We start from the raw sequence: 47,987 nt of genomic DNA on the forward strand, positions 1-47,987 counted from the left end.
CTCGCGGTCGCGCTGCGTCCTCACCGACCCCGCCGCCTAACGCGGGCGGGCAGGGGGAGGCGGGGTTCGGCATGTTCCCCGCTTTGTCCTGTTTTGCGACGACAGGCCTGACGCCTGTGCCGCGTCGCGCACCTGGCCCCAAGCGCCCAAGCCGTTCATGATCTGGTGGAATCCTCGGATCTACCAGCTCCCAAAATCGCACCAGATCATGAAGCGCGCTTCCGTTAGTGATCCTGGGGACAGCGGCCGCCAGGCGTGCGAAAGAAGATCATTTTCGCACGCCCTTTGGCCCTCTAGGCGGAGATCCGGCGTCGGCGGCGGGACGGGTCGCGGCCGCCGATCGGCCAGAGGTCGCGGCTGGGGTGCTCGTCGACGTCCTCCATGATCCCGGTGACCAGGGCGGCGACGGCGCCGACGAGCGCGACCGCCGCGCCGACGATCGAGATCGTCCAGGAGGCAAGGCAGACGCCGACCGTCCCGACGGCGAAGCCGGCACTGATGACCAGCACCATGGCCCAGGACAGCGGCTTGGAGTGGTGTGGCGTGGGTAAGTCGCTCACCGGCGGCCCTTCGCGGGTCCGTCCGCTCCGCCGAGCGCGGCGCGGTTATCGGCGATGATCGCACGGCCCGGCCGCTCCGTGGCCGGAATCACATCAGAATCGGGCCGCGCGGACCGGAGACGACGAAGCGGCCCGTCCCCTGGCAGGGACAAGGCCGCTTCGTGTGCCGGGTGTCGCGCCGGGGAGTTCCTACGCCGAGTACGCCGAGTCGAGCTCGACGTCGCCGGTCAGGCCGGGCTTCAAGCCGAGATCTGGCGGCGGTACGAGGCGTCACGCCCGCCGATCGGCCAGAGGTCGCGGCTCGGGTGCTCGTCGACGTCCTCCATGATCCCGGTGACCAGGGCGGCGATGCCACCGAGGACCACGACCGCGCCCCCGATGATCGAGACCGTCCAGGAAGCCATGCAGACCCCGAGCGTGCCGACGGCGGTACCGATGGTGATGACCAGCACCATCACCCAGGACAGGGGCTTGGTGTGGTGTGCCGAGTGGGTTTCGCTCACCGTGGACCCTTCGTGCGTGCGTTGTGCGCGGTCAGCGGGACGGAGGCCCGTCCCGCCGCGATGCTATCGGTCGCGCGCACGTCGCCCGGCCGCGAGTGACCTCCGTGACGCGACGGCGACGGCGTGACCTCGCCCGTAGGCGGTCACGCCGACGGGACTTTGCCCGCTGGCGGGCCGCGCCGACACGAGATCTCGTCCGCCGGCGGACGCGCCGGCAGACGTCAGACGCCGGTCGCCGCGGCGGCGAGGACGACGAGGGCCGTCACGGCGGCGGCGGTGCGGATCGCGTTGAACCGGTCCCAGCGCACCCGGTGCCGCTCCCAGTCCGCCGGCGGCTCCTCCGGCCGCCATGACGCCATCGCGATGTTGATCGGCAGGTCACCGCGGACCGTGACGATCACGTTGGTCAGCAGCGAGACGAACCCGACGCCCGCGAGCGCCGCTGAGGTGGTGGAGTCACCGACGGCGGCGGTGACCGTCAGCGCGAGCGACGCGACCAGCGCGGCGAGCTGCAGCGGCACCATGAACCGCGGGTAACTGGCGTCGAATGCCTGCTTGATGGTGATGTACGACGCCACCGGCAACGAGTGCATCGCCGGCCGGATCGCCACCAGCCCGACCGTCATCGTGCCGGCGACCAGTCCGGCCAGCACCAGGGCCACCACCGCGAGCGCGGTCATCACCGAGCACCTCCCTGCGCGCGTGGACCCGGCCATGCCCCGAGCCAGGCTTCCTCACCGCGCACGCTAGCGGCGCACCGTGGGCACGCGGACACGGGAACCTCGACGATCGCCCGGCAGCTTCCTGCCAGCGTGACTTGCGGCCAGGCAACCGGGTCGGGACCAGCCCGCGCGGCGGCCGGCCGGCCAGGTGACCGTCCGTGCCGGGGATAGCTCTGTGAGCGACCGACGGCACCACGGCTCCAGGCATCCCACGCTCTACCTGCCCAGCAACGTGGTTGGGCGTGACCCGTTCTGGTGAGGCGTCGGCACAACCCGGCCTGGTGAGGGGTCAGCACAACCTGGCCACCGCCAGCGACAGCGCATCGGCGCACCGCCAACGCGACCCGTTCTGGTGAGGGGCCAGCGCAACCTGGCCACCGCCAGCGACAGCGCATCGGCGCACCGCCAACGCGACCACATCCCGACCCCGATCCACGCCAGCCCCGGCCATACACCTCAGCCCCGAAACCAGGCTGGGAGGGCGCCCTGGGCGCCCGATGGCGAAGCCGGGGTTCCTGCCGGATCTGCGGAGCAGATCTGGGAGGTCCGGAGCGGTCGCGCAAGCGACCTTCGAGCCCGCTTCGCCTTATCCGGGGAGTGGCGGGAGACTGAGGCAGCCGCGCAGTACGTTCTCGACGGCGTCGGAACGGGCATGGTCGCCCATGGAGCCGGTGACGAAGGCGTAGGCGTAGCGGCCGGAGCGGCTGGCCCAGCCGAGGCTGCCGCCGAGGCCGCCCATGCCGAACCCGTCCTCGTCGACGCCGAAGCCCAGCCCCCAGGCGTTCAGGCTGCCCATGACCCGGTCGGGACCACTGCACTGCGCCGTGGTGGCCTCGGCGAGCAGGCTGGGCCCGAGCAGCTGGCCGGACAGCAGCGCGGCGTACAGCCCGGCGACGGCGCGGGCGGTGCCATGCCCGTTGACCGCCGGAACCTCGGCGGCGCGCAGCGCGGCGCTGTTGGCCACGGCACCGTCCTGGACGCCGGGTGGGTTGCCGATCGCCCGCTTGTAGAGCTCGGGACGCCCATCGGCGGCGCGCAGGCGGAACGCCGCGTCCAGCCCGGTGAGCTCGACGGCGCGGGCCTGCTGCTCGGGCGTGAGACCGATCGTGAAGTCGAGCCCGAGCGGCTCGCAGACCTCCTCGCGCAGGAACGTGGCGAGCCGCCGCCCGTCGACGTGCCGCACCAGCTCGCCGAGGAGGTGGCCGTAGAACAGCGCCGACTCGCCGTGCGCCGTGCCCGGTGTCCACAGTGGCTGCTGGGCCGCGAGCGCGGCGCAGATGAAGTCCCAGTCGAACAGCGCCGCCGTCGGCAGCGGCCGGTCCAGCGCGACCAGGCCTGCCTGGTGGGCCAGCACGTGCCGGACGGTCGCGGGCGCGGCGAAGCCGGGCCAGTACCGGTCGACGCGGCTGTCGAGGTCGAGCCGGCCGCGTTCCACCAGCAGCAGCGCGCACACCGCGGCGAACGGCTTCGTCACCGAGTACGGCATGACGATGCTGTCGCGGCCCCAGGCCGTCATGCCGGCCGCGTCCGCGGTGCCGCCCCACAGGTCGACCACCCAGGCGTCGTCGTGCCAGGCCGCCACGGCGGCGCCGGTGCCCGCGGCCTCGGCCAGCACCCGCTCGAACGCCACCCGTACCGGTTCGAAGCCCGGCGCCACCACGCCCCGCGCGGCGGCGCCCGCGCCCGCCGAGCCGCCGGCGGCCCCGCCCGCCATGACGGCGTCGGGCGCGCCACCCTCACCGCCCCCGCCCCCGCCCCCCGCCTCGGCGCCGCCTGGGTCGGCCACCGGCGCGGGAGCGACGGGCGCCTCCGCGGTGGGACGGGCCGCGGTCGGGGCCGCCACGTCGGTCGTGGTCGGGTCGGTGGCGACGGCGCCGCCCGCGGCGGCGGGTGCGGGAAGGGTCATGGCGGCGATTGTCCGTCCGAAATTGCGCGTGGGTGTCGTTTCCACGCCTAGGGCGCGTCCCGGAGTCGTAACCCAACCGACACGTTGGCCCGTTCAGGCAGGCGGGTCTGTCACCGGCGGTCACCGGTCGTCGCGCGGACGGCCTCGGTGGCGAGCAGCCGGGCCAGGACGTCGCCCGCCGCGCGGATGTCGTCGTCGTCCACGTCGAGGTGGGTGAGCAGGCGCAGCGACGTCGGCCCGGCGGTGCCGACGAGCACGCCCTGCGCGGCCGCCCTCGCGGCGAAGGCCTCCGCGTCCGGCACCGTCACGAAGATCATGTTCGTCTCGACCAGTTTCGGCTCGACGCGGCCCGGGGCCGCGTCGGCGAGCGTCGCGGCGAGCTCGGCGGCGTGCCGGTGGTCGTCGGCCAGTCGGTCAATGTGGTGACGCAGCGCGTACAGGCCAGCCGCGGCGAGCACCCCGGCCTGACGCATCCCGCCGCCGAGCCGCTTGCGCCACACCCGGGCCCGCGCGATGTGCTCGGCGTCGCCGACGACGAGCGAGCCGACCGGGGCGCCCAGCCCTTTCGAGAGGCAGACCGAGAGCGTGCCGAACAGCTGGCCGAGGCGGCGCGGTTCGACCCCGAGGCCCACGGCGGCGTTCCAGATCCGGGCGCCGTCGCAGTGCAGCACCACACCGGCGTCGTCGGTGATCGCCCGCAGCCGCTCCAGCCGGTCGAGCGGCCAGATCCGCCCGCCGGTGCGCGCCTGGGTGTTCTCCACGGCGACGACGCTGGTCGGGACCATGTTGTAGGTCTTCGGCGCCGAGCGTGGCCGGATCTGCGCGGCGAGCTCGGCGAGGTCCAACGGGCCGGCGAGCCCCGACAGCGTCCGGGTCTGGACCCCGCCGAGCGCGGCGAGCCCGCCGAGCTCATAGGTGACGATGTGCGCCTCGGCGTCGGCTATGACCTCCGTGCCGATCTCGGCGCTCGCCCGCAGCGCGCAGAAGTTGCCCATCGTCCCGCTCGGCACGAACACGGCGGCCTCGTGGCCGAGCAGTCCGGCCGCGTGCTCCTCGAGCGCACGCACCGACGGGTCCTCGCCGTAGACGTCGTCGCCGACCTCGGCCTCGGCCATCGCCCGGCGCATGTCCGCCGTCGGCCGGGTCACCGTGTCGCTGCGCAGGTCGATCGCCATGTCTGGCACGATACGGCCCGCCATTCGCCGTGCGGCCGGCGTCGGCCGCGCCCGGTACGCCGCCGGCATCAGCGACGGCGGCGCAGCGCCGCGAGGAAGCCGTCCCCGTCGTCGCCTGACTGGCCGGAGCCCGCCCAGGCCTGCGCACCCGGCTGGCCCGGCGCGGGGAGCGTGGGATCGCGCAGGGCGCGGGCCGCGGAACGGCGGGTGAGGCCGGTGAGCCGGTCAAGGTAGAGCGTGCCGGCCAGATGGTCGGACTCGTGCTGCAGGCAGCGGGCGAGCAGGCCGGTGCCGGAGTGCTCGACCGGTTCGCCGTGCGCGTCCACGCCGCGCACGATGGCGCTCGCCGCCCTCGTCGTCGCGTAGTGGTAGCCGGGCACCGACAGGCAGCCCTCCTGGTCGGTCTGCTCGCCGGGGCCGAGCTCGAGGACCGGGTTCGCCACGACCCGCGGCTGGCGCCGCCGGGGCTGGTCGTCGGCGTCGGCGTCGTCCTCATGTCGGTCCGGCCGGTTCGGCTGCCAGTCCGTGTCGAACACGAACAGCCGCAGGCCGACGCCGACCTGCGGCGCGGCCAGCCCCACCCCGGGCGCCGCGTACATCGTCTCGATCATGTCGTCGACGAGCCGGCGCAGCCGGTCGTCGAAGACCGTGACCGGATCGGCGGGGGTGCGCAGTATGGGGTCGCCCAGGACCCGGATCGGCAGGATGGTCACCCTTCCAGGATCCCAGCCTTCCACCCGTCCGTGCCGTCCCAGCCTGAGCGCTAGGCCAAAGGCCACGCGATGATGGCGGAGCCTCGCGTGGCCGGAGGCCATCAGACACGGCCTAGGCGGCGGGCGCGTCGGCGGAGCGGACGACGCGGTAGCCGGCGCCGGCGAGCAGCTGGGGGATCAGGCGCACCATCTGGGCGTCCTTGTCCTTTGTCTCCGTGGACAGGTCGTCATACGGGCGGATGTCGGGGTGGATCAGCCGCTCGTTGTCCCGGGCCTCACCGCCCCGCCAGCCGTGCGCGAGCCGGTCGCGCATCCAGCGCTCGTGCTCGTGGCGGGCCAGCAGCTCGACCTCGTCCAGGGTGAACGCGAACGGCGGCGCGTCCGGCGTCATCCTGGCGCTCGCGCAGCCGATCAGGTTCAGCTTGGTCTCGATGTCGCGGGCCTGGTCGTAGTTGTTGGTGCGGTACTTCTCCGGCAGGTTCTCCCACGCGACCAGCGCCTCGTTGTCGTCGCTGGCCTCGCCGGAGTCCAGCCGCTGGCGGCAGTAGTCGGCGTGGATCGCCTCGGCCCATGCTTCCAGCCGGTCATCAGACACGTCATCAGGATCGCAGGCCGCGTCGAGCTGCGGAAAGATGACCATGTCGTCGTAGAGCGCGTCCATCGGGCCCTGCCCCTCCTGTCGACCGGGGCGCAGCGCGTCCCCGAGCGGGCTACCTCTGTCCACCCGGACGACGACCGACCGGCGGGTCGGCGGCCGGGCCGTCGCGAGCGCCTTGCGCAACGCCAGCTCCTCGTCGCCGTAGCAGACGAAGATCTGCTCGAGAAAGCCGGCGCCGGGCGCGCGGGCGTGCGCGCGCCGGTCGAGGTCCGCCTCCTCGGCGCGGACGTCGTGGCAGTCCAGGTCGAGCGCCGCGTCGAGAACCTCGTAGCGGGCGCGCAGTGCCTGGACGGCCGTGCTCGCGCGCTCGTCGACCACCACCACCGGCAGCCGGAAGGCGCCCTCGCCGAGGATGCGCCTGCGCCGCCGGGCGATCTGGAGCAGCAGCTCCCGGCCGAACGGCGACAGGCCGGCGACGACGACCGGCCCGCCGCCGGCCGGCGTCCAGGTCGCCGCGAGATCGTCGAGCAGCAGCCGGGCGCCGAGGCGGGCCGTGTTGAAGAAGTCGACCGTGACGGCGTCGCTCGCCGGCTGGCGCAGCAGCAGGATCCACAGCGCGTCGAGCACGTCCGGATCGGACTCCTCGGCGTAGCAGCGCAACGCGGTGGACCGGTCGCGCCCGGCGGCGGTGGCGATGGCGACGGCGGCGATGAGTACGGCCGCGTTGCGGCCGGTCGCGGGCCCGGTCACGTAGAGCCTGTCGGCGCGGGCGAGGCCGGCGCGGCGCAGCACCGCCTCGTCGGTCGGGTCGCCGGCGAGCACGGTGACCCGCTGGTCGCCGACGAGGCCGGCGAGCTCCGCGTGGGCGCCGGGAGCGACGAGCACCACCTGGGCGCCCTCGGCGCGCAGCTTCGCGACGAGGGCGAGCGCGCCCGGCCCGTCGCCGCAGACGACCGCGTGGCCATGGGCGAGCCGGGCCCGCAGCCGGGCCACCGGCAGCACGAGCGCGTCGGCGAGCGCGTAGAACGTCGCAGCCGGGGCGAGGAAACGGGCCACCTGCAGGGGTGCCGAGAGCGCCGTGTCGGGCAGGTCGGGCGGCTGGAAGACGAACAGGCCGAGGGAGCCGTAGAGCAGGTCGAGGAAATGGCCGCCGAACGACCCGCCGACGCCGGCCGCCTCATACATCAGCCACTGGCCGGCAATCCCCAGGCACATCGCGGCGACCGCCGCGACCCCGCACAGCACCCGCCATCCTCGGGGGTCGACGAGCAGCGTGCGTAATCCGTCCGCGGCCGCGTCACGGCGCGTCCGACGCGCTCGGCGTTGCCGTTCCCCGGCGTCGCTCACCACGCTCGTCAGCTCTCCTCGTGTCTCCGGACGGAGCCTGCGGGTCCATATGGGGTTTTGATGGGTTGCTGGAGCGCTTGGAGTTATTGGAGTTCAGAGAAGACGGTACGGGTGGGAAACCGTGGAGCTTGCCGCGTTCTCCCGGGTGGGCGGCTTCGCGAACCTTATGCCTAACGGCCGCATTTGGCGCGGTCAACGCGGTGGTCGGTTGTGCGACAGCGGTCGGTGAACGGCTCCGAAGGACTCCCGAACGGCGGACCGGATCCGGATGGGGCCCGTGGCTGGCAGCAGGATTCGCTGGGGGGAAGATGTGGGATTGGCGGTGACGTCTCGTAGGTCACCTCGTGTATCGGTGGACTCGGTGGGCAGTGGCGCGGGACGCTGGCTGGCGTGCTGACCAGGATTGATCACGTCGGGATCGCGGTGGCGTCGCTGACCGAGACCATCCCGATCTATGAGCAGGCGTTCAACCTGAAGTGTGTGCATCAGGAGACCAACGAGCGCCAGGGCGTGCGCGAGGCGATGCTGCTGGTGCACTCCGGTGACACCGGTGGCTCCTACGTCCAACTGCTCGAGCCGATCCGCGACGACACGCCGGTGGGCAAGTTCCTGGCCAAGCGCGGCCCGGGTATCCACCACATCGCCTACGGCGTCGACGACATCGACGCGGCGCTGGCGTCGCTCACCGTCGGCGGCTTCGACCTGGTGAACAAGACCCCGGTGCACGGCACCTCGGGCAGCCGGATCGCCTTCATCCACCCCAAGGGCCTTGGCGGCGTCCTCACCGAACTGGTCGAGGCCGCCGGCGGCCACTGACACCGCCGTCGGCCACTGACACTGACATGCCAGCGCCCGCGCAGGTCCCCGAGGACCGGCGCGGGCGCTCGCGCGTGGCTACAAGCCGTCAACCCGCGCTCGCCGCGGCCCGCAGCGCGGCGGCGCGGTCGGTGCGCTCCCAGGTGAGGTCGGGCAGTGACCGGCCGAAGTGACCGTAGGCGGCGGTCTGCCGGTAGACCGGGCGCAGCAGGTCGAGGTCGCGGATGATCGCCGCCGGGCGCAGGTCGAACACCTCGGTGACGGCGCGGCCGATCGCGGCCGGCGCCACCTGCTCGGTGCCGAACGTCTCGACGAACAGGCCGACCGGCTCGGCCTTGCCGATGGCGTAGGCGACCTGCAGCTCCACCCGGCGGGCCAGGCCCGCGGCCACCACGTTCTTCGCGACCCAGCGCAGCGCGTACGCCGCCGACCGGTCCACCTTCGACGGGTCCTTGCCGGAGAACGCGCCGCCGCCGTGCCGGGCAGAGCCACCGTAGGTGTCGATGATGATCTTGCGGCCGGTGAGGCCCGCGTCGCCGACCGGGCCGCCAACCTCGAACCGGCCGGTCGGGTTCACCAGCAACCGGTAGCCGTCCACCTCCAGCTCGCCCAGCCGGCCACCCCGGCCGCTGATCTCCTCGACGAGCCGCTTGAGCTCCGGCTCGACGACCCGGGATCGGATGTCGGGCGCCAGCTGGCCGTCCAGGTCGACGCCAGGGGCGTGGTGGGCGGAGAGGACGACCGTGTCGAGGCGCACCGGCCGGTCGCCGTCGTACTCGATCGTGACCTGGGTCTTGCCGTCGGGGCGCAGGTAAGGGACCCCACGGTCGTGCCGGACGGCGGCGAGGCGGCTCGCCAGCCGGTGCGCGAGCGTGATCGGCAGCGGCATCAGGTCGGGCGTCTCGTCGGTGGCGTAGCCGAACATGATCCCCTGGTCGCCGGCGCCCTGCCGGGACAGCTCGTCGACGCCGCCACCGCCGGCCGTCGCGCCCTGGCGACCCGCGGGCCCGAGACCGGTGCGTGCCTCGTAGGCGTTGTCGACACCCTGGGCGATGTCAGGCGACTGGGTGCCGATCGAGACCAGCACGTCGACCGTTGCGGCGTCGAACCCGGTGGCTTCGTCGTAGCCGATGCCGGCGAGCGTGCGCCGCACGGTGTCGACGACGTCGACGTCCGCGCCGGTCGTCACCTCGCCGGCGACGTGGACCCGGCCGGCGGCGAGCAGCGTCTCCACCGCGACTCGGGAACGCCGGTCGCCGCTGAGGTAGGCGTCGAGCAGGGCGTCGCTGACCTGGTCGGCCGCTTTGTCGGGATGACCCTCGGTGACCGATTCCGAGGTGAACAGGCGTCGGGACATGAAATACCTCGTTTCGTGCGCGCCGACGGTTCTCGGCCCGTGGCGGATGACGCCAACCAGTGGGCGGGCGCCTATCTTCACCCCCGCGTGGCCCTTTCCCCGGCATCCGGCGGCCCCGTCTCCGCCCGCGCCGCGCCCATTCCCGGCATTCAGCCCGAACTCCGCGCGCGGGATGCCGCCCCCTGTCCGGTTCGGCTTCGGCCGCCGCCGGCACCCCCACGTCGCGATGGCGGAGTGGAACACTCTGCGCGCATGACGTGCTGACGGTGAGAAAGGAGCTTGGAGAGTGAGACGCTAAGTGTTGGGTCCTGCACACATAGCGAATATTGATCGCTGTAAGTGCCTGAGAGGACGCGCTTACAACCGGCGAAATCCGAGATGAAACGTGATGCCGGTCACGAAGGTTTTCTGGAAAGTGCTGAAGGAGAGCGGGAAACACGGACGGTCAGCGATCGGGAACGTGGCTGGCCACGATTCGTGTTTGCCTACTGGCCGGAGGCCCACCTATGTTTGTTCTCGTCCGGCCGGGGCGCACCTTTCCCGGGCCGGGCGAAACGCCGGGCCGACGCCGCTTCTGCCCACGGTCCCGGCGCATGTCGTCTCTTCTATCGCGGGGCAGAAACGGAGGAGCCCGGGCTCGGGCTCAGCCGGAGGGATGCCAGCAGGAAAGCTGCGTTCTCCAGGCGCGCCAGGCCACAGGATGGCCGGGGCGTCACCGCGCGCCGTTCCAGCATCGTCCTCGATGTTGGTCTGTGCGCGTTCCGTTGGTGTAGCGGGAAAGCCATTTCTTGTCGATCCGACGCAACCGCAAGAGCAGCCTCCGCAACCGTCTCGTCGCCATCGCCGCGGCGGGGGCCGTCGTCACCACCGGCGGGCTGATGGCTGCCTCTCCGGCCAGCGCCGCGACCGTCTCCGACACCTCCATCGCCGCCGCCGCTAAGTCGGCCGGTCTTGCCGGCTGCCGCGGCGTGTCGACGGGCACCTGGGTGGCCATCGCCCTGGCCGAGTCGCGCGGCAACACCCACGCCCACGCGACCGGCATCGAGGACTCGCGGGGCCTGTGGCAGGTCAACCTGTGGGCCAACAGCGACCTTGTCGGCGGGCGCAACCTCTACGACGTGTCCAACAATGCCTGGGCCGCCAAGCGCGTCTGCCACCGTCAGGGCCCGACCGCCTGGTCGACCTACACCAACGGCGCGTACAAGCACTTCCTGGCCCGTGGCCATGCGGCCGCCGCCAAGGTCTGAGCTGAGCCTGACCAGCTCGGGCTGAACGCCGCACGCCGGACAACGCGAGGCCTCCCCGCATGCGGGGAGGCCTCGTCGTCGTTCTGGTGCCTGGTGCCTGGTGCCTGGCGGCCTTACGCCGACGGGGCGCCGCTGCGCCGCCGGGCCGTCTCGGCCGCGCGGCGGCGCAGGCGCAGGAGAGGGATGCGGCGGTCGCCGGCCTTCTTCTGGTATTCCGCGAAGGCATCGGACTGCGCGACGAATCCGGACCACTCGGCGTCATAGTCGGAGCCGGTGAGTTCGGTGGCGGTGACCTCGACGGCTCCGTCGGCGGTCTCGATCGTCGTGTCGGGGCGTGCGACCAGGTTGTGATACCAGGCCGGATGCGTGGGGGCCCCGGCGAACGACGCGGCGATGACCCAGCCGTCGCCGGAGCGGCGGCCCAGCACCGGGTTGACGCGTTCGACGCCGCTGCGGGTGCCGACGGTGTGCAGCAGGATCAGGCTGCGGCCGAAGCCGCCGGTGATGACGTTCCCGTTGTTCGCGCGGAACTCCGCGATGACGGTGTCGTTCCAGCTCAACGCAGATCGCTTCCTTCGTCCGTAGGGGCCCCAGGGCCTTGGTCGCGGTGGAGCGGCTGGGCGGCAGGCGCTGGCCCACCGCCCGGGAAACGTAACGCCGGCGGCGGTCCCCGCCTGCCGGGCGCGCCGGGTCAAGAATCGAGTCAGCGTTGTCCACGCTGTTGACGACTACCCGTCAAAGAACGACCAGAACGGCGAGGGTTGTCCTCGACCAGAAACGGCGAGGGCTGTCCTGGACGACGGCGGCACCGTCGGTTTCTGATCGCCAGCGTGGGGCGGAACCGGGCGACTCGCCGGGACCGGACGCCGTAGGCTGGCGCGCCATGGAACTGTGGGAGCTGGCCGCGCGTGAGCAGGTACGGGACACCGTGGCGACGTACAGCCACAGCGGCGACCGGCTCCGGCTCGAGGACCTCGCGGCCTGCTTCACCGCCGACGGTGTGCTGGAGACCAAGGGCGGCTGGACGGCCCACGGCCGAGCGGAGATCATCGCCCGGCTCTCCGGAGTCCAGGCCCTGACGGCGGCCACGACAGTGCCCGGACGGGAGGCCGGCCCCAGGAGCGCCAGCGGCCCCGGGCCCGCGGGCAACGGAGCCGCGTCAGCGGGCGGCGGCGCCGCGGACGGGCGGGCGTTCATCCGGCACTTCGTCACGAACCTGCGGTTCGAGTCGGTGACACCCGACCGGATCACCACGTCGGCCTATTTCGCGGTGTTGACGGTTGCCGGCCTGGACCACTGGGGCCGTTACCGCGACGTCCTGGTCCCAGTCGAGGGGCGGTGGCTGTTCGCTCACCGTCTCGTCCGCACCGACGCCCACGCCCCCGGCTCGCCCTTCCGCGCCTGAGCGCCGGCTGTCCGCGCCTGGGCGTCGGCCTTAGCCGGCGTCGTCTTCGGGGGCGAAGCCGGAGAGGGCTGTGACGGACGGGATGAAGTAGTAGGCGCCGCTGACCGGGGTGGTGTAGCGGGTCAGGGCGTCGCGCAGGCCGTCCTCGGTCGCTCCCGCCATGCGGCGCAGCATGAGGTCGAGGATGCGTTGCTCGGCGGCGAAGCCGACGAACATCGTTCCGTGGTCGGTGACCGTGCCGTAGGCGGTGTTGCGGCGGAAGATCTTCAGCTCCTCGCCGTCCTCCTCGACGACCGTGCGCGAGACGTGCGAGGTCGCCGGCATGACGGAGTCGTCGAGTTCGACGCTGTCGGCCTTGGTACGGCCGATGACCTTCTCCTGCTCGGCGACGCCGATCGCCGCGAAGCTCGCCGTGTCGTGCGTCCACTTCTGGAACAGCAGCACGCTTCCGCCGGCGCCCGGCCCGTGGGCGATGATCGCGACGCCAGGCGCCGCCAGCAGCGACGGGTTCTCGGTGCCGTCGATAAAGCCGGTGAGGTCGCGGTCGTGCGCGTACACCCAGCCACCGACCTCGGTGGCGACGTTCGCGACCCCGGCGAGCGCGGCGATCACCTCGAGCCCGTTGGTGTAGACGGCGGTCCGGTTGGCGCCGGCGATCCACAGCACGGCGTCACGCTGGGTGGCGGGCATCCGGAAGCCGTCGGCACCGACGATCGGCTCGTTGAAGCCGGTGACGCCGGCGGGCAGGCCCTCGGGCGCCACCTGTGCCCACAGTTCCGGCCGGAACCCGACGACCAGGTTGACACCGCCCCCGGTCGACAGGGGCCCGACCAGTCCCGCGACCGCCTTCGCCAGGTCCACCGCGGATATGCCGTCCCGGAGGTCGAGCTCCAGGTAGCTGTGCTCCGGCGCGCCAAGCCCGAAGATCCCCGGCTGCGTCACTGACCCGTCCTTCCCACCCGTGTCACGTACGTTCTCGGTTACGCCCAGCCGGGGCCGGGCTACCGGGCTCTCCGGGCTCATCGCCCAGGCGCGATCGCGCCAAACCGGCCATCACGGTCAATACGGTCAACACCGCGACGTTACCCTGCGCGGACCAGGCAGCTTCGCGCGGACGCGCGGGCCCGGGGCCGGGCTGGGAACAGCGTTGCGTCCGGGTCGGAGCCGGAGCTGGCTGGGCTGGCGGACAACGGGCCCGAGGCTGGCGGCGCGGCGCCCGGGTGGTGGCGGGGCAGCTGTCACTACACCTCGAACAACGGCACCTCGCCCGGCATCGGCTGGTCCAGAACGCGGCGGAGCAGCAAGACCTCCCGTCGCCAGTCCTCGGCGCTCGCGGTCTCGGACCACAGCTCGGCCAGTCCGGAGCCGTCGGCGAGCACCCGGTCCAGCGCCTCGACCGCGAGCGAGCGAAGGTCGTCCGGGAACGCCGGCAGAGGCTCCAACGGCCACCGGGAGTCGCTGACCGGCTCGCCGCCCGGGCACTGCGCGGCGATCAGCGCCGCCGCGACGACGACGTGGGAGCCGGCATCGATCTCGAGGTAGCCCTCGGTGTCGACGGCCCGCACCAGCAGCCGTCGGACGAGATCGACCCGGTTCGCGGCCGGCGCGTCGAGGAGATCATCGACAAAGTCCAGCGCACCGTCGTTGTCGAAGTGTCCCGGACCCCACGCACCCACAGCGGTCTCCTCGTGTTCGGCGCTGCCGGGTGATTCTCTCGGTCGCTACCGACACTTTTCGCCGGTTGTCATGGGCGCGTCGTGGCGAGAACCGGTGGTCGGGCCCTGGCCCGCGGTTCCCGCGGACGTGCCACGCTACCCGCCGGCGCCGGGAGGGGAACCAGGGGAGGAGCCCGACGGGTCGGTGCGCGGCGCGAGCCAGTCGGGCCACGGCACGGGCGGGTTGGGCAGCGGCTGGACACCTCGCCTGGCCAGGAGCTCGGCAAAGCCCTCGGGGTCCGCGGGCACGGCTCGCGGGTCGCCTGTCATGATCTCGTAGAGGGTGGCGCCCTCGGGCCCGGCCACCAGTGGTCCGAAGGTCGCTCCGTGCTCCAGGGTGATATGGGTGCCCGCGGGGCAGGGACGGTCGCCGATGAGCACCTCTCCGGCGACGACGAGGACGAAGTGGTCGGACTTGTGGCTGTGCCGCTCGACGATCACCCCCGGGTCGTAGCGGGCGTAGATGACCATCCGTTCCGGCGACCACTCGAGGAACTTCTCCCAGACCGACACCCGCCGCCCGTCGGCGTGCGTCTGCGCCTTCACCTCGGTCCATGGCACGTCTCCCACGGAGACGATCTTCAGGTCCGGCTTCTCCTCCGGCACGGTGCCCCCTTCCTGATCGGCCTGCTTCGACGCCATCCCGCCTCGACGCGGTGTGGCGTGGGTCTCGACAGGTCGCTCGGCGAAAAGTAGCTTTCCGAAAAGCGATCCGCAATCCCGCTCCTCGCGGGTTGCTCCGCTCGCCACCGCGCCGCACGCCGCACAAGGGGGCATGGCCATGGCCTTGACCGACATCACCGCGCCCACGACCGCCACCGGCTCCGTCACCCCGGCCCCGGAGGACCTGCCGAAGATCATCTCGGTGGATGACCACATCCTGGAACCACGCGACCTGTGGCAGCGGGAGCTGCCGGCCGCGATGCGCGGCCGCGGGCCCAAGGTGGTGCGGGAGAAGCTCAAGCTGCACTTCGCCGGCGGGCACTACGGCTTCGAGCGCGACGCGCCTGACGGCCGCTGGTGCGACCTGTGGCTCTATGACGACCTCGTCTACCCGACCGGCCTGCTGCACGCCTCCGCCGGCGTGCCACCGGCCGAGGTGAAGAACCTGCCGGCCATCTACGAGGACTTCCGGCCGGGCACCTACGAGCGGGACGCCCGCCTCGCCGACATGACCGCCAACCACGTCGAGGCGGCGATCAACTTCCCGAACACGTTCCCGCGGTTCTGCGGTCAGGGCTTCTCCGAGCGGCCGGACAAGGACGTGGCGCTCGCCTGCATCCAGATCTACAACGACTGGATGATCGACGAATGGGCGGGCGGCGCCGGACAGGGCCGTCTGATCCCGCTGTCGCTCATCCCGCTGTGGGATCCCGAGCTTGCCGCCGCCGAGGTGCGCCGGTGCGCGGCGAAGGGCTCGTACGCGGTGTCGTTCTCCGAGAACCCGAGCAAGCTCGGGTTCGCCTCCATCCACTCCGGCGCGTGGGACCCGCTGTTCCAGGCGTGCGAGGAGACCGGAACCGTCGTGACGATGCACATCGGCTCGTCGTCGACGCTGCCGTCGACGTCGCCGGACGCGCCGCTGGCGGTCAGCATGTCGCTGTCCTCGCAGAATGCCGAGGGATCGCTGTGCGACTGGATCTTCTCCGGCACGCTCGACCGTTTCCCGAGCCTGACCATCGTCTACGCCGAGAGCCAGGTCGGCTGGATGCCGTACCTGCTGGAGCGGATGGACCTCGTCTGGAAGGGCGGCGTCGGTGGTGGAGCCGCCCTGCCGAACCCCCCGAGCAGCTACATCAGGGGCCGCGTCTACGGCTGCCTGTTCGATGACCAGCACGGGCTGATCTCCCGGAACGAGGTCGGTCTCGACCAGATCGTCTTTGAGACCGACTACCCGCACACCGACGGCACCTGGCCGAACTCCCGCGCCGTCGCCCACCGCCTGTGCGCGGGCGCCGGCATGGACGCGGGCGAGGTCCACAAGTTCGTCCGCGGCAACGCCATCCGCGCCTTCGGCCTCGAACGCTTTGGAATCAAGGATTGAGCTCGCTGGGCGCTACAGTCGGCCGGGATGGCTGACAGCGCGGTGACCAGAACGGATCCGGCGGCGGCGCCGGCGGCACTCGTGGAGCCGACGACGCCGGCGCCGTCGGTGACCGCGTCGGGCGGGCGCGCCGCGTCGGGCGGGCGGGCGGCGTTGGGCGGGCCGGCCGGTGAGCCCAGCTGGGTCGACGAGGTCGGCCTGACCGGGGGCGCCGGGCTCCTCGCCCGGCTGGTGCGGCTGAACATGCTCGTCTCGACGGCGCTCGACGGTCTCGTCGAACCATTCGGCCTGACGGTGGCCGACTACCTGGTTCTCGGCACGATCCGGCACGCGCCCGGCGGCCGGGGCGCGCCGAGCCGCCTGTGCCGGGTGCTCGGCCGGACCAGCGGTGGCATGACGCTCACCCTCGACCGTCTCGCCGCCGCGGGCCTGGTCCGCCGTGCCCCCGACCCGACGGACCGCCGCCGCGTCATCGTCGAGCTCACCGACGTCGGCGACGCTCTGAGCCGGCGCGTCAACGACCGCCTCCACGAATGGGAGAACACCCTGCCACTCCCCGCGGACCTGCGCGCCGGCCTTCACGACACCGTTGACACCCTCATCGACGCGGTGACCCCCGACCGACCGCGCTGACCCTCTCTTCGTCAGCGACGGCCGTGTACGGCGAGACGTGAACGTGGCCGCTGCCCGTTCAGCTCCGCTCAGGTGTGGACGCCGTCGACGTAGATGTCGACCTTCTCGTCGTAGAAGCAGACCAGGCCCGCGATGCGAATGCTCTCCAGCAGCGGCGCCGGGTAGTACCAGACGACGTCGTCGTGGACCTTGCCGTCGACCTCGACCCCGTAGTAGCTGGCCGTCCCCTTGTACGGGCAGCCGGTGCTGGTGGACGACGGCCGGAGCAGCTCAGTGCGGGCGTCGGTCAGTGGCAGGTAGTAGCGGGGCCGGATGCCGGTCTCGAACAGCACGGTCGGGCGGGTCGACTCGGCGACCGTCACCCCGTCGATGTCGACCCGGACGTGCCGGGAGCTGGAGAGGATGTCGATGCGGTGGTAGGGGTTGCGGGCGTGGACGTAGACGGGCTCGTCCTCCTCCAGCCAGGTGTCCATCGCGTCCCAGTCGAGCCGGACCACGTCGCGCAGCTCGGGGAACGGCGAGTCCGGGTAGGTCAGGGCGGCACCGGCCGCGCGGTGCTCGCCCGCGACCACGTCGTGACGGTGGGCGTCGCCGCGGCTCGGGGAACGCACGATCTCCCCGGTGGGCTCCAGCGTGGCCTTCAGATCGGCCAGCGGCAGGTAGTAGACGGGGTAGTGCGGGCCCTCCCAGACCAGCAGCGGCCGGACCGTGTCGACGACGACCACGCCGCCCAGCAGCGGCCGCACCCGCTTGTGCGCTTCCTCGAGTCGAACCCGCCCTCGGGCGCCCGACGCGGCCCCTGATCCCTGGCCTGCCGTGGGTGCACTGGTGGCCGCCGATGACTGTGCCGTGGCCGGACTGGCCGTCGTCTCGGTCGTGCTGGTCGTCGAGCCGGTCGTCGTCATGCGTTTCTCCTCCGTCCGTCCGCTACCTAGGTAACGGCACCCCCAAGAGCAACCTTCCACGGATGACGACCACAAGCTCCCTCACAGGCACGATCGTCGGGCCGACGGCGCGCCAGGTTCGACCCCGTCGGCCTACCGTGGGTCGGCGACCGGAGACCAGGGATCATGAAGTGGACCGCTGGGTCCATAAAGAGCTAGCGTCAGCAGATGGCGCTCACCACGAAGGGGCAGGCGACCCGGCAACGCATCATCGAGGGTGCGGCGGTGTACCTGCGCGGCGACGACCCCGGCGAGGCGACCCTCGACGACATCCGCGCCATCACGGGCACGAGCAAGGGTCAGATCTTCCACTACTTCCCGGGCGGCAAGGAGGAACTGCTGCTCGCGGTGGCCCGGTACGAGGCGCGGCGCGTCCTCGACGACCAGCAGCCGCACCTCGGCGCCCTGACCTCGTGGGCGGCCTGGGAGCGGTGGCGGGACGCGGTCGTGGCCCGCTACCGGGCCCAGGGCCGCAACTGCCCGCTCGGGTCGCTGATGAGCCAGGTCGGCGGCACGCCGGGCGCGGCCGAGGTCATCGGCGCCCTGCTCACGAACTGGCGGGCGCACATCCGGCACGGCATCGAGCGGATGCAGGCGACCGGCGAGATCCGCCCGAGCCTCGACGCGGACCGCGTCGCCGCGGCCTTCGTCGCCGGCATCCAGGGCGGGGTCCAGGTACTCAGGTCCTCCGGGAGCACGTGGCACCTGGAGGCGACGCTGGACGCGCTGACCGACCACCTGCGAGGCGTCTGACACCGCGAGGTTGTCCGGCTCCGCGAGGCGTCCGGCTCCGCGAGGCGTCTGGCACCGCGGGACGCCCAGCAGTGAGGCGTCTGGCACCGTGGGGCATCCGGGCCGAGCAAGATTTTTGGACTTGCTAGTCCAAAAATTAGTCCGTAGCTTCGCCGGCATGTCACAGCGACTCGAACACAGGACAGCACTCGTCACCGGATCCACCAGCAACATCGGCCGGTCCATCGCGGTTGCCTTCGGCGCGGAAGGTGCGCACGTCATCGTCTCCGGGCGCGATGACACCCGCGGCAAGGCGGTGGTCGCCCGGATCCGCTCGGCGGGCGGCACGGCCGACTACGTCCACGCCGATCTCGACGGCACGGCGAGCGCCAGCAGGTCGCTCGCCGACGCGGCGAGCGACCTGCTGGGCGGCCGCATCGACATCCTGGTCAACAACGCGGGCATCTTCCCGGGGGCAACCACCCTGACCACGGACGACGCGATGTTCGACCGGGTCTACGCCGTCAACGTCAAGGCGCCGTTCTTCCTCACCCAGGCCGTCGCGCCGACGATGGTCGCCGCGGGCGGCGGCGTCATCATCAATCTCGGTTCCTGGGTGGCCCGCCTCAGCGTTCCCGTCGGTGCCCTCTACGCGTCGACCAAGGGTGCGATGGAGACGCTCACCCGGGCCTGGGCCGCCGAGTTCGGGCCTCAGGGCATCCGGGTCAACGCCGTTTCCCCGGGTGTCATCGCCGATCCCGACCGGGACCCGACCGTCGAGCGTCCGTCCGACCTGCTCATGCGTGGCACGCCCGCCGGGTGGTCCGGTCACCCCGACGCCATAGCCGCGGCGGCCGTCTACCTCGCCTCCGACGACGCGGCCTTCGTCCACGGAACGGTCGTCGACGTCGACGGCGGCCGCACCGGCGTCGCCGTCATCGCGGGGCCCAACCCCTTCCGCGCCGACGACTAATGCCGCCCCGCCTCCGTCCGCCCGCAACCGGTTGATCATCACCCACGTGTTGCCGTCGTCGTGGATTCGGCCGAATCGCGACCGCAACGACACGTCCGTGGCGATCACGAATGATCGTGAGTGGGCGGGCGTTCGCCGCCCTGGCATGGGATGCGGTGCGCGGGCGGAAGGTGGTCACCGGCGCGGCGCGTCGACCGCGTCCCTACTTCGCGGCGGGCTGCTGGTCGATGCGCACCAGGTTGCCGGAGGGGTCGCGGACGGCGCAGTCGCGGGGGCCCCACGGCTGGTTGGTCGGCTCCTGCACGATCTCGGCGCCCGAGGCGCGCACCTTCTCGAAGGTGGCGTCGAGGTCGTCGGTGTGGAAGTGGACGCCGTTCATGGCGCCCTTGGCGACGAGCGCGGTGATCGCCTCGCCGTCGGCGGGGCTGCCGGCCAGGTAGTTCGTGAGGACGATCTCGACGCCGGGCTGGGTGGCCGAGCCGACGGTGATCCAGCGGAAGCCCTCACGGGCGACGTCGTTGCGCAGCTCGAGGCCGAGCGCGTCGCGGTAGAAGGCCAGGGAGAGGTCCGGGTCCTGAACCTGGACGAAGCAGCGGGCAAGAGTGAGATCCATGTCCGCAACGCTAGGGGGCTGGCGTCGCGCGTGCTTCTCCGATCCTGCTCGGACCACGGCTGGGGCGGGTGAGGTCCTTGGCGACGCAGCCCGGCACGTTCGCGAGCGCGCTGTGGTCCCGGCTCCGATAGGCCGTCGGCGTCTCGCCCACCAGCTCGGTGAAACGCGCGCTGAACGAGCCGAGCGACGTACACCCGACCGCCATGCAGACGTCGGTGACCGACATGTCGCCGCGGCGCAGCAGCGCCTTCGCCCGCTCGATCCGCCGCGTCATCAGGTAGGAATAGGGCGTCTCCCCGTATGCCGCGCGGAACCGCCGGGAGAAGTGCGCGGTCGACATCAGCGCGGCGCGGGCGAGCGCGGCGACGTCGAGCGGGCTCGCGTACTCGCGGTCCATCAGATCGCGGGCACGCCGAAGGTGCGCGAGGTTGGCAAGCTCCTCCGGCGTCACGAACGCCAGCGTAACAACGCAGGCGCGACACCCCGCTGATCGTGCTGCCGCCCGCCCCGGGGCTCGCGATGCCCGTCAACCGGAGAGTCCGCCCCATCCCGGCAGGCCGAATTGAGGCTCCGACCCGCCCGTCCGCCCCAGTCTCACCCGCCCCGACGAAAGCCACCCTGCCCCAGGCAGGGCGCTCAACGCCCGATGTAGGAAGCCAGGTGCTCGCCGGTGAGGGTGGAGCGGGCGGCGACGAGGCCGGCGGGTGTGCCCTCGAAGATGATCCGGCCGCCGTCGTGGCCGGCGCCGGGGCCGAGGTCGATGATCCAGTCGGCGTGTGCCATGACCGCTTGGTGGTGCTCGATGACGATGACCGACTTGCCGGCGTCGACGAGCCGGTCCAGCAGGCCGAGCAGCTGCTCGACGTCGGCGAGGTGCAGGCCGGTGGTCGGCTCGTCGAGGACGTAGACGCCGCCCTTGTCTGCCATCCGGGTGGCGAGTTTGAGGCGCTGCCGCTCGCCGCCGGACAGCGTCGTGAGCGGCTGGCCGAGGCTGAGGTAGCCGAGCCCGACGTCGGCGAGCCGGCCGAGGATGGCGTGTGCGGCCGGCGTGCGCGCCTCGCCAGCGCCGAAGAACTCCTCGGCCTCGGTCACCGGCATCGCGAGCACCTCGCTGATGTCGCGGCCGCCGAGGTGGTAATCCAGCACCGACGCCTGGAACCGCTTCCCCTCGCACTCCTCGCAGGTGGTGGCGACGCCGGCCATCATCGCCAGATCGGTGTAGATGACGCCGGCACCGTTGCAGGCGGGGCAGGCGCCCTCGGAGTTGGCGCTGAACAGCGCCGGCTTCACGCCGTTCACCTTCGCGAAGGCCTTGCGGATCGGGTCGAGCAGCCCGGTGTACGTCGCCGGGTTGCTCCGCCGCGAGCCGCGGATCGGGGTCTGGTCGACCGACACCACCCCGTCCCGCCCGGACACCGAGCCGTGGATCAGCGAGCTCTTGCCCGAGCCCGCCACCCCGGTGACGACGACCAGCACGCCGAGCGGGATGTCGACGTCGACGTCCCGCAGGTTGTGGGCGTCGGCGCCGCGGACCTCCATCGCGCCCGACGGCGTGCGCACCGACGACTTCAGGGAGGCGCGGTCGTCCAGGTGCCGCCCGGTGAGCGTGCCGCTGGCCCGCAGCCCTCCGACGGTGCCCTCGAAGCAGACGGTGCCGCCCGCCGTGCCGGCGCCGGGGCCGAGGTCGACGACATGGTCGGCGATCGCGATCACCTCCGGCTTGTGCTCCACGACTAGCACGGTGTTGCCCTTGTCGCGCAGCCGCAGCAGGAGGTCGTTCATCCGCTGGATGTCGTGCGGGTGCAGCCCGATGGTCGGCTCGTCGAAGACGTAGGTGACGTCGGTCAGCGACGACCCGAGGTGGCGGATCATCTTGGTGCGCTGCGCCTCGCCACCCGACAGCGTTCCCGTGGCGCGGTCGAGCGAGAGGTAGCCCAGCCCGATGTCGGTGAACGAGTCGAGGGCGTGCCTCAGCGCAGCGAGCAGCGGCGCCACAGTCGGCTCGTCGAGGCCGCGCACCCACTCGGCCAGGTCACTGATCTGCATCGCGCAGGCGTCGGCGATGCTGATCCCGCTGATCTTCGACGACCGGGCCGCCTCGGACAGCCGGGTGCCGCCGCACTCGGGGCAGACGGTGAACGTCACCGCCCGCTCGACGAACGCGCGGACGTGCGGCTGCAGGGACTCGATGTCCTTGGAGAGATGCGACTTCTGGATCCGCGGGATCAGCCCTTCATAGGTCAGGTTGATGTTGTCGACCTTGATCCTGCGGGCCTCGCCGTACAGGAACTCCTCGCGCTGCTTCTTGGTGAACCTGGCGATGGGTATGTCGGCCGGCACCACCGCGGCGAAGATCCGCCCGAACCAGCCGTCGGCGCTGTAGCCCGGCACCGTGATCGCGCCCTCGGACAGCGACTTGCTCTCGTCGAACAGCTGCGAGAGGTCGATGTCGGACACCGATCCCATGCCTTCGCAGCGGGGGCACATGCCGCCGATGCGGTTGAAGGTCGCCTTCACGGTCTTCTTGGCGCCGCGCTCGACGGTGATCGCGCCGCTGGCCCGGACCGAGGCGACGTTGAAGGAGAACGCGTTCGGCGAGCCGGCATACGGCGTGCCGAGGCGGCTGAAGACGATCCGCAGCAACGCGTTGGCGTCGGTGGCGGTGCCGACCGTGGAACGGGGGTTGCCGCCCATCCGCTCCTGGTCGACGATGATCGCCGTCGTCAGCCCCTCCAGCAGGTCGACCTCCGGGCGCGCCAGCGTCGGCATGAAACCCTGCACGAAGGTGCTGTACGTCTCGTTGATCAGCCGCTGCGACTCCGCGGCGATCGTGCCGAACACCAGCGAGCTCTTGCCCGAGCCGGAGACACCGGTGAACACCGTCAGCCGGCGCTTCGGGATCTCGATGCTGACGTCCTTGAGGTTGTGCTCGCGCGCGCCCCGCACCCGGATCAGATCGTGGCTGTCGGCATAGTGGCTGTCGGCATAGTGGCTGTCGGCATCGTGGTTGGCGACGCGCGGCGCGGGTGACCGCGGGTCAGTCCTCGTGGCCGTGCTCATCGTCTCCATGGAGGTCACGCTAGCCACCGCTCGGCGGTCTGTGCTTCTCGATTCCTGACCGATCTGGCCTACCTGTCTCGTGGCGCACGACAGAATTCCGCCGTCCGCCGGGACTAGCGTCGTGCCCAGGTCACGGGAGCGGCCGCGGCCGGAACCGGAGGGAGCGGGCGGGATGGAGCTGCGCGAGGCGATGCGCACGTCGGGGGCCGTGCGCAGGTTCACCGACGAGCCGGTGCCGGACGAGGTGCTCGCGCGGGTGCTCGACGAGGCCAGGTTCGCGCCCAGCGGTGGCAACACCCAGCCGTGGACGGTGATCGTCCTGCGCGACCCGGAGATCCGCCGGGCCATCCGCGACCTGGTGGTGCTCGGCTGGCGCGAGTACCGCGCGCAGGTCCAGGCCGGGGTGCGCCCGTTCGCGCCGGGCCCGGACGGCCGCTGGCACGGGCCGGCGATCGACCTCGCCGAGGCGGCGGCCACCCCCGCGCCGATGTCGTTCGTCGACAGCCTCGACGAGGTACCGGTGCTGCTGGTCCTGTGCGCGCGGCTCACGGCGCTCGCCGTCATGGACGTGGACCTGGACCGGCAGAGCATCATCGGCGGTGCCTCGGTCTACCCGTTCGCCCAGAACGTGCTGCTCGCGGCACGGGCCGAGGGCCTGGGCGGCGTGCTGACGACCTTCCTCGCCCGCCGGGAGCCGGAGGCCGCCAAGTTGCTCGCCGTCCCGCCCGACCACGCGATCGCGGCCGTCATCGCCCTCGGCCACCCCGAGCGGCGGGCCACGAAGCTCACCCGCCGCCCGGTCGAGGAGTTCGCCCGCCTCGACACGTTCAACGGCGACGCCTTCCCCGGTCCCGCGCCGGCCGGACCCAAGTCCTGACTGACAGCCGGGACTGACGGCCGGGACGAGACCGGGAACGCGGAAAGCGGCGACGGCGCCGGGCCAGGGAGCATCCCGAGGTCGGACGGTGGATCAGCCCGTGGAGGTGCCGTCGGTGTCGGCCGGCTTGGGCTGGGGGGTGAGCAGCGGGGAACTGGTGTTGGAGGGCCACTGGGGGCGGTAGTAGCCGCGGAAATGCAGCTCGCCGCCGCGCAGCTCACGGATCGTCAGGAAGTCGCCCTTGTAGCCACGGTGGTCGTAGGGCGCGAACGTGATGTACGCGCCGGGGCCGCCGTTGGTGCACGGCATCCACTTGATCTTCTCCAGCCCGAGCCGGACCTGCTCGGGCGTGGGGATCGCGGCGTTCGCGATGCCGTGGATCGCGGCGCGCGCGGTGTCGTAGCCAAGGGCCACGACGACGTTGCGGGTGACCCGGCCGAACCGCGCCTCGAAGCGGCGGGTCATCGCCTCGTAGTTCGGGTTCGCGCCGTCCTCGCCGAGCTGGTCGACGCCGTGCCAGCCCTCCAGGCCCTCGGCCCAGGCATTCGAGTTCGAGTAGAACATGAACGCGGTGCCCATGAACCGCGGCGGATCCCAGTCGAGGGCCTTGAACGCCGCGGCGAAATGGAAGGTCGAGTAGCCGTACCCCATATAGACGATGGCCTCGGCGCCCTGGGCGCGCATCGTCTCAAGCTGCTGCTGGAGGTTCTTCGGGTTCGGGCCGAGGCTGACCTCCTTGACGATCTCGACGCCGACCTGCTGCGCCGCCGTCCGGAAGAAGTCCGAGTAGTGGTCGCCGGACGAGCCCTTCTCCCAGAAGAAGCCGACCTTGGTGTGGCCCTGCTGCGCGCACCAGTTCGCGCCCATCACCGACTCGGTCGGGATGTCGCCGTTGGCGACGGTGAAGCAGTAGTCGCCGGCGAACTTGACGCTGCCGGTCCAGCCGATGCACGAGACGCCCGTGCGGTTGGCGGTGTCCTGCAGGTTCAGCGAGTTGTCGGAGATCATCGGGCCGAGCACGACGACACAGCCGTCGTCGACCAGCTTCTGGTATCCCCGGCGGACCTTGAAGTAGTTCTCCCTGGGCAGCCCGCGCGCGTCGACGGTGCGGATCTCGACCGGCCGGTCGTAGACGCCCTCGTTGAGCGCGTCCTCGACGGCGAGAATCGTGGAGTCGACCCAGTCGGACAGCAGCTGCCCGAGGTCCATGTCGACGAGGATGCCGATCTTCACCGGCTCGAACGGGTCGCCCTGGGTGACCAGGCCCCGCGTCGGCGGGTAGACGACGATCGACTCGACCGCCTTCTCGCCGATCCGCCCGCCGCCCTCGTACCAGCGGCCCGCCGGGTCGTTGTAGGCGACGGTGTCGGTCCCGCGCTCGACCGTCGAGACCGCCCGGTCCGGCTGGGCGATCCCGTGATCCACCGGCGCGGGGAAAAGGCGCTCGGCATACCGCCCGGCGTCCTTGTCCTGCTCAGGCCGGCCCTGGCCGGGTAAGCCCTGCTCGCTCATCCGAGACTCCTCGCCGCTCGCGCGCCGTCGCCGCCGCCGCGCGGACCAGCGAACGATCGTTCAACCCAGAGAACCACTGCTCAGCGGTACGTCTACCACCGCCACCCCGGCTGGGCAAGAAATCCCTGTCCGGGCGTCAGGGGTGCGCGTGGCCGGACTATTGAGCTAACCTTCTTGACCTGGGACATGGTGACCTCGGGCACACCGCCGGCTCTGGATGTGCCAGCGCCTCGCCCAGTTGAGGGAAGGCCGAGATGATTCGGGGTGTCCATCACGGGAAGGGCGGTCGATATCACTGTGGGTGACACTCATTTGATCGCGTCTCGGCCTCCGGTTGGGACTACTAGTCCGAGCGGAGTGGCCCGGAACGGCCGTGGCGCGGCCGTCGGCGGTGAGGTCGGCGGTGACACAGCTCTTCGCCCTCAGACCGAGGGAGTGCCGTTCGCGCCGCGGACGCCGCTCACCGAGCCGTTCTGGGCGGGCTGCGCACGCGGCGAACTGCTGTTCCAGCGCTGCGCGGCCTGCGCAACCCCCGGATTCCCCCCGGCTGAGGCCTGCCGGGCCTGCCTGTCGCGCGATCTGTGCTGGGAACGTTCCGCGGGCCTCGCCACCCTCTACAGCTGGACGGTCGTGCACCGCCCGGTGAGCCCCGCCTTCCGCACCCCGTACGCGCCGGCCATCGTGACCCTCGACGAGGGCTACCAGCTGATGACCTGCCTGGTCGGCCTCACGGTCGTCGAGATCCGCCCGGATCTGCGCCTGCGCGTCGCGTTCCACTCCGTCGTCCCCGCGGCCTCCGCCGCCCCGGAGGCGGGGAGCCAGCCGACAACGACGCTTCCCTACTTCGAACCCGCCGGCCGAGCCTGAAACGGGAGACCAGCCGCATGAAGCCAGAAGACCTGATCCTGGTCAGCGTCGACGACCACATCGCCGAGCCGGCCGGCATGTTCGACGCGCACGTCCCGGCGAAGTACAAGGACTTAGCCCCGCGCGTCGTCGACGAGCCCGACGGCGTCCAGCAGTGGTACTACGGCACCCAGCGCGGCCGTAACCTCGGCCTGAACGCGGTCGCCGGCAAGCCGCCGGAGATGTTCAACGTCGACGCCAGCCGCTACGACGAAATGCGGCCCGGCTGCTACGACGTACACGAACGGGTCCGCGACATGAACGCCGGCGGGCAGCTCGCCGGGCTGAACTTCCCGAACTGGACCGGCTTCTCCGGCCAGGTCCTCAACCAGGGCACGGACCGCGACGTCAACCTCATCATGATCAAGGCGTACAACGACTGGCACGTCGACGAGTGGTGCGGCGCCTACCCGGACCGGTTCATCCCCTGCGGCATCCTGCCGCTGTTCGACGTCGACGAGGCGGCGAAGGAGCTGCGGCGGCTGGCCGGCAAGGGCTGCCACGCCGTCACCTTCTCCGAGAACCCCGAGGCGCTGAAGATGCCGAGCCTGCACAGCGGCTACTGGGGCCCGCTGTTCCGCGCGGCCAGCGACTCCCGCACCGTGCTGTGCCTGCACCTCGGCTCGGCCTCGCGATCCCCGATGTTCTCCTCCGACGCCCCGGCCAGCGTCAACATGTCCGGCTCGTCGATCGCTTCGATCTACTCGTTCCTGGAGCTGGTCTGGGCCGAGTTCTGGGCCGACTTCCCGGACCTGCGGTTCTCGCTGACCGAGGGCGACATCGGCTGGATCCCATATTTCCTGTGGCGCAGTGAGCACGTCCAGCGCCGCCACTCCGCCTGGACCCGGCCGTCCTTCCCCGCCGGGATCGACGGGCCGGCGGACATCTTCCGCAAGCACATCCTGACCTGCTTCATCAGCGACACGGTCGGCCCGCGCCTGCTCGACTGGTTCGACGTCGGCAACGTGTGCTGGGAGTCCGACTTCCCGCACTCCGACTCCAGCTGGCCGAACGCCCCCGAGGACGTCATCGCCAACCTCGGCCACCTGCCCGACGACACCGTCAACAGGATCACCCACGAGAACGCCCTGCGGCACTTCCAGTTCGACCCGTTCGCGACCCGCCCGCGCGAGCGGGCCACCGCTGGCGCGCTGCGCGCCGAGGCGACCGACGTCGACGTCGTCACCCGGGTCGGCCGTCTCGCCAGCGAGCGCGACCTCCAGGCGTGGAAGCGCCTCACCACACGCACGTCACCGTCGTTCCCCTCCGCGCCGGCCGCCCCCGGCGCTTCTCAGGCGTAGGGGCGGGCCCGGTGTCACACGACGCCCCCGCCGAGGCACCCGCTGACGCGTCAGCCGGCGTGTCCGCCGACGCGTCGGCGCGGTCGGCTCTCGGGCCGCTCGCCGGCGTCCGCGTCCTGGAACTGGCGACGCAGATCGCCGGGCCCTACTGCGGAAAGCTGTTCGCCGACGCCGGTGCCGACGTGGTGAAGGTGGAGCCGCCCGGCTCCGGCGACCTGATGCGCGCCTGGTCCGCGTCGGGCTCCCGCCCCGTCGGGGACGGCGCGCTGTTCCGCTTCCTCAACACCTCCAAGCGGTCCGTCGCCGCGGACCTCGACAGTTCGCGGGTTCGCGCCCTGGCCGCCGCCGCCGATCTCGTCATCGTCGGCGGTGCCCTCGCCGGCGGCGGAACCCCCGGCGGCGGGACCTCCACCGGTGAAGGGATCTTCACGGGTGGTGGCCCGGGCCCGGCGGCTGTCCGGCGCCTGCACGCCGACAACCCGCGCGCCGTCGTCCTGTCGATCAGCCCGTTCGGCCTCACCGGGCCGTGGGCGGGCGGCGGCCGGCAGCAGGGGCCCCAGTCGAGCGCGGAGGCACTGGACGGAGAAACGCTGGACGGGGCGGCGTTCACCGAGTTCCTCCTCCAGGCGCTCTGCGGATCCACCGCCGGCCGGGGCGAACCGGACGCCGCCCCGCTGCAGGCCGGCGGGCGGATCGGCGAGTGGGCGTCCGGCGTCTACGCCGCCGTCGTCGGGCTCGCCGCGCTGCGCGGCGCCCGCCGTGACGGCGTCGGCGACCTGGTCGACATCTCGATGCTCGAATGCATGACGATCATGATGGGCGGCCTTTCGGTCGTCGGGCCGACCATCATGGGCGGCCCGAAGCCAGGCATCCCCGGCGCACCCGGCCGCATCCCCGAGACGCCGTCGATCGAGCCGACGAAGGATGGCCTGGTCGGTTTCTGCACCATCACCGCGCAGCAGTTCCAGGACTTCCTGGTCCTCATCGAACGGCCCGACCTGCTCGGCGACCGCGACCTCGCGCTGCTGCCGCGCCGGCACGCCCGCCGTGCCGAGTTCCACGCCGCCGTGCACGCCTGGACCACCCGGCACACCACCGAGGAGATCGTCGAGCTCGCCGCCGCCCTGCGCATCCCGGCCACCCCCGTCGGCACCCCGGAGACCGTGACGACGATCGACCAGTTCACGGCCCGCGGCGTGTTCGTCCCCAACCCCCGCGGGGGCTTCCGCCAGCCCCGCACCCCCTACCGCGTGGGCGACTTCGGCGGCCGGCCGCTCGCCCCGGCCCCCACCCTCGGCGAGCACACCGACACCGCGCGCTGGCCCGCCGCCGACGGTCCCGCCGCCGACGGTCCCGCCGCCGACGGTCCCGCCGCCGACGGTCCTGCCGCTGACGGCCTGGCTCCTGACGGCCTGGCTCCTGACGGTCCGGCTGCCGACGGTCCGGCCGCCGGCGCGGCCGGGCCTGTCCGCCCGGCGCGGCCGCTGCCGCTGGACGGGCTGCGGGTCCTTGACCTGACCGCGTTCTGGGCCGGCCCGTCGGCGACGATGCTGCTCGGCTCGCTCGGCGCTGACGTCATCAAGGTCGAGGGGGTGTCCCGCCCCGACGGCATGCGGTTCGCGGGCGGTAAACCGCCGACCGAGCCGAGCTGGTGGGAATGGGGCACGATGTTCCTCGCCACCAACGCCAACAAGCGTGCGGTCAGCCTGGAACTGTCCTCCATGGAGGGGTTCGACCTGGCCCGGCGGCTCATCGGCGCCTGCGACGTGGTCATCGAGAACTTCACCCCCCGGGTGCTGCCCAACCTCGGCCTCGACTGGGAGACGGTGCACGCCGCGAACCCGTCGGCCGTGCTCACCCGCATGCCGGCGTTCGGGCTCGACGGGCCGTGGCGCGACCGCACCGGCTTCGCCCAGACGATGGAGCAGGCCAGCGGCATGGCCTGGCTGACCGGGACCGCGGACGGCCCGCCGGTGATCCCGCGCGGCGCCTGCGACCCGATCGCCGGCCTGCACGCCGCGTTCGCCACCCTGGTGGCACTGGCCGCCCGGGACCGCCCGGACGGTGACGGCTCCGGCGCGCTGGTCGAGGCGACGATGATCGAGTCGGTTCTCAACGTCGCCGCCGAGCTGACCGTCGAGTACACGGAGGGCGGGGCGTCGCTGCGCCGCGACGGCAACCGCGGCCCGCTCGGGCCGCTGGCGGCCCCGCAGGGCGTCTACCGCTGCCCCCGCGACCCGGCCGGCCCCGATGTCTGGCTCGCGCTCGCCATTACCGACGATGCGCAATGGCGGCGCCTGTGCGCCGTGCTCGGCCGCCCCGACCTCGCCGCCGACGGGGGACTCGCGACCCTGGCCGGCCGCCGCGTCACCGCCGCCCACGATCTGGTCGACGAGGCGATCGCCGCCTGGACGGCCGCGGCGCCCGACCGGGTCACGGCCCTCGCCGCCCTCGCCACCGCCGGTGTCCCGGCCGCGCCGGTCACCCCGGCCGCCGGTCTGCTGGCCAACCCGCAGCTCGCGGCCCGCGGCTTCTTCGAGCGGCTGGCCCACCCGGTGGTCGGCGAGCACCCGATGCCCGGCGTCGCGTTCCGCCTCGCCAGCCAGCCCGGCCCGCTGTTGCGCCGCCCGGCGCCCGTTTTCGGGCAGCACGACGACGAGGTGTACGGCGGCCTGCTCGGCCTCACCCTGGCCGAGATCGACGGCCTGCGCGCCCGCCGCGTCCTCGGCGACAAGCCGGCCGGCGTATGACCGGGCCGTCGCGGGCCGCCGCCGCCAACGGCGCCGGTGCCGGTGCCGGTGCCGGTGCCGGTGCGGCCGATCGTGCCCGTACCGCTGACGGCGCCGCCGCGTACGAGGCTGCTGCCGCCGACGACGCTGGCGTCGTCGGCGACAACAGCACCGGCGACAACAGCACCGGCGACAACAGCACCGGCGACAACAGCACCGGCGACAACAGCACCGGCGACAACAGCACCGGCGCCGACGGCTCCGGCGCGGGGGACGGCCTGCCGACGACCGCCTACGCGGTGCTGGGGCAACTGGCGGTCGCCGACGTGCCGCTGTCGCCGGTCGAGCTGAAGACCCGGGCCGACTTCAGCCTGCGCTTCTTCTACTGGGCGCCGGCGATCAGCCACATCCGCAAGGAGCTGGCGCGGCTGGAGGCGCTGGGCCTGGTCACCGCGAGCCCGGCGCCAGGCCGCCGGATCCGGCGCACCTTCGTCCACGAGATCACCCCGGCCGGCCGCGCGGTGCTGCGTGACTGGTTGCACCAGACCGCCGACGAGGAGCCGGTGGTCATCAAGCACCCGGTGCTGCTGCGGGTGTGGCTGGGCGCCGAGACCGAGCCGCAGCGGGTCGTGGAGATCCTCGACCGTTACCTGGAGCAGACCCGGGCGGCCGTCGACGAGCTGCGCTGGGGCCGGCGCCGCGCCCAGGAGGTCCGGCTGGACAGCCGGCCCGAGCTGCGTTACTCCCGCGCCGTCGGCGACTACGTGCTGCGCCGGATGTACGCGGAGCTGGCGAACGTCGCCCAGCTGCGCGACGAGCTCGCCGACCTGCCCACCACGCCACGGCCACCGTTCGCCGGGCCGCCGCCGCTGCACGACTACGAGCACCCCGACGACCAGCGCGGGCGTGTCGACGGCGACGGCGACGAGCGCGGCCAGGACGGCGCCGGGTCGGCGGGGGAGAGGAGCTGAGCGTGGTACGTCCGCGGTCCGCCGCGATCGTCGGCATCCACAACACCACCCAGGCCCGGCGGCTGCCGGACCAGACGTCGACGGCCCTGCTGGTCGACGCGGTCGCGGGTGTCCTCGCCGATGCGGGGCTTGGCCTCGCCGACGTCGACGGCCTGTCCACCCCTGGCATGTCCGGCGGGTTCGTCTACGACCTCGGCCTCGGACCCGCCTGGCAGGGCGCCCAGCACGGCGTCGCCGCGGTGCTCGAGGCGGCCGCGGCGATCACCTCCGGTGAGGCGGACACGGTCCTCGTCGCCTCCGGAGCCGCTGGCACCTACACCGAGCGTGCCTCCACCGCCCCGTGGACCCGCCCGGAGAACGAGTTCGTCATTCCCTGGGGCATGTTCACCGCCGCCGAGTTCGCCCTCATCGCCCGCCGGCACATGACGACGTACGGCACCACGCAGGAGCAGCTCGCCACGGTCGCGGCGACCATCCGCAACAACGGCCACGCCAACCCCGCCGCGGTCTACGCGGGCCGCGGCCCCTTCACCGCCGCCGACGTGCTCGCCTCCCGGATGGTCGCGGACCCGTTCCACCTGCTCGACTGTTCGACCACCTCCGAGGGCGGCTGCGCGCTGCTGCTCACGACCGCCGAGCGCGCCGCCGACCTGCCCCGCCCGCCGGTGCACGTGCTGGCCGGCGGCGCCGACCACTTCGGCCCCAGCTACCGCTTCCCACCGGCCTGGGACCACACCGGCCACGCCCGCCGCGCCGTCGGGCCTGGAGGGGCTGGCGCGCCCGGGGCGGCCGGCGCGGATGTCCCGGTCAACGGTCAGGCCGGGCGGCGCGCGTTCGAACGGGCGCTCGCGACCGCCAGCCTGCGCCGCGACGACGTCGACGTGCTGGAGCTCTACGACCCGTTCTCGTTCGAGATCATCCGCCAGCTGGAGGCGTTCGGCTTCTGCGGGCCGGGGGAGGGCGGCCCGTTCGTCGAGGACGGCCACATCGCCATCACCGGCAGCCATCCGGTCACCACCGACGGCGGCACGATGTCGTTCAGCCACGCCGGCTCGTCCGTCCAGATGCTGCAGCGCGTCATCCGCGGCGCCGAGCAGCTGCGCGGCGACTGCGGCCCCGGCCTGCAGGTTCCCGACGCTCGGGTCGCGCTGTGCACGGCCGGCGGCGCCGGCGCCCTGTTCCTCCACCTGGTCCTGCTCGGCCTCGACCTTCCACATGTCTGAAGGGCCTCCGGATGCGCGAGGCTTCGCCATGATCGCGCGTCCTTCGGCCTGACCACATGTCTGAAGGGCCTCCGGATGCGCGAGGCTTCGCCATGATCGCGCGTCCTTCGGCCTGACCAGCGGTCCGAACCCCACGCACCCGCCCGGAGGCACCCGTGGCCACCACCCCCAACCCGACCGTCAGCGAGGCCGCCCTCGACCCGAGCCTGTTCCTGCCCGAGCCGGCACCCCGCGAGGTCCGTTACACGATCATCTCGGTCGACGACCACGTCGTGGAGCCGCCGCACCTGTTCGCCGGGCGCGTCCCGGCCCAGTTCGCGGACGCGGCGCCGCGGATCGTCGAGACGGAGCGCGGCCACCAGGTCTGGCTGTTCGAGGACCAGCGGTTCACCCAGGTCGGCATGAACGCCGTCGCCGGCCGGCGGCCCGATTCGGTGAAGGTCGAGCCGTTCCGGTTCGAGTACATGCGTCCCGGCTGCTACGACATCGACGCCCGCGTGCGGGACATGGACGTGAGCGGGGTGTGGGCGTCGGTGAACTTCCCGTCGCAGATCACCGGGTTCTGCGGCCGGGTGTTCTTCGGCGCCCGCGACCAGGAGCTGGGTCTTGCCTGCGTGCGGGCCTGGAACGACTGGCTGTACGAGGAGTGGTTCCAGGCCTACCCCGAGCGGGTCGTCCCGATGGGCATCACCCACCTGTCCGACCCGGCGCTCGCCGTCGCCGAGATCCGGCGGAACGCCGCCCGCGGGTTCACCGCCGTCACCTTCCCGGAGCGCCCGCACAACATCGGCCTGCCGTCGCTGTGGGACCGCGGCCACTGGGACCCGATCATCCAGGCCTGCGTCGACACGGACACCGTCATCACCCTGCACGTCGGCAGCGCCGGCCTCTCGGAGAAGCCACCGGGCGCGCCCGGCCTGCAGCTCGGTTCGACGCTGTTCGGCCAGGCGTCGCTCACCGCCTGCGCCGAATGGCTGTGGTCGGAGTACCCGGCCCGCTTCCCGACCCTGAGGATCGCGATGAGCGAGGGCGGGATCGGCTGGGTCGCGATGCTGCTCGACCGCCTCGACAACATCGTCGACCGGTCCGGCTACGGCCTTGGCTGGGAACTGCGCCCCGCCGAGGTGCTGCGCCGCAACTTCTGGTTCTGCACGATCGACGACCCGTCGACGATCGACACCCGCCACCGGATCGGCGTCGAGAACATCATGGTCGAGACCGACTACCCGCACGGCGACGGCACCTGGCCAGACACCCAGCAGGTCATCGCCGACGCCTGGGGCCACATCCCGCCCGCCGAGATCCGGGCGATGTGCAGCGAGAACGCCGCCGCCCTGTTCCGCCACCCACTGCCACCGACGGTCCTGCCCGCCGACCCGGTCTGAAGGCGTTCGCGCTCAGCCCACCCCGCGAGGCGCTCTCGTCTGGCCGCCCTGTCCTGAAGGCATTCCTGTCCGGCTGTCCTGTGCTGAAAGGCATTCCCGTGATGTTCGTTCCCACCGCCGAGAAGCTGATGCCGGAGCTCACCACCCGCGAGGAGATCGCCCTGCTCGCCCGCGCCCTGTGGCGGGAGGGCTACAACGACCACCTGGCCGGCCACGTCACCGCGTTACAGCCCGACGGGACCCTGCTGTGCAACCCGTGGCTGGTCCGCTGGGACGAGCTGCGCCCCGAGCAGATCATCCGGATCGACCTGGCCGGCAACCTGCTCGAAGGCGACTGGCCGGTCCCGCTCGGCATCCCGCTGCACCTCGCGCTGCACGCCGCCCGCACCGACGTCACCTGGGCCGTCCACAACCACCCGCTCTACGGCACCGTCTGGGCGGACCTGGGCGAGATCCCGCCGGTCTACGACCAGAGCTCCGCGCTCGGCGGCGGTGGCGACCTGGTCCTCGTCAACGAGTACGAGGGCCCCGTCAACGACCTCGCCACCGCCCGCGGCGCGGTCGACGCCCTGCACGGCGGCCACCTCGCGCTGCTCGCCGGCCACGGCGTCTTCGTGCTCGGCACCTCGGCCCGGGCGCTGTTCCAGCGCGCCGTCGCGCTCGAGCAGCGCTGCCAGCGTGCCTGGCACGTCCGCGCCCTCGGCGCCACCCCGGCGCAGGTGCTGCCGGCCGGCTTCCTTAACCACATGAAGAACTCCGACGGCAACGGCTTCATCGGCTTCTGGGAGTCCGCCGTCCGCGCCGAGCTCCGCGCCGACCCCACCCTCCTCGACACCCACTGACCCTTGTCGCCTGCCTGGCCGCGCTGCTCGGCGGTTACGCCGATCGACCTTTGGTCGACTCCTGACACCCACCCGCCAAGCGGGCCCTGCCCTGCCGAAGTGGTGGAGAGAAGCTCCGCGGGGTCAGGAGCCCGCGCGGGGCGCTCTTGCCGTGGGCCGTCAGGCCAGGAGTCGTGCGGCGAGTTCCTGCCACTGCCCGATCGGCGGGGTCGCAGGTTCGGCCGTGAGGACGTAGAGGCTCACGTGGTCGGCGCCGGCGTCGAAGTGTGCTGTGACGCGGTGCGTGATGTCGTTTGCGGTCCCGCGGGCGATCAGCGCGTCGACAAGCCGGTCGTTCAGTGAGTCAACGTCTTCGAACCCCAGCTCCTGCAGCAGTGCGCGACGGTTGGGCAGCGCTGCGGCGGCGTAGGTTCGGGCCAGATCGGCTGAGTGCGACCCGGCCGCATCCAGGATGACGAACTGGGTGACGGCCAGCAGCGCGTCGGGGCCGAGCACGGCTCTGGACCTTGCGGTGCACTCGGCCGGCATGCCCATCTGGTGCGCGCCCCAGGCCCGACGGCCCGCGAGTTCGAGCATGTCGGGATCCAGCACGGACAGGATCCGACGCGGCGCACCCGACATTTCCGGAGCGGGCGGCGGACCGAACGGGGCGGCGTCCACTGCGTCCAGGTAGCCGCTCATGGTCTCCGGTGCCGGGCCGTAGAGGTGGCCGCGGACGTCGTGGGCGAGGGTGGGATGGCTTTCCCAGAGCCCGAGCAGGAAACGTCCTGGGAACGCCTCGTCGAGGGTCCGCTGCGCTGCGGCGGTGGTCACCGCGTCGCGGGCATAGATGTCGGCGGCGCCCGCGGCCACCGTGATCCGCTGGGTGGCCGACAGCAGGATCCCGGCTTGTGCCATGGCTTCCCTGCCGGTCGTCTCCGGGAACCACAGGGCTCCGTAGCCGAAGTCCTCGATCGCCGTCGCGGCGGTGCGGACGTCGGCCATCGGGTAGCTGTCGAGGTCGCCGGCCCAGATCCCGATCCGCCCGAGGTCGGGCTTCGGGCTGTTCATGCGTCCTGCTTCTCGGCGCGCTGGGCGGCGAGGAACGCGCTGATCTGGGCTCCGCCGGTCCGGGTGAGCCAGGTGCGCAGGTCCATCAGGCCGGGGTGAATCTGCCGGACGGCTGGGATGTCGGCCTGGTAGCCGCCGGCGTTGAGCCATTCGTTGGCGAACGCGAAGTCCTCGCTGACCTGGCGGACCGTCTCGATCGGGATCTGGACGTAGGGCAGCGGGCAGCCGATCTCCTCGGCGATGGCTGCGGCGATCTGCAGCGGCGTCAGCCGGTCTCCAGCCAGCTCGATCTGTCGGCCGATCCAGTCCTGCGGCCGGGCGAAGGCCAGCGCGGCGAACACGCCGACGTCGTCGACGGCCATGATCTGTTGCGGGACGTCCGGTATCAGAGGGCTGGCCAGGGTGCCGTTGTGCAGGTGGTATCCGCCGGTGTAGTTCTCCATGAACGAGACTGGCCGCAGGATCGTCGCGGGCAGGCCGAGCCCGGCGATGCGCTGCTCGATCCGCCACTTGCTCACCAGGTTCTGCGGCAGCATCTCGGTTTCGTGGCGGCCGGCACCGCTGACCGAGGTGAAGACGAAGTGCGCGATGTCGGCGGCGTGCGCGGCTTCTGCGACATTGATGCCCCAGCGGACTTCGTCTTCTGCGGTGAAGTTCGGCGCGGTGCCCGGCGAGCCGACAGTGGGCTGGACGCTGAACACGCCGTAAGCGCCCTCGATCGCGGCGTTCAGGGAGGCGACGTCGTCCATCTCGGCGCGGATGACCTGTGCCCCCGCTTTCGCCAGTGCCGCCGACCGCTCGCTGCCCGGATCGCGGGTCAGCGCCCGCACCTTCCAGCCGTCGGCCAGCAGTTGCGCCGTCACGACGCCGCCCTGCAGACCGGTCGCCCCTACCACCGCGATGATCTTTTCTGTTTGCACGATCTCTCCCGGAACTCCTGAGGGAAGGCGGGCCCGCCCGATAAGTGGGGTGCCACCCCGTTTGCTGTGGAGTACTATATGGAGGGCCACCCCGTTTAGCAATCCCTGGAGTTCCCGTGCCTGGAGGCGACACCGCACCAGCCCCGGCAGAGCGCGGCATGCGCGCTGACGCCCGCCGCAACCGCGGCCGGATCCTCGCCGCCGCCGAGGCCGCCATCGCCCGCGACGGTGTGGACGCGTCGCTGGAGGAGATCGCCCGCCAAGCCGGAGTCGGCTCGGCGACGCTGCACAGGCACTTCCCGTCCCGTCAGTCCCTGTTGGAGTCGGTCTTCCGTGGCCGGGTCGAGACGCTGTGCGCGAAGGCGGGCGACTTCGCCGCCGAATTCGACCCCGCAACCGCGCTGTTCACCTGGCTACGGGCGGTGGGGACGCACGCCGCCGCCAACCGAGGACTGGCCCCGTCCCTGATGCGCGGCGCCCGCGACGGCAACGGCGCCGGCGACCCGACGCTGGGAACCACCTGCCACACGATGATCATCAATGCCGGCGGGATGCTGCTCGATGAGGCGGTCCGGACGCATGCGGTACGTTCCGGCATCGTCATCACCGACCTGCTCAAACTCGTCGGCGCCATCTCCCTGGCCGCCGAGCTGGAACCTGATGGCGCGACCCAGGCCGACCGGCTGATCACCCTCGCCTTCGACGGCGTGCGCGCTACGCGTCCTTCGCCCTGATCCCACTGGATCCCGAGCCGGTTGGCCAAGCACGGTCAATTTTGAAGACTCATCATGGCCGGCCTCATGATCTGGTGCGATGTTCGGAGCCCTGTCGAGGGATCTAAAATACTCATATGACGGATATGGCGGATGGCCAGGTTGACGGTGTCGTCGTCGACGGGGCGACGGGGGCGCGGCGGCCGGTCGTGCGCCGTCCGGGTAGGGCCACGCGAGCAGTCACCTATCCCGCGTTCCGCAGCTACGACGGGGCGACGGTCCGGCCTGGTACGCGGCCGATCTGGCTGTACCTGCGTCTGTCGCGGTATCACCGGGACGGGTGGGACGCGATCGAACGCCAGCGGATCGACCTGACGCGCAAGCTCGACGCCGAGGGCTGTTGGACGATCATGGGTGAGTATGTCGACAACGACTCCGCCAGCGCGTCAGCAGCCCGGAACCGTAAGGGTTGGCATGCGCTGAACGCCGCGATCGACGCCGGCCAGGTCACCGCGGTGGCGTTCTGGAAGTTGGACCGGACCAATCGGATCGCCGCGCGGTGTATCGAGTGGATCGCGCATTGCCAGGCGCAGCGGGTGATGCTGGTATCGCATCAGGACTCGTCCGACGAGCTGAACACGGCAACGGCCGGGGCGAAGCTGGTGTCCGGGATCAAGGCGCTTCTGGCCGAGGTCGAGACGGACACGATGAGTGAGCGGCAGCGCAGCGCGAAGCGGCACACCGCCGAGGCCGGGTTCCACCATGGCGGCATGCTTCCGTTCGGCTGGATGTCCGGCCCTCGCGAGGTCGACGAGCTGGGACGGCGCGGTGTGCGTCTGGTGGCGCATCCGGTGGAGTTCGCGGCGTCGGAAGCCGCGGTGGCGATGGTGTTGGAGGGCAAGAGCCTCAGTGACATCGCGGACCGGTGGAGGGCCGAGTTCGGCATCACGGCAGCCGACGGGGGTCGGATGTCACAGGCCAGCATTCGCCGGTTCCTGGTCTCGCCCCGGATGATCGGCTACCGGATGCGGCAGGTCCCGGAACACCAGCGCGGCGTGAAGATCAACCTGTTGGACTATGTCGCGCTGGACGCGAACGGCGACCCGGTCATCAGCCAGCCGCCGGTGTGCGACAGGCCGACGTGGCTACGGATGGTCCGTGAACTGGAGGCCCGCAGCACGGCGAAGGCGGCGACGCGGCAGCCGTGGGGGGCGCATGGCTGGCTGCTGACCGGGTTGGTCCACTGCGGCACGTGCGGTGGCCGGCTGTATGGCCACGAGGCGGCGCACCGGCGGGTGGACGGGACCGTGGTGCGCCGGTACGCGTACCAGTGTCAGGCCAACCGTCGCCACGGCGCGGGAACCTGCGCCCAGCCGGCCAGGGTGCCCGCCGAGCAGGCGGAGGTGTTCGTGACGGGGTGGCTGTTCGCGTTCCTGACCGATGACCGGTTGGCGAAGGTCCGCGCCGAGCAGGCCGCCCGCCAGGCCGCCACCCCCACCGGCAGTCTGTTGGCCGAGCTGGACGAGACCCGGGCCGAACGCGACACCCTGATCGCCCAGCAGGACGGCGGTACCTACAAGGGCAAGATGGTCGCCGTCCTCCTCGGGATGATCGCCGACGTCCAGGAGCGCGTCGACAAGCTGGAAGCCCAGCTCGACACCGCCACCGTCATCGAGGGCCTGCCGGTCGCCTCTCACGCCGACCTTGCACGCCAGTGGCCGGACATGACCCTGGCGCAGCGACGGCGCCTGCTGGCCCGCGTGATCGACCGCATCGACGTCACAGCGGACCATCAACTACCGGTCGAGGATCGGGTGTGCGTCAGGCCGCATCCGCAGCTTGGACCCGCCGACCGACCCATCGATGATCGCGACCAGATCCCGGGCCACCTCATCCGGCAACGGCCCGCAGCAACCGCAGCCCGACGACCCGCCAGCCAGCCCGCCACGTAGTCCGCCCGCGCCGAGGCAGGTACCTAGGTCGGAACTGTCACCTGCACGCCGTCCGGTTCCGCGGAACCGAGCCCCGCCGACACCGCGCCGGTCGCACCGTACTGACGGCCCGTTTCGGATCTTGCCGGGAGGCGGTCCCACCCGCCCACCCCCACCGGTCGCGCGCACTCCTCCGCGACCACCACAGCAGGGACAGACAACGAGACGGAACCTGCGGTACTCGCCATCTCGACGGTCACGTGCCTCGTCAGGTCCGCTGCGCCGGTCGCTTGTTCGTGGTCGTCGAAGGGCAGCGAGATCTGTCCGGCCAACGGCTCCGCCCCGCGCCGCCGGTTCACGGCCCCGCCCCGGAGGCGTCCTCAGCCCCAGCCGGATCACGGCCATGTCCGGCACAACGCCACTGCCCGACGACCAGCGTTCGCGGGTCGCCGTCGGGACGGCCGAACGCATCGAGCACCACCGGCCCGCCATCGCCATCTATGCCGAGCGGACGGCCCGACAGGGCAGCCGCCAACAGCCGTGCCCAGCGACGGCGCACGGTCCGCACGGCGCCGAACGTCGTCGAGTACTTCCGCGACTTCGACAACCAGTGCCCGCAGCAAAACGGCGAAGTGCAGAGCGAATGGTGACCTGGGTCATGCACACGCGGCTGCTGCAGCGCGTTCGCTGAGGCGGTCGGCGCTCGCTGGACGACGGCGGCGCCAACGCTACTGCCTCATCAGCCCTGAGCATCAGTGCGAGCCGCTCGCCGTCGCGGCGGTTCCCACAAGTCGACACCGCCGAGCAGAGTTCGCACATCGATGCCGCCCACGACGGTGCTCGCTTCGCTCCATAATTGCCCGATGGTTCGTCTGCTCAGCGTGTGGACTGGCCCAAGCATCCAACGACTTCGGTCTCTGTGGCCGCCCGACCGCGCCTTACCGACGGTGCTGCCTTCGACGATCGGCCTCATCGGCCTCATGATCACGAGCCTGATGACGATGGGCGATCCGGGGGGTGAGGGGCCGGCCGCATCCGGGCACGCGTCGGTCAGCCTCCACCTCGACTCACGTGGCGGCGCCGTGCTCGAGGTCTGGCTCGACGACGAAGCCGACTGGCACAAGACCAGGACGGTCGCCCAGTCGGTTGCCCGGCTGATCCTGGCCGAGCCGCGAGAGACGCTCCCCAGAATCGTCGATCCCGATGGCGGCCCGCTGCTCCGAAACGGCGGGTGGTGGGCTGCTGAGACACGGTTGGACGACGTCTACCCGCGGACGCCGGAACCGGCCTTCACCTTCGATCCCACCACGGTGGTGACGGGCCTGCGCGGGCTCGGCTACCACTGGGTTGACCTGGAGATCTCCAGCCCCTGGCCGGCGACGGCGCGGTGGTCGCGGCAGCCGAACGACGACGGGAACTACTTCGTCCCCGCACCCACCTGGTCGTGGTCGGACGTCGCAGCCGTCGGCCCGATCCCCACCGGCCAGCTCACGATGCACCCGGACGACGCGGCCACCGGCGACCACGCCTCCGCCACCTACCGGGACCCCTCGGTGGGCTCGCCGCCACCGCCGTGGCTCGCGCCGGGGGCGGCGAGCACCGCACTGATACTGACGGTGCTTGGCGCGGCGTTCTGGCGCCGCCAACCGATCGTGCCCCTGGTAGCGATCGTGGTCGCGTACATCGGCCTGCTGATCGCCTGCTTCACCTACCCGCTGCCGTCGGACCGCGCCGACCTTGCGGGACCGCACGCCGAAGCCCTGCGGGAGTGGATCGCGGCGACGCCGGACGTCGGCGTGACCACCCTGATCCTGGACCTGCTGATCTTCATACTGCTGGTCGCCGCCTCGGTGAATCGCGGCTACCACCCCGTCCGACGACCCGTGTTCCACCCGCCGCCGGGCTGGCCGCGGCCGCCGGACGACTGGGTTCCCTATCCAGGCTGGTACCCCGACCCCGCCTGGCCGAAGGCACCCTACGGCTGGCAGCTCTGGCGCCCCCGCAGGCAGGCGCCCGACCCGGCGCGGTCGCGATCAGGCCACGTCCCCTGAGGTGGGTCGACGGACGATCGTCCCCTTGATCTCTTCAGCGTGCCGGGTTCTGGTCACGCGGTGAGGGCTTCCGGAGCACTGTCATCGGCCACAGACCGCAGCAAAACGGCAGACTACACAGTGAATGGCGACGCGGATCACAGATGAACTGGGGCTCCTGGAGCAGGATCACCGACGCACGTAGTGCGTAATGGCAACGTCCGACTCACACCTTTGCCTGCCGCCGTCAGCGCTGCGCGCCGTAGGACTGCGTTGATATGCACGGTTAGTGCATCCGCCAGAGCCGCACCGTCTTGTCGTCGCTGCTGGTGGCAAGGGTATGTCCGTCCGCCGTGAACGCCACCGAATGCACGGAACCGGTGTGGCCGGTGAGGGGTTGGCCGATGGGTCGGGCCTGGGTGGGGCCAGTGACGTCCCACAGCCGCACCGTTTTGTCGTGGCTGCCGGTGGCGAGGGTGCGCCCGTCTGGCGTGAACGCCACCGACCACACGGCGCTGGTGTGGCCGGTGAGGGGCTGGCCGATCGACCGGGGCCTGCTGCGGTCGGTGACGTCCCACAGCCGCACGGTCGTGTCCTCGCTCCCGCTGGCAAGGATGCGTCCGTCTCCCGTGAACGCCACCGACCACACGCAGTCGGTGTGGCCGGTGAGGGGTCTGCCGATCGGTCGCGCCAGGGCGGGGTCGACGGCATCCCACAGCCTCACCGTCCTATCCAGGCTGCCGGTAGCGAGGGTATGCCCGTCCGCCGTGAACGCGACCGCGTTCACGGCGCTGCTGTGGCCGGCGAGGGGCTGGCTGATCGGTCGAGGCCGGCTGGGGTCGGTGACGTCCCATAGCCGCACCGTCTTGTCGTGGCTGCCGGTGGCGAGGGTGCGCCCGTCTGGCGTGAACGCCACCGACCACACGACGGTGGTGTGGCCGGTGAGGGGTCGGCCGATCGACCGGGGCTGGCTGGGGTCGGTGATGTCCCACAGCCGCACCGATTCGTCGTCACTGCCGGTGGCGAGGGTGCGCCCGTTCGGCGTGAACGCCACCGACCGCACCGAGTCGGCGTGGCCGGTCAGGGGCCGGCCAATCTGCCGGGGTCGGGCCGGGTCGGCGACGTCCCACAGGCGCACCGTCATGTCTCGGCTGCCGGTGGCGAGGATGCGTCCGTCCGCGGTGAACGCCACTGAGAACACGCAGTCTGCATGGCCCGTGAGGGGCTGGCCGAGCGGCCGAGGATGGATCGGTGGCCGGAGAGGTACCGGGACGAAGAAGTCCCGCCCCTCAGGCTCCCAGCGAACTCCCCGAAACCAGCCCACCTCCAGATCTTCGCATCACGCGCGAGAACCATACGACATCAGACCCCGTGGCCGGCCCTGGGGGCTCGGCCGGCCATGATGTCGGCCACTCACCACCGAACCCGTAGCTATGCGACCAGCGGATCAGCCCTGCCGTACGCCCGGCCGGACGGTCCGCCGCGCAGTCGAGGGCTTCCGTGAACGCGCGGTCCGAACCGAGCCGCCAACAGGTCTCCACCAGCCGGCGCGCATGACCCCGCAGGCCGAGCCGGGCGAGTTGGCGCGGAGACCGCACCGGCGCGTCCAGCGCCCCGGAGTCCGTGACCGACTTGGTCAGATACTTGGCCAGGTAGTTCCCTACCTTCACCGCGTCCGTCTCGGAGCCGAGCCGGATACGGCGGATGTCCATCTGGCCACCCCAGCGCACCGCCCAGCCGTCCGGCGACGCCGCAGCCGGCAGCGCGCCCGAGCTGTCGAGCAGCGCGACCGCCGCCGGGTCAGGAGCGTCCACGGCCACCGAGGCGACGACCACCCGTAGGCAGTCCGCGCTCAGATCCCCGTACGCCCAGCCGGGCGCAGCGACCACGTCCCCGGACGAGTCGCGTCCGTCGACCCGGATGACCACGTGCAGGTGGACCAGGCCACGGCGCTGCATTTCCGCGACCTTCACGAACGACACCCGCACCAGGCGGCGCAGCCCCGCGACCGTCAGCCTGACCGCCGCCGCCACCGCCGATTCGAGCCTGTCACGGGTGGCCTTCCACAGCGCGGGCAGCATCGCGTTCCAGACCACGGCCCGGCCGTAGTCTGGAACAGCGCGGACACAACGGCTCCCCGAGACGCCGATCGTCGGCGCCGTGGCGCAGGTGACACGACAGCGCCCGGCCGTGCTCACACGTGCCCCGACGCGCCCGACACACCTTCGCTTCCGAGCCCCGGCCGGCACGGCGGGAATGCACCGGACCGAACGACGGAGCCGTCAACGTCACGAACCACGCCGGCCCCACCACGCCCGAAGCCGCCGCGCCGACGCCACCGTCCAGGCCGCGCACGACGATCCGGCGCGCATCCCGCTGGTACAGCCGCGAGCAGTCAGGGCACGCCGGTTGTTGCACCGCACATGCACCACCGGCGGTGCCCCGGACGACCGGATCTCACCCGTCGCCAGGTCCACCTGATCCGACTGGCCCGACAGGCGCACCGGCCGGCTACACCCGTCGATCCGCGCGCTGGAAGACCCCGCCGTGTCGCTCTGTGAGTCGGCCGCCATGACCGATGCCTCCACCCCGGGAAGCAGGCCCCGACCACCACACACGCCACGCCCGTCACGACCAAGACCGCCCAGGGCAGCCCGAACGTGAAGAACGCGAAGGTGAACGACGTGGTCGAGGCCCGCAGGCCGCCCCGCCCGTAGGCGGGGTGCGCCCGGGATACCCACCGCTCAGACACGCGGAAGGTCACGCCAAGCGCGTAGGTGGTGACACCGAAGCCCGACCGGAACCGTCTCAGCGGTCCCCTGTTGGCCAGCTCCCAAGTGGCGGCACCCGTACCGGCAAAGGTCTGGGGAATGTTGGCAGCTACCTACCCCACCGACCTACACACACCATACCCGGCTCGATGCCACCAAACACATGAAAACAAGCGCACTTAGCCATCCTTAAGGCTTCCGCAGGCCATCGTGAGCGAGCAGCCCATTTCGAGGCAGAACGCAGCCAGTGCCAGGAGGCATCGCGTGGCGGTCGTGCACGATCAACGGTCCCAGACGGCGAGGCCTGCGGAGGCTATGACCGCGGCGACGACGTCCGAGGGTGCGACGCCGGGCGGGCCGTAGACCAGAACGAGTGCTCTGTCGCCGAAGCAGTCGATGAAACGCATGCCCGCCGGGATCTCGCCGAGCTGGGCGGACAGCTCTGCCGCGGTCGAGTCCGGCCGCACGGTCACCGTCGCGACGAGCTTGGGCCGTTCGGGAGAGCCATCAGCCGACGTCATGGAACCACTAACGGTCGAGGGGCGAGGATCTCCCAGACGGTCAACTCGACGAGCTGGCCCCCGACGTCGGCCCGAACCGGGTGGCGGAGCGCAGGCCGGGTCTTGCGCATCGGCGGCCGGACCGCGCAGACGACCAGTGGGGCCGAGCCGACCGGGCGGGCGGAGGCGAGCACCCAACCGACCACCAACGCGACCGTCGTCCACTCCGCCGGCACGCCGTGCGGCCAGACCGCTACCGGCCCCACCCCCGGGTCGCATCGCGCCAGCTCGAACGCCCACCGCACCAGCCGCGACCTGGGCAGATACTCCACCGTCGCCCACCCGCGATGGGTGCCGTCCGCCGGGTCTGATCCCAGTGGCCGCGTCAGCACCAGCCCGTCCGTCTCCAGTGGCGCCAGCACCGGAAGGATCACCGGTCCGTCGGCCCGGCCGCCGATCTCGATCGTCACGGCTCTCGCTGGCCTGCCGCCAGCGGCGGTCATGAGGGGAAGCGCCACGGACGTTCCTTCCACCGACCCCGACTCGGAGGTCATCTCGATCGACTCGTATCACTCGTTACTACGAGTACGATGTGAAGGGTCGGCAAGTTGGAGGGCCGTGTCAAGGGGTATCGCTACGCTCGTCGTAACGAGTGGACAGGAGACAACCGTGAGCCTGGACGCGGGCAGCTCGAAGGCTCTCTACCGCCAGTTGGCAGACATCCTGCGCAGCGCCATCCTCCGGGGCGACTACGCGCCGGGCGAGCCCATCCCCAGCGAGTCCGAGCTGATCGCCACGCACGCGGTGTCCCGCACGACAGCGCGCCAGGCCATGGCACTTCTCGGCAACGAGGGCCTGGTCATCATCGGCCACGGCCGACGCGCCACCGTCCGCCCACGCTCACCCGTTCGGCGCCTCGCCCGCACCCGACTGTCCCGCGCCGAGCGCCAGCACTCCGGCGGCACCTTCATGGCCGACGCCGCCGCCAGCAACAGCAGGCCAGAGACCGAGACCACCATCGTCATCGAGCCCGCCGACGCCGAGACCGCATCCCTGCTCGGCGTGGACGAGGGCACCTCCGTCCTGCAACGCCGACGCCGGATGCTCCTGGACGGACGCCCCGCCCAACTCGCGACGTCCTACCTCCCCGCCGACCTCGCACGCGGCACCCAGATCGAGCAGCGCGACACCGGCCCCGGCGGCATCTACGCCCGCCTCGAAGAACTCGGCCACACCCTCAGCCGCTTCGTCGAAGTCGTCGCCACCCGCATGCCCCTACCAGCCGAGATCGACGCACTCCAGCTCTCGCCCGGCACACCCGTCCTCATCGTCACCCGCACCGCCTACGACAACGACGACAAGCCCGTCGAGATCAACCGCATGACCATCGCCGGCAACCTCTACGAACTCGCCTACGACATCCCAGCGAACTGAACCCCCAGACCCGCAGCCGATCGCCCCGAAGGAGAACGGTTACGCCACACAGCGAGAACCGGACCGGATTGGCAGTCGGACGGGCAGAGCCCGAACCTTGTCAGACCTCCCCATCGCCGCCTACCCAGGCGCCGGTCACGTCCCCGGAACAGAAGCCGGCGGCACCGCCGACGCCGGCATCGCCGACTTCGGGGGACTGTCAAGTTAGCGGCTCTGTCGCACTTTCGATGGTGACGGAAGCGCCTTCTTCTGTCACGATCCGTTATGGAGAGTGCGGATCATCTGGTGAAGGTGGCGTTTTCGGGCCTGTCGCCTCTCGTGATCGAGGACGTGGCTGACGAGGAGGACCTGATCCGTCTGCGGGCGCGGACGCCGGACGAGCCGGCGGCCTGTCCGGGCTGTGGGGCCGGGTCGTCGCGGGTGCACGGCTATCAGGAGCGCACGCTCGCGGACCTGCCGGTCGACGAGCGTCGCGTGGTGCTGGTTGCGCGGGTCCGCCGGCTGGTCTGCCCGACCCGGGGCTGCCGGCAGACGTTCCGTGAGCAGGTTCCCGGGCTGCTCGAGCGCCACCAGCGGCGGACCGCCCGCCTCGCGGCGCAGATCGGCGCGGTGGTCCGGGAGTTAGCCGGCCGCGCCGGCGCCCGCGTGCTGGCCGCGTGGGCGGTCCGGCTGTCGCGGCATACAGCGCTGCGCTGCCTGCTCGCCCTGCCCCTGCCTGTCTTCGAGGTCCCGCGGGTGCTCGGCGTGGACGACTTCGCGCTGCGCCGCCGGCAGCGCTACGCCACGATCCTGATCGATGCGGAGACCCGCCGCCGCGTCGACGTCCTGCCCGACCGCGGCGCCGATGCACTGGAGGCCTGGCTGCGCGCCCATCCCGGCGTCGAGGTCGTCTGCCGGGACCGATCGGGCGCCTACGCCGAGGCCGTCCGCCGCGTCCTGCCCGACGCGGTCCAGGTCGCCGACCGCTGGCATCTCTGGCACAACCTCGCCGAGGCGGTCCGCCAGGAGGTCGCCGCGCACAGCGCCTGCTGGGCGAAAGCCGGCCCGGCGCCGACCGACGGCCCCCGCGCGCGCACGACCCGGGAACGCTGGCGCCAGATCCACGACCTGCTCGACCAGGGGGTCGGCCTGCTCGACTGCGCGCGGCGACTCAACCTCGCACTGAACACGGTCAAGCGCTACGCCCGGGCAGCCGAACCCGACCGGCTCGTCGCCGCCCCGGCGTTCCGGCCGACGCTGGTCGATCCCTACCGGGACCATCTCAGGCGCCGCCGCGCGGAGGAACCCGGCGTCCCGGTCCTGGGCCTGTTCCGCGAGATCAGGGAGCAGGGCTATACGGGCAGCCACAACCTGCTCGTCCGCTACCTCAACCAGGGACGCCTCGACGGCGACCGGCCGGCGATCTCCCCGCGCAGCCTGACCCGGCTCCTGCTCACCAGGCCCGACGCCCTCACCGACGCCCAGCGCGACCGGCTCGGCGAACTCACCGCCGCCTGCCCCGAGATGACCACCCTCGCGAGCCTGGTCCGCGGCTTCGCGGCCCTGCTCGACCCAGCCGACGGCAACGACGACCTCCTCACCACATGGATCACCAACGCGCGGGGCGCCGACCTACCCCACCTGCACGCATTCAGCCGCGGCCTCGAACTCGACCGCCAGGCCGTCGACAACGCGCTGACGCTGCCCCACCACAACGGCGGGACCGAAGGCGTGAACACCAAGACCAAGAGGATCATGCGCCAGATGCACGGCCGCGCAGGCTTCCCCCTACTCCGCCACCGGATCCTGCTCGGCTAACACTGCGTCACCACCGAAAGTGCGACAGAGCC

The 47,987-nt window shown here is 71.8% G+C and carries 45 protein-coding genes and 1 pseudogene (1 of these 46 only partly in view); 21 read left to right on the plus strand and 25 right to left on the minus strand.

All coding sequences use genetic code 11. The annotated features are described in order from the left end of the window. Window positions 1–40, plus strand: the end of a protein-coding gene (locus BCD48_RS35535; RefSeq protein ID WP_241842252.1) for an NADH:flavin oxidoreductase. 1,295 nt of this gene lie to the left of the window's left edge; the window shows 40 of its 1,335 coding nt (coding positions 1,296–1,335); its start codon lies beyond the left edge, outside the window; its stop codon occupies window positions 38–40. A gap of 253 nt (window positions 41–293) precedes the next feature. On the opposite strand, the gene BCD48_RS35540 is transcribed toward BCD48_RS35535, so the two are convergent. From BCD48_RS35540 to BCD48_RS35570, 7 genes are all read right to left on the minus strand, one after another. Next, window positions 294–560, minus strand: coding sequence for an HGxxPAAW family protein (locus tag BCD48_RS35540; RefSeq protein ID WP_071052786.1), 267 nt, complete (start codon window positions 558–560; stop codon window positions 294–296). A 239-nt stretch (window positions 561–799) separates the two neighbouring features. Next, the gene (locus tag BCD48_RS35545) at window positions 800–1,063 is read right to left on the minus strand and encodes an HGxxPAAW family protein (RefSeq protein ID WP_071052787.1); all 264 of its coding nucleotides are present in this window, start codon (window positions 1,061–1,063) and stop codon (window positions 800–802) included. Window positions 1,064–1,284: 221 nt separating this feature from the next. Next, window positions 1,285–1,743: an anthrone oxygenase family protein gene (locus BCD48_RS35550; protein WP_083419697.1), complete on the minus strand. Its 459-nt coding sequence runs from the start codon at window positions 1,741–1,743 to the stop codon at window positions 1,285–1,287. A gap of 628 nt (window positions 1,744–2,371) precedes the next feature. Beyond that, a complete protein-coding gene (locus BCD48_RS35555) occupies window positions 2,372–3,691 on the minus strand; it encodes a serine hydrolase domain-containing protein (protein ID WP_083419698.1) in 1,320 nt (439 codons plus the stop codon). Window positions 3,692–3,801: 110 nt separating this feature from the next. Beyond that, window positions 3,802–4,866: a threonine aldolase family protein gene (locus BCD48_RS35560; RefSeq protein ID WP_198543529.1), complete on the minus strand. Its 1,065-nt coding sequence runs from the start codon at window positions 4,864–4,866 to the stop codon at window positions 3,802–3,804. Window positions 4,867–4,934: 68 nt separating this feature from the next. Further along, a complete protein-coding gene (gene def / locus BCD48_RS35565) occupies window positions 4,935–5,579 on the minus strand; it encodes a peptide deformylase (RefSeq protein ID WP_071052790.1) in 645 nt (214 codons plus the stop codon). A gap of 112 nt (window positions 5,580–5,691) precedes the next feature. Next, window positions 5,692–7,524 carry a RyR domain-containing protein gene (locus BCD48_RS35570; protein WP_071052830.1) on the minus strand — a complete coding sequence of 611 codons (1,833 nt, stop codon included), beginning with the start codon at window positions 7,522–7,524 and terminating at the stop codon, window positions 5,692–5,694. Window positions 7,525–7,914: 390 nt separating this feature from the next. Here BCD48_RS35570 and mce point away from each other — a divergent pair, with 390 nt between their 5' ends. Next, a complete protein-coding gene (gene mce / locus BCD48_RS35575; protein WP_071052791.1) occupies window positions 7,915–8,340 on the plus strand; it encodes a methylmalonyl-CoA epimerase in 426 nt (141 codons plus the stop codon). Window positions 8,341–8,428: 88 nt separating this feature from the next. Here mce and metK read toward each other — a convergent pair whose 3' ends face one another. After that, entirely contained in the window at window positions 8,429–9,697 is a 1,269-nt protein-coding gene (gene metK / locus BCD48_RS35580) for a methionine adenosyltransferase (RefSeq protein WP_071052792.1), read from the minus strand. Between the two features lie 788 nt (window positions 9,698–10,485). On the opposite strand from metK, the gene BCD48_RS35585 reads away from it, so the two are divergent. Continuing rightward, window positions 10,486–10,944, plus strand: a complete 459-nt coding sequence (locus BCD48_RS35585) for a transglycosylase SLT domain-containing protein (RefSeq protein ID WP_071052793.1) — start codon at window positions 10,486–10,488, stop codon at window positions 10,942–10,944. A 113-nt stretch (window positions 10,945–11,057) separates the two neighbouring features. Here BCD48_RS35585 and BCD48_RS35590 read toward each other — a convergent pair whose 3' ends face one another. After that, a complete protein-coding gene (locus BCD48_RS35590; RefSeq protein WP_071052794.1) occupies window positions 11,058–11,504 on the minus strand; it encodes a nitroreductase/quinone reductase family protein in 447 nt (148 codons plus the stop codon). 323 nt (window positions 11,505–11,827) lie between these two features. Here BCD48_RS35590 and BCD48_RS35595 point away from each other — a divergent pair, with 323 nt between their 5' ends. Further along, on the plus strand, window positions 11,828–12,349 hold the full coding sequence (locus BCD48_RS35595) for a nuclear transport factor 2 family protein (protein ID WP_071052795.1): 522 nt from the start codon (window positions 11,828–11,830) through the stop codon (window positions 12,347–12,349). A gap of 30 nt (window positions 12,350–12,379) precedes the next feature. On the opposite strand, the gene BCD48_RS35600 is transcribed toward BCD48_RS35595, so the two are convergent. From BCD48_RS35600 to BCD48_RS35610, 3 genes are all read right to left on the minus strand, one after another. Continuing rightward, window positions 12,380–13,291: a Dyp-type peroxidase gene (locus tag BCD48_RS35600; RefSeq protein WP_071052796.1), complete on the minus strand. Its 912-nt coding sequence runs from the start codon at window positions 13,289–13,291 to the stop codon at window positions 12,380–12,382. 299 nt (window positions 13,292–13,590) lie between these two features. Further along, entirely contained in the window at window positions 13,591–14,025 is a 435-nt protein-coding gene (locus tag BCD48_RS35605; protein ID WP_071052797.1) for a DUF4259 domain-containing protein, read from the minus strand. A 135-nt stretch (window positions 14,026–14,160) separates the two neighbouring features. Then, window positions 14,161–14,706 (minus strand): hypothetical protein, encoded by a 546-nt coding sequence (locus BCD48_RS35610; RefSeq protein ID WP_241842253.1) that lies wholly within the window; start codon window positions 14,704–14,706, stop codon window positions 14,161–14,163. Between the two features lie 139 nt (window positions 14,707–14,845). Between BCD48_RS35610 and BCD48_RS35615 the strand changes: the two genes are divergently transcribed. Together BCD48_RS35615 and BCD48_RS35620 are read left to right on the plus strand one after the other, a co-directional pair. Next, on the plus strand, window positions 14,846–16,108 hold the full coding sequence (locus BCD48_RS35615; protein ID WP_083419708.1) for an amidohydrolase family protein: 1,263 nt from the start codon (window positions 14,846–14,848) through the stop codon (window positions 16,106–16,108). 42 nt (window positions 16,109–16,150) lie between these two features. Next, window positions 16,151–16,741 carry a MarR family winged helix-turn-helix transcriptional regulator gene (locus BCD48_RS35620; protein WP_274536616.1) on the plus strand — a complete coding sequence of 197 codons (591 nt, stop codon included), beginning with the start codon at window positions 16,151–16,153 and terminating at the stop codon, window positions 16,739–16,741. A 68-nt stretch (window positions 16,742–16,809) separates the two neighbouring features. Here BCD48_RS35620 and BCD48_RS35625 read toward each other — a convergent pair whose 3' ends face one another. After that, window positions 16,810–17,646, minus strand: a complete 837-nt coding sequence (locus BCD48_RS35625) for a DUF427 domain-containing protein (RefSeq protein WP_083419700.1) — start codon at window positions 17,644–17,646, stop codon at window positions 16,810–16,812. A gap of 207 nt (window positions 17,647–17,853) precedes the next feature. On the opposite strand from BCD48_RS35625, the gene BCD48_RS35630 reads away from it, so the two are divergent. Both BCD48_RS35630 and BCD48_RS35635 read left to right on the plus strand, forming a co-directional pair. Then, window positions 17,854–18,438 (plus strand): TetR/AcrR family transcriptional regulator, encoded by a 585-nt coding sequence (locus BCD48_RS35630; protein WP_071052799.1) that lies wholly within the window; start codon window positions 17,854–17,856, stop codon window positions 18,436–18,438. A gap of 157 nt (window positions 18,439–18,595) precedes the next feature. Further along, entirely contained in the window at window positions 18,596–19,390 is a 795-nt protein-coding gene (locus BCD48_RS35635; RefSeq protein WP_071052800.1) for an SDR family NAD(P)-dependent oxidoreductase, read from the plus strand. 202 nt (window positions 19,391–19,592) lie between these two features. Here the strand turns inward: BCD48_RS35635 and BCD48_RS35640 are convergent, their stop codons facing one another. From BCD48_RS35640 to BCD48_RS35650, 3 genes are all read right to left on the minus strand, one after another. Then, the gene (locus BCD48_RS35640; RefSeq protein WP_071052801.1) at window positions 19,593–20,003 is read right to left on the minus strand and encodes a VOC family protein; all 411 of its coding nucleotides are present in this window, start codon (window positions 20,001–20,003) and stop codon (window positions 19,593–19,595) included. 10 nt (window positions 20,004–20,013) lie between these two features. Continuing rightward, the gene (locus BCD48_RS35645; RefSeq protein WP_071052802.1) at window positions 20,014–20,454 is read right to left on the minus strand and encodes a helix-turn-helix transcriptional regulator; all 441 of its coding nucleotides are present in this window, start codon (window positions 20,452–20,454) and stop codon (window positions 20,014–20,016) included. A 185-nt stretch (window positions 20,455–20,639) separates the two neighbouring features. Then, complete coding sequence (locus BCD48_RS35650) at window positions 20,640–23,063, minus strand: ATP-binding cassette domain-containing protein (RefSeq protein WP_071052834.1); 2,424 nt, start codon at window positions 23,061–23,063, stop codon at window positions 20,640–20,642. A gap of 172 nt (window positions 23,064–23,235) precedes the next feature. On the opposite strand from BCD48_RS35650, the gene BCD48_RS35655 reads away from it, so the two are divergent. Beyond that, on the plus strand, window positions 23,236–23,940 hold the full coding sequence (locus BCD48_RS35655) for a nitroreductase family protein (protein ID WP_071052803.1): 705 nt from the start codon (window positions 23,236–23,238) through the stop codon (window positions 23,938–23,940). A 93-nt stretch (window positions 23,941–24,033) separates the two neighbouring features. Here the strand turns inward: BCD48_RS35655 and BCD48_RS35660 are convergent, their stop codons facing one another. Then, window positions 24,034–25,452 carry an ABC transporter substrate-binding protein gene (locus tag BCD48_RS35660; protein WP_071052804.1) on the minus strand — a complete coding sequence of 473 codons (1,419 nt, stop codon included), beginning with the start codon at window positions 25,450–25,452 and terminating at the stop codon, window positions 24,034–24,036. 357 nt (window positions 25,453–25,809) lie between these two features. On the opposite strand from BCD48_RS35660, the gene BCD48_RS35665 reads away from it, so the two are divergent. From BCD48_RS35665 to BCD48_RS35695, 7 genes are all read left to right on the plus strand, one after another. After that, window positions 25,810–26,319, plus strand: coding sequence for a Zn-ribbon domain-containing OB-fold protein (locus BCD48_RS35665; RefSeq protein ID WP_071052805.1), 510 nt, complete (start codon window positions 25,810–25,812; stop codon window positions 26,317–26,319). A 17-nt stretch (window positions 26,320–26,336) separates the two neighbouring features. Further along, window positions 26,337–27,659, plus strand: a complete 1,323-nt coding sequence (locus BCD48_RS35670) for an amidohydrolase family protein (RefSeq protein WP_071052806.1) — start codon at window positions 26,337–26,339, stop codon at window positions 27,657–27,659. 11 nt (window positions 27,660–27,670) lie between these two features. Continuing rightward, the gene (locus BCD48_RS35675) at window positions 27,671–30,409 is read left to right on the plus strand and encodes a CaiB/BaiF CoA transferase family protein (RefSeq protein ID WP_083419701.1); all 2,739 of its coding nucleotides are present in this window, start codon (window positions 27,671–27,673) and stop codon (window positions 30,407–30,409) included. Beyond that, on the plus strand, window positions 30,406–31,359 hold the full coding sequence (locus tag BCD48_RS35680; protein WP_241842254.1) for a PadR family transcriptional regulator: 954 nt from the start codon (window positions 30,406–30,408) through the stop codon (window positions 31,357–31,359). Before BCD48_RS35675 ends, BCD48_RS35680 begins: the two co-directional genes overlap by 4 nt. 2 nt (window positions 31,360–31,361) lie before the next feature. Beyond that, the gene (locus tag BCD48_RS35685) at window positions 31,362–32,582 is read left to right on the plus strand and encodes a thiolase family protein (protein ID WP_198543530.1); all 1,221 of its coding nucleotides are present in this window, start codon (window positions 31,362–31,364) and stop codon (window positions 32,580–32,582) included. Window positions 32,583–32,737: 155 nt separating this feature from the next. After that, on the plus strand, window positions 32,738–33,967 hold the full coding sequence (locus BCD48_RS35690; RefSeq protein WP_071052807.1) for an amidohydrolase family protein: 1,230 nt from the start codon (window positions 32,738–32,740) through the stop codon (window positions 33,965–33,967). A 101-nt stretch (window positions 33,968–34,068) separates the two neighbouring features. After that, window positions 34,069–34,809: a class II aldolase/adducin family protein gene (locus BCD48_RS35695; RefSeq protein ID WP_241842255.1), complete on the plus strand. Its 741-nt coding sequence runs from the start codon at window positions 34,069–34,071 to the stop codon at window positions 34,807–34,809. Window positions 34,810–34,968: 159 nt separating this feature from the next. On the opposite strand, the gene BCD48_RS35700 is transcribed toward BCD48_RS35695, so the two are convergent. After that, window positions 34,969–35,859: an LLM class flavin-dependent oxidoreductase gene (locus tag BCD48_RS35700; RefSeq protein WP_071052809.1), complete on the minus strand. Its 891-nt coding sequence runs from the start codon at window positions 35,857–35,859 to the stop codon at window positions 34,969–34,971. Continuing rightward, on the minus strand, window positions 35,856–36,881 hold the full coding sequence (locus tag BCD48_RS35705) for an NmrA/HSCARG family protein (protein ID WP_198543531.1): 1,026 nt from the start codon (window positions 36,879–36,881) through the stop codon (window positions 35,856–35,858). Before BCD48_RS35705 ends, BCD48_RS35700 begins: the two co-directional genes overlap by 4 nt. A 56-nt stretch (window positions 36,882–36,937) precedes the next feature. Here BCD48_RS35705 and BCD48_RS35710 point away from each other — a divergent pair, with 56 nt between their 5' ends. Then, window positions 36,938–37,513, plus strand: a complete 576-nt coding sequence (locus BCD48_RS35710) for a TetR/AcrR family transcriptional regulator (protein WP_071052810.1) — start codon at window positions 36,938–36,940, stop codon at window positions 37,511–37,513. Window positions 37,514–37,629: 116 nt separating this feature from the next. Then, window positions 37,630–39,444: a recombinase family protein gene (locus BCD48_RS35715; RefSeq protein ID WP_241842256.1), complete on the plus strand. Its 1,815-nt coding sequence runs from the start codon at window positions 37,630–37,632 to the stop codon at window positions 39,442–39,444. Between the two features lie 334 nt (window positions 39,445–39,778). Here BCD48_RS35715 and BCD48_RS54405 read toward each other — a convergent pair whose 3' ends face one another. After that, window positions 39,779–40,087: a replication initiator gene (locus tag BCD48_RS54405; protein WP_349308070.1), complete on the minus strand. Its 309-nt coding sequence runs from the start codon at window positions 40,085–40,087 to the stop codon at window positions 39,779–39,781. 331 nt (window positions 40,088–40,418) lie between these two features. Here BCD48_RS54405 and BCD48_RS35725 point away from each other — a divergent pair, with 331 nt between their 5' ends. Further along, window positions 40,419–41,474 carry a hypothetical protein gene (locus BCD48_RS35725; RefSeq protein WP_131804166.1) on the plus strand — a complete coding sequence of 352 codons (1,056 nt, stop codon included), beginning with the start codon at window positions 40,419–40,421 and terminating at the stop codon, window positions 41,472–41,474. A gap of 265 nt (window positions 41,475–41,739) precedes the next feature. Here the strand turns inward: BCD48_RS35725 and BCD48_RS35730 are convergent, their stop codons facing one another. The 5 genes and pseudogenes from BCD48_RS35730 to BCD48_RS51700 form a co-directional block, all read right to left on the minus strand. Then, window positions 41,740–42,777 carry a WD40 repeat domain-containing protein gene (locus BCD48_RS35730; RefSeq protein WP_274536617.1) on the minus strand — a complete coding sequence of 346 codons (1,038 nt, stop codon included), beginning with the start codon at window positions 42,775–42,777 and terminating at the stop codon, window positions 41,740–41,742. Next, window positions 42,743–43,603 (minus strand): replication initiator, encoded by an 861-nt coding sequence (locus BCD48_RS35735; RefSeq protein WP_349308072.1) that lies wholly within the window; start codon window positions 43,601–43,603, stop codon window positions 42,743–42,745. Before BCD48_RS35735 ends, BCD48_RS35730 begins: the two co-directional genes overlap by 35 nt. Further along, window positions 43,503–44,026: pseudogene (locus tag BCD48_RS56055) on the minus strand (replication initiator). Before BCD48_RS56055 ends, BCD48_RS35735 begins: the two are co-directional and overlap by 101 nt. 479 nt (window positions 44,027–44,505) lie before the next feature. After that, window positions 44,506–44,745 carry a hypothetical protein gene (locus BCD48_RS51695; protein ID WP_071052816.1) on the minus strand — a complete coding sequence of 80 codons (240 nt, stop codon included), beginning with the start codon at window positions 44,743–44,745 and terminating at the stop codon, window positions 44,506–44,508. Continuing rightward, window positions 44,742–45,242 carry a hypothetical protein gene (locus BCD48_RS51700; RefSeq protein ID WP_071052817.1) on the minus strand — a complete coding sequence of 167 codons (501 nt, stop codon included), beginning with the start codon at window positions 45,240–45,242 and terminating at the stop codon, window positions 44,742–44,744. Before BCD48_RS51700 ends, BCD48_RS51695 begins: the two co-directional genes overlap by 4 nt. A 151-nt stretch (window positions 45,243–45,393) precedes the next feature. Here BCD48_RS51700 and BCD48_RS35750 point away from each other — a divergent pair, with 151 nt between their 5' ends. Together BCD48_RS35750 and BCD48_RS35755 are read left to right on the plus strand one after the other, a co-directional pair. Continuing rightward, window positions 45,394–46,158, plus strand: coding sequence for a GntR family transcriptional regulator (locus BCD48_RS35750; protein WP_198543533.1), 765 nt, complete (start codon window positions 45,394–45,396; stop codon window positions 46,156–46,158). Window positions 46,159–46,422: 264 nt separating this feature from the next. Further along, the gene (locus tag BCD48_RS35755) at window positions 46,423–47,955 is read left to right on the plus strand and encodes an ISL3 family transposase (protein WP_071052818.1); all 1,533 of its coding nucleotides are present in this window, start codon (window positions 46,423–46,425) and stop codon (window positions 47,953–47,955) included. The last annotated feature ends 32 nt before the right edge of the window (window positions 47,956–47,987 follow it).

Origin of the sequence: Pseudofrankia coriaricola (assembly GCF_001854805.1) — a bacterium.
Classification (GTDB): domain Bacteria; phylum Actinomycetota; class Actinomycetes; order Frankiales; family Frankiaceae; genus Pseudofrankia.

What these genes read in the sequence shown, in the direction of transcription:
- BCD48_RS35550 (WP_083419697.1), bottom strand. Translation starts at nt 1,743, where the DNA reads ATGACCGCGCTCGCGGTGGTGGCCCTGGTGCTGGCCGGACTGGTCGCC.
- BCD48_RS35555 (WP_083419698.1), bottom strand. Translation starts at nt 3,691, where the DNA reads ATGACCCTTCCCGCACCCGCCGCCGCGGGCGGCGCCGTCGCCACCGAC.
- BCD48_RS35560 (WP_198543529.1), bottom strand. Translation starts at nt 4,866, where the DNA reads ATGGCGATCGACCTGCGCAGCGACACGGTGACCCGGCCGACGGCGGAC.
- metK (WP_071052792.1), bottom strand. Translation starts at nt 9,697, where the DNA reads ATGTCCCGACGCCTGTTCACCTCGGAATCGGTCACCGAGGGTCATCCC.
- BCD48_RS35595 (WP_071052795.1), top strand. Translation starts at nt 11,828, where the DNA reads ATGGAACTGTGGGAGCTGGCCGCGCGTGAGCAGGTACGGGACACCGTG.
- BCD48_RS35610 (WP_241842253.1), bottom strand. Translation starts at nt 14,706, where the DNA reads ATGGCGTCGAAGCAGGCCGATCAGGAAGGGGGCACCGTGCCGGAGGAG.
- BCD48_RS35615 (WP_083419708.1), top strand. Translation starts at nt 14,846, where the DNA reads ATGGCCTTGACCGACATCACCGCGCCCACGACCGCCACCGGCTCCGTC.
- BCD48_RS35625 (WP_083419700.1), bottom strand. Translation starts at nt 17,646, where the DNA reads ATGACGACGACCGGCTCGACGACCAGCACGACCGAGACGACGGCCAGT.
- BCD48_RS35630 (WP_071052799.1), top strand. Translation starts at nt 17,854, where the DNA reads ATGGCGCTCACCACGAAGGGGCAGGCGACCCGGCAACGCATCATCGAG.
- BCD48_RS35635 (WP_071052800.1), top strand. Translation starts at nt 18,596, where the DNA reads ATGTCACAGCGACTCGAACACAGGACAGCACTCGTCACCGGATCCACC.
- BCD48_RS35640 (WP_071052801.1), bottom strand. Translation starts at nt 20,003, where the DNA reads ATGGATCTCACTCTTGCCCGCTGCTTCGTCCAGGTTCAGGACCCGGAC.
- BCD48_RS35650 (WP_071052834.1), bottom strand. Translation starts at nt 23,063, where the DNA reads ATGAGCACGGCCACGAGGACTGACCCGCGGTCACCCGCGCCGCGCGTC.
- BCD48_RS35655 (WP_071052803.1), top strand. Translation starts at nt 23,236, where the DNA reads ATGGAGCTGCGCGAGGCGATGCGCACGTCGGGGGCCGTGCGCAGGTTC.
- BCD48_RS35660 (WP_071052804.1), bottom strand. Translation starts at nt 25,452, where the DNA reads ATGAGCGAGCAGGGCTTACCCGGCCAGGGCCGGCCTGAGCAGGACAAG.
- BCD48_RS35670 (WP_071052806.1), top strand. Translation starts at nt 26,337, where the DNA reads ATGAAGCCAGAAGACCTGATCCTGGTCAGCGTCGACGACCACATCGCC.
- BCD48_RS35680 (WP_241842254.1), top strand. Translation starts at nt 30,406, where the DNA reads ATGACCGGGCCGTCGCGGGCCGCCGCCGCCAACGGCGCCGGTGCCGGT.
- BCD48_RS35695 (WP_241842255.1), top strand. Translation starts at nt 34,069, where the DNA reads ATGTTCGTTCCCACCGCCGAGAAGCTGATGCCGGAGCTCACCACCCGC.
- BCD48_RS35700 (WP_071052809.1), bottom strand. Translation starts at nt 35,859, where the DNA reads ATGAACAGCCCGAAGCCCGACCTCGGGCGGATCGGGATCTGGGCCGGC.
- BCD48_RS35710 (WP_071052810.1), top strand. Translation starts at nt 36,938, where the DNA reads ATGCGCGCTGACGCCCGCCGCAACCGCGGCCGGATCCTCGCCGCCGCC.
- BCD48_RS35715 (WP_241842256.1), top strand. Translation starts at nt 37,630, where the DNA reads ATGACGGATATGGCGGATGGCCAGGTTGACGGTGTCGTCGTCGACGGG.
- BCD48_RS35725 (WP_131804166.1), top strand. Translation starts at nt 40,419, where the DNA reads ATGACGATGGGCGATCCGGGGGGTGAGGGGCCGGCCGCATCCGGGCAC.
- BCD48_RS51695 (WP_071052816.1), bottom strand. Translation starts at nt 44,745, where the DNA reads ATGACGTCGGCTGATGGCTCTCCCGAACGGCCCAAGCTCGTCGCGACG.
- BCD48_RS35755 (WP_071052818.1), top strand. Translation starts at nt 46,423, where the DNA reads ATGGAGAGTGCGGATCATCTGGTGAAGGTGGCGTTTTCGGGCCTGTCG.